The 57,671-nt window shown below is 68.3% G+C and carries 43 protein-coding genes (2 of these 43 only partly in view); 24 read left to right on the top strand and 19 right to left on the bottom strand.

Annotated features, from left to right (window positions below):
• From FHQ07_RS01550 to FHQ07_RS01525, 6 genes are all read left to right on the top strand, one after another.
• Window positions 1–2,925: the 3' portion of a TonB-dependent receptor gene (locus FHQ07_RS01550; protein ID WP_139715026.1), read on the top strand. The gene continues 75 nt to the left of window position 1, outside the view; 2,925 of the gene's 3,000 nt are visible here — the last part of the coding sequence; its start codon lies beyond the left edge, outside the window; its stop codon occupies window positions 2,923–2,925.
• Window positions 2,926–3,065: 140 nt separating this feature from the next.
• Window positions 3,066–4,430 carry a glucoamylase family protein gene (locus FHQ07_RS01545; RefSeq protein ID WP_425476933.1) on the top strand — a complete coding sequence of 455 codons (1,365 nt, stop codon included), beginning with the start codon at window positions 3,066–3,068 and terminating at the stop codon, window positions 4,428–4,430.
• Window positions 4,431–4,433: 3 nt separating this feature from the next.
• Complete coding sequence (locus FHQ07_RS01540) at window positions 4,434–5,702, top strand: sugar ABC transporter substrate-binding protein (RefSeq protein WP_139715024.1); 1,269 nt, start codon at window positions 4,434–4,436, stop codon at window positions 5,700–5,702.
• Entirely contained in the window at window positions 5,699–6,577 is an 879-nt protein-coding gene (locus tag FHQ07_RS01535) for a carbohydrate ABC transporter permease (protein ID WP_139715023.1), read from the top strand. Before FHQ07_RS01540 ends, FHQ07_RS01535 begins: the two co-directional genes overlap by 4 nt.
• Complete coding sequence (locus tag FHQ07_RS01530; RefSeq protein ID WP_139715022.1) at window positions 6,577–7,401, top strand: carbohydrate ABC transporter permease; 825 nt, start codon at window positions 6,577–6,579, stop codon at window positions 7,399–7,401. Before FHQ07_RS01535 ends, FHQ07_RS01530 begins: the two co-directional genes overlap by 1 nt.
• Window positions 7,398–10,451 carry a discoidin domain-containing protein gene (locus FHQ07_RS01525; RefSeq protein ID WP_425476932.1) on the top strand — a complete coding sequence of 1,018 codons (3,054 nt, stop codon included), beginning with the start codon at window positions 7,398–7,400 and terminating at the stop codon, window positions 10,449–10,451. Before FHQ07_RS01530 ends, FHQ07_RS01525 begins: the two co-directional genes overlap by 4 nt.
• A gap of 69 nt (window positions 10,452–10,520) precedes the next feature.
• Here the strand turns inward: FHQ07_RS01525 and FHQ07_RS01520 are convergent, their stop codons facing one another.
• The gene (locus FHQ07_RS01520) at window positions 10,521–11,894 is read right to left on the bottom strand and encodes a GH1 family beta-glucosidase (protein WP_139715021.1); all 1,374 of its coding nucleotides are present in this window, start codon (window positions 11,892–11,894) and stop codon (window positions 10,521–10,523) included.
• A gap of 123 nt (window positions 11,895–12,017) precedes the next feature.
• Between FHQ07_RS01520 and FHQ07_RS01515 the strand changes: the two genes are divergently transcribed.
• From FHQ07_RS01515 to pbpC, 10 genes are all read left to right on the top strand, one after another.
• Window positions 12,018–13,106, top strand: a complete 1,089-nt coding sequence (locus FHQ07_RS01515; protein WP_139715020.1) for an ABC transporter ATP-binding protein — start codon at window positions 12,018–12,020, stop codon at window positions 13,104–13,106.
• 137 nt (window positions 13,107–13,243) lie between these two features.
• Window positions 13,244–16,747 carry a chromosome segregation protein SMC gene (gene smc, locus FHQ07_RS01510; RefSeq protein ID WP_139715019.1) on the top strand — a complete coding sequence of 1,168 codons (3,504 nt, stop codon included), beginning with the start codon at window positions 13,244–13,246 and terminating at the stop codon, window positions 16,745–16,747.
• A gap of 21 nt (window positions 16,748–16,768) precedes the next feature.
• Window positions 16,769–17,485, top strand: coding sequence for a cell division protein ZipA (zipA, locus tag FHQ07_RS01505; RefSeq protein ID WP_139715018.1), 717 nt, complete (start codon window positions 16,769–16,771; stop codon window positions 17,483–17,485).
• Window positions 17,486–17,543: 58 nt separating this feature from the next.
• Window positions 17,544–19,883, top strand: coding sequence for an NAD-dependent DNA ligase LigA (ligA, locus tag FHQ07_RS01500; RefSeq protein WP_139715017.1), 2,340 nt, complete (start codon window positions 17,544–17,546; stop codon window positions 19,881–19,883).
• Window positions 19,884–19,939: 56 nt separating this feature from the next.
• The gene (gene epmA, locus FHQ07_RS01495; RefSeq protein WP_139717818.1) at window positions 19,940–20,905 is read left to right on the top strand and encodes an EF-P lysine aminoacylase EpmA; all 966 of its coding nucleotides are present in this window, start codon (window positions 19,940–19,942) and stop codon (window positions 20,903–20,905) included.
• 139 nt (window positions 20,906–21,044) lie between these two features.
• A complete protein-coding gene (locus FHQ07_RS01490; RefSeq protein WP_139715016.1) occupies window positions 21,045–21,815 on the top strand; it encodes a DUF3011 domain-containing protein in 771 nt (256 codons plus the stop codon).
• A gap of 79 nt (window positions 21,816–21,894) precedes the next feature.
• The gene (mtnA, locus tag FHQ07_RS01485) at window positions 21,895–22,953 is read left to right on the top strand and encodes an S-methyl-5-thioribose-1-phosphate isomerase (protein ID WP_168191431.1); all 1,059 of its coding nucleotides are present in this window, start codon (window positions 21,895–21,897) and stop codon (window positions 22,951–22,953) included.
• Window positions 22,954–23,224: 271 nt separating this feature from the next.
• Complete coding sequence (gene gyrA, locus FHQ07_RS01480) at window positions 23,225–25,816, top strand: DNA gyrase subunit A (RefSeq protein ID WP_139715014.1); 2,592 nt, start codon at window positions 23,225–23,227, stop codon at window positions 25,814–25,816.
• Between the two features lie 126 nt (window positions 25,817–25,942).
• Window positions 25,943–30,892, top strand: a complete 4,950-nt coding sequence (locus FHQ07_RS01475; protein WP_139715013.1) for an alpha-2-macroglobulin family protein — start codon at window positions 25,943–25,945, stop codon at window positions 30,890–30,892.
• Between the two features lie 7 nt (window positions 30,893–30,899).
• On the top strand, window positions 30,900–33,281 hold the full coding sequence (gene pbpC / locus FHQ07_RS01470) for a penicillin-binding protein 1C (protein WP_139715012.1): 2,382 nt from the start codon (window positions 30,900–30,902) through the stop codon (window positions 33,279–33,281).
• Between the two features lie 13 nt (window positions 33,282–33,294).
• Here the strand turns inward: pbpC and FHQ07_RS01465 are convergent, their stop codons facing one another.
• Window positions 33,295–33,777: a peroxiredoxin gene (locus FHQ07_RS01465; RefSeq protein WP_139715011.1), complete on the bottom strand. Its 483-nt coding sequence runs from the start codon at window positions 33,775–33,777 to the stop codon at window positions 33,295–33,297.
• A 100-nt stretch (window positions 33,778–33,877) separates the two neighbouring features.
• On the opposite strand from FHQ07_RS01465, the gene FHQ07_RS01460 reads away from it, so the two are divergent.
• The gene (locus FHQ07_RS01460) at window positions 33,878–34,786 is read left to right on the top strand and encodes a DnaJ C-terminal domain-containing protein (protein WP_139715010.1); all 909 of its coding nucleotides are present in this window, start codon (window positions 33,878–33,880) and stop codon (window positions 34,784–34,786) included.
• 43 nt (window positions 34,787–34,829) lie between these two features.
• Here FHQ07_RS01460 and FHQ07_RS01455 read toward each other — a convergent pair whose 3' ends face one another.
• The 11 genes from FHQ07_RS01455 to purB all read right to left on the bottom strand — a co-directional run bounded on the left by FHQ07_RS01455 (window position 34,830) and on the right by purB (window position 47,407).
• A complete protein-coding gene (locus tag FHQ07_RS01455) occupies window positions 34,830–35,207 on the bottom strand; it encodes a response regulator (protein WP_139715009.1) in 378 nt (125 codons plus the stop codon).
• 70 nt (window positions 35,208–35,277) lie between these two features.
• Entirely contained in the window at window positions 35,278–36,270 is a 993-nt protein-coding gene (locus FHQ07_RS01450) for a YhdH/YhfP family quinone oxidoreductase (protein WP_139715008.1), read from the bottom strand.
• A complete protein-coding gene (locus tag FHQ07_RS01445; protein WP_139715007.1) occupies window positions 36,267–36,878 on the bottom strand; it encodes an LOG family protein in 612 nt (203 codons plus the stop codon). Before FHQ07_RS01445 ends, FHQ07_RS01450 begins: the two co-directional genes overlap by 4 nt.
• Window positions 36,875–37,228, bottom strand: a complete 354-nt coding sequence (locus FHQ07_RS01440; RefSeq protein ID WP_139715006.1) for a DUF3147 family protein — start codon at window positions 37,226–37,228, stop codon at window positions 36,875–36,877. Before FHQ07_RS01440 ends, FHQ07_RS01445 begins: the two co-directional genes overlap by 4 nt.
• Window positions 37,229–37,303: 75 nt before the next feature.
• On the bottom strand, window positions 37,304–38,734 hold the full coding sequence (gene lpdA / locus FHQ07_RS01435; RefSeq protein WP_139715005.1) for a dihydrolipoyl dehydrogenase: 1,431 nt from the start codon (window positions 38,732–38,734) through the stop codon (window positions 37,304–37,306).
• Between the two features lie 57 nt (window positions 38,735–38,791).
• Window positions 38,792–39,988, bottom strand: a complete 1,197-nt coding sequence (sucB, locus tag FHQ07_RS01430; protein WP_139715004.1) for a dihydrolipoyllysine-residue succinyltransferase — start codon at window positions 39,986–39,988, stop codon at window positions 38,792–38,794.
• Window positions 39,989–40,033: 45 nt separating this feature from the next.
• Window positions 40,034–42,868, bottom strand: a complete 2,835-nt coding sequence (locus tag FHQ07_RS01425) for a 2-oxoglutarate dehydrogenase E1 component (RefSeq protein WP_139715003.1) — start codon at window positions 42,866–42,868, stop codon at window positions 40,034–40,036.
• Between the two features lie 168 nt (window positions 42,869–43,036).
• A complete protein-coding gene (locus FHQ07_RS01420) occupies window positions 43,037–43,960 on the bottom strand; it encodes a GNAT family N-acetyltransferase (RefSeq protein WP_139715002.1) in 924 nt (307 codons plus the stop codon).
• Window positions 43,957–45,138: a cupin domain-containing protein gene (locus FHQ07_RS01415; RefSeq protein ID WP_240703524.1), complete on the bottom strand. Its 1,182-nt coding sequence runs from the start codon at window positions 45,136–45,138 to the stop codon at window positions 43,957–43,959. Before FHQ07_RS01415 ends, FHQ07_RS01420 begins: the two co-directional genes overlap by 4 nt.
• Window positions 45,135–46,037 (bottom strand): subclass B3 metallo-beta-lactamase, encoded by a 903-nt coding sequence (gene bla / locus FHQ07_RS01410; RefSeq protein WP_139715000.1) that lies wholly within the window; start codon window positions 46,035–46,037, stop codon window positions 45,135–45,137. The genes FHQ07_RS01415 and bla overlap by 4 nt, the downstream gene beginning before the upstream one ends.
• Window positions 46,038–46,042: 5 nt before the next feature.
• Window positions 46,043–47,407 (bottom strand): adenylosuccinate lyase, encoded by a 1,365-nt coding sequence (gene purB, locus FHQ07_RS01405; RefSeq protein ID WP_139714999.1) that lies wholly within the window; start codon window positions 47,405–47,407, stop codon window positions 46,043–46,045.
• 80 nt (window positions 47,408–47,487) lie between these two features.
• On the opposite strand from purB, the gene FHQ07_RS01400 reads away from it, so the two are divergent.
• Complete coding sequence (locus FHQ07_RS01400; RefSeq protein WP_139714998.1) at window positions 47,488–48,900, top strand: class II fumarate hydratase; 1,413 nt, start codon at window positions 47,488–47,490, stop codon at window positions 48,898–48,900.
• Window position 48,901: 1 nt separating this feature from the next.
• Here the strand turns inward: FHQ07_RS01400 and FHQ07_RS01395 are convergent, their stop codons facing one another.
• From FHQ07_RS01395 to FHQ07_RS01370, 6 genes are read right to left on the bottom strand one after another with little or no spacing between them, the layout of a single operon-like run.
• Complete coding sequence (locus tag FHQ07_RS01395; RefSeq protein ID WP_139714997.1) at window positions 48,902–49,594, bottom strand: YggN family protein; 693 nt, start codon at window positions 49,592–49,594, stop codon at window positions 48,902–48,904.
• A 16-nt stretch (window positions 49,595–49,610) separates the two neighbouring features.
• A complete protein-coding gene (locus FHQ07_RS01390; RefSeq protein ID WP_139714996.1) occupies window positions 49,611–50,267 on the bottom strand; it encodes a hypothetical protein in 657 nt (218 codons plus the stop codon).
• Window positions 50,268–50,306: 39 nt separating this feature from the next.
• Window positions 50,307–51,389 (bottom strand): ABC-2 transporter permease, encoded by a 1,083-nt coding sequence (locus FHQ07_RS01385; RefSeq protein WP_425476931.1) that lies wholly within the window; start codon window positions 51,387–51,389, stop codon window positions 50,307–50,309.
• Window positions 51,386–52,276, bottom strand: coding sequence for an ABC transporter ATP-binding protein (locus FHQ07_RS01380; protein WP_139714995.1), 891 nt, complete (start codon window positions 52,274–52,276; stop codon window positions 51,386–51,388). The genes FHQ07_RS01385 and FHQ07_RS01380 overlap by 4 nt, the downstream gene beginning before the upstream one ends.
• Complete coding sequence (locus FHQ07_RS01375) at window positions 52,273–52,644, bottom strand: GntR family transcriptional regulator (RefSeq protein WP_139714994.1); 372 nt, start codon at window positions 52,642–52,644, stop codon at window positions 52,273–52,275. Before FHQ07_RS01375 ends, FHQ07_RS01380 begins: the two co-directional genes overlap by 4 nt.
• A 4-nt stretch (window positions 52,645–52,648) precedes the next feature.
• On the bottom strand, window positions 52,649–52,921 hold the full coding sequence (locus FHQ07_RS01370; RefSeq protein WP_139714993.1) for a hypothetical protein: 273 nt from the start codon (window positions 52,919–52,921) through the stop codon (window positions 52,649–52,651).
• A gap of 114 nt (window positions 52,922–53,035) precedes the next feature.
• Between FHQ07_RS01370 and FHQ07_RS01365 the strand changes: the two genes are divergently transcribed.
• The 6 genes from FHQ07_RS01365 to FHQ07_RS01340 form a co-directional block, all read left to right on the top strand.
• On the top strand, window positions 53,036–53,626 hold the full coding sequence (locus tag FHQ07_RS01365; protein ID WP_139714992.1) for a glutathione peroxidase: 591 nt from the start codon (window positions 53,036–53,038) through the stop codon (window positions 53,624–53,626).
• A 105-nt stretch (window positions 53,627–53,731) separates the two neighbouring features.
• Window positions 53,732–54,658, top strand: coding sequence for an FKBP-type peptidyl-prolyl cis-trans isomerase (locus FHQ07_RS01360; RefSeq protein ID WP_139714991.1), 927 nt, complete (start codon window positions 53,732–53,734; stop codon window positions 54,656–54,658).
• A 61-nt stretch (window positions 54,659–54,719) separates the two neighbouring features.
• Window positions 54,720–55,505: an FKBP-type peptidyl-prolyl cis-trans isomerase gene (locus FHQ07_RS01355; RefSeq protein WP_139714990.1), complete on the top strand. Its 786-nt coding sequence runs from the start codon at window positions 54,720–54,722 to the stop codon at window positions 55,503–55,505.
• A gap of 86 nt (window positions 55,506–55,591) precedes the next feature.
• A complete protein-coding gene (locus FHQ07_RS01350) occupies window positions 55,592–56,938 on the top strand; it encodes a UDP-glucose dehydrogenase family protein (RefSeq protein ID WP_139714989.1) in 1,347 nt (448 codons plus the stop codon).
• Between the two features lie 3 nt (window positions 56,939–56,941).
• Window positions 56,942–57,169, top strand: coding sequence for a SlyX family protein (locus FHQ07_RS01345; RefSeq protein ID WP_139714988.1), 228 nt, complete (start codon window positions 56,942–56,944; stop codon window positions 57,167–57,169).
• A gap of 12 nt (window positions 57,170–57,181) precedes the next feature.
• Window positions 57,182–57,671 carry the 5' portion of a DUF2058 domain-containing protein gene (locus FHQ07_RS01340; RefSeq protein ID WP_139714987.1) on the top strand. Its footprint extends 152 nt past the window's final position, so 490 of the gene's 642 nt are visible here — the first part of the coding sequence; it begins with the start codon at window positions 57,182–57,184; its stop codon lies beyond the right edge, outside the window.

The following is a 57,671-nucleotide window of genomic DNA, read 5'->3' as shown; positions in this document are numbered from 1 at the left end:
CTGAGCTGCGCCCTGGTCATCGGGCTTGCGCTGGCCGCGCCGGCGGCATTGGCCCAGTCCACCGGCGCCACCTTGCGCGGGCAGGCAGGGGCCGGCGCCAAGGTCACGGTGACCAATGTCGCGTCCGGCTACACGCGCAGCACGGATGCTTCGGCCAGCGGCAGCTATTCGCTCGCCGGCCTGCCGCCGGGAACGTACCGGGTCGAGGGCGGCGCCGGCGGCACCCGCACGATCACCCTGCAGGTGGCGCAGATCGCGACCGTCGACCTCGCCGCCGCGGCGCCGGCACCCGCGGGCGATGTGACCAACCTGGACACGGTGCAGGTGATCGGCCAACTGGTGCCTGAAACCCGCACCTCCGAAGTCGCGACCTATGTCAGCAACAAGCAGATCGAAGCCTTGCCGCAGGGCACGCGCAACTTCCTCGCCTTCGCCGACATCGTGCCGGGCATGCAGTTCGCGCAGGATGGCGCCGGCCGTGCCAGCCTGCGTTCGGGTGCGCAGTCCGGCAACAACATCAACGTCTTCATCGACGGCGTGGGCCAGAAGAACTACGTGCTGCAGGGCGGCATATCCGGCCAGGATTCGTCCAACGGCAATCCGTTCCCGCAACTGGCGATCGGCGAGTACAAGGTCATCTCCTCCAACTACAAGGCGGAATTCGACCAGGTCAGCAGCGCCGCCGTGGTGGCGGTGACCAAGTCGGGCGGCAACGAGTTCAGCGGTTCGCTGTTCTGGGACCGCTTCAGCGACAACTGGCGGACCAAGACCATCTTCGAGAAGCGCAACAACACGGACAAGGTCGATTATTCCGAGGAGCACTACGGCGTCTCGTTCGGCGGCCCGATCATCCGCGACCGCGCGCATTTCTTCCTGACCTACGAGGGCAAGGAACAGACGAACCCGGCAACCGTGATCCCCGGCCGCAATTTCGCCGTCTCCAGCCTGCCGTCCGAGTACCAGCCGCTGGTCGGCGCGACGAGCGTGCCGTTCAAGGAGGACCTGTACTTCGGCAAGATCGACTGGCTGATCGGCATGGACCACTACTTCGAGTTCACGGTCAAGCACCGCACCGAAACCGAAATCACCAATATCGGCGGCACGAACACGAGGCCGAGTTCGACCAGCAAGGACAACGACGAAACCCGCTACGACCTGCGTTACCAGTTCACCAGCGGCGACTGGTTGAACGATGCGCACCTGACCTACGAAGACGCCGCCTACAACCCGCGGCCGACCAGCGACGGCATGGGCATCGTGCTGACCGATGCCAACTGGTGGGAGACCGTGCTGGCGGTCGGCGCCGGCCCCGACTACCAGAACAAGAGCCAGAAGGGCTGGAGCTTCCAGGACGACCTGTCGTTCAGCGGGATCGAGGGCCACAGCTTCAAGATGGGCATGAAGTACAAGGCGGTCGAGTTGAGCGCGGCGGAGCAGCAGCCGTACAACCCGCAGTTCTACTACGACCTGAGGAACAACGAACTGGCCGTTCCCAATGTCGTGCGCTTCGGCTATGCGCTGCCCGGCATCGGCGACGGCTCGCTGAAGTCGGACAACAAGCAGTTCGGCGTGTATTTCCAGGACGACTGGCAGGTGACCGACAAGCTCACCGTGAACCTGGGCGCACGCTGGGATTACGAGAGCTCGCCGTCGTACACGAACTACGTCACCCCGACCTCGGTGCTGAACGCGTTGAACGCGGTCGACCCGCGCGGCAACGGCACCCAGACCTATCGCCAGTCGCTGGCGCTGGGCGGCATCGACATCGACGACTACATCAGCAACGGCAACAACCGCGACAACTTCAAGGGCGCCTGGCAGCCGCGCCTCGGTTTCTCCTACGACATGGACGGCGACCAGCGCCACGTGGTGTTCGGCGGCATCGGCCGTTCCTACGACCGCAACCTGTTCGACTGGCTGCAGCTGGAGACCACCAAGGCCACCTTCCCGACCTACGAATACCACTTCAACACACCGCAGCACCCGTGCACCGTGGGCAGCGGCAACTGCATCGCCTGGAACCCGAACTACCTCAACGACCGCAATGCCTTGTACGCGCTGGTCGCCGCGCACGACGGCAACCGCGAAATCAACATGCTCAGCAACGGCCTGAGCACGCCGTACTCCGACCAGTTCAGCATCGGCATGCGCAACCTGTTCCCGATGTGGGGCCAGGAGTGGGTCTCGTCGGTGACCCTGTCGCGGATCGTCAGCAAGGACGGCTTCGCCTTCCTGCTAGGCAACCGCCGTCCGAACGGCGGGTTCTTCGATACCACCAGGCCCGGCACCACCGAGATTCCGTGGGGCGCCGGCGTGCCGGGCTTCGGCTCGCTGATCCTCGGCAGCAACGGCATCGAGACCCGCGCCAATTCGCTGCTGGTCAGCCTGGAGAAGCCGTACAGCCAGGCATCCGGTTGGGGCGCGACCCTGGCCTATACCTATACCGATGCCAAGGAGAACCGCCAGTTCGGCGAGCACTACGCGCTGCAGTTCGCGACCCTGGCCGATTACGGCTGGAGCAAGGCCGGCGGCGCGGCACCGCACCGCCTGGTGCTGAGCGGGATCTACGACGCGCCATGGGACATCACCCTGTCCGGCAAGCTGGCGCTCGCCACCCAGGCCCCGCGCTACGGCACCAACTGCCTGGCCGGCTGGGACAAGTGCGTCGAACAGGACCAGTACACGCCGGACGGCACGCTCGGCTACAAGCGCTTCGACCTGGCCGCCGAGAAGAAATGGGCGGTCTGGGGCGACATGAAGCTGCGCCTGCGCGCCGACCTGCTCAACGTGTTCGACTGGGTCAATTACAACGGCTATGACGACTGGTGGGGTGCGCCGGGCGAGCCGAACGCGAATTTCGGCAAGCCGAACTCGCAGTTGCTGCCGACGCGCACCTTCAAGCTGAGCGTGGGGCTGGATTGGTGAGGGAATCCAGGCATCGTTCCACGCATGCCGCGCTCAAGGGCGCGGCATGCGCGTTGGCCATCCTCCTCGCCGGTTGCGGGCGTGGCACCCCTCCGCCATCGTCCGCGGCCGGCACTCCCGCCGCGGTGCCGCAACGCGAGGTGCCGCCCCTGGTCCAGGACCTCGAGCGCCGCACCTTCGATTACTTCTGGGAACTCGGCAATCCGGTCAACGGGCTGGTGCCGGATCGCTGGCCGACGCCTTCGGCGAGCAGCATCGCCGCGGTCGGTTTCGGCCTGACCGCGTACGGCGTGGGCGTGGAACGCGGCTGGATCAGCCGCGAGCAGGCGGTGGACCGCACCCTCGCCACGCTGCGCTTCTTCGCCCGCGCGCCGCAGGGGCGCAACGAGCAGGGCGCCTCCGGCTACAAGGGCTTTTTCTACCATTTCCTGGAAATGGACAACGGCCTGCGCGCCGGCAGCAACGAGCTGTCCACGGTCGATACCGCCTTGCTGCTCGGCGGCGTGCTGTTCGCGCAGACCTACTACGATCGCGACGACCGCAAGGAAGACGAGATCCGCAGGCTGGCCGAGAAGATCTACGGCCGCGTGGAATGGCCGTGGGCGCAGGAGCGCAAGCCGCTGATCTCGATGGGCTGGAAGCCGGAGGAAGGCGCGCTCAAGCACGACTGGCAGGGCTACAACGAGGCGCTCCTGGTCTACGTCCTCGCGCTCGGCTCGCCCACGCACCCGGTCGGCAAGGATGCGTACGACGCGTGGACGTCCACCTACGACCGCACCTGGGGCAAGTTCCACGGCGACGAACACTTGAGCTTCCCGCCGTTGTTCGGCCACCAGTACTCGCACGTCTGGATCGACTTCCGCGGCATCCGCGACGACTACATGCGCAAGCGCGGGATCGACTATTTCGAGAACAGCCGGCGCGCGGTGTATTCGCAACGCAGTTACGCGATCGAGAACCCGTCGGGCTGGAAGGGCTATGGCAAGGATGTGTGGGGCCTGACCGCCAGCGACGGCCCGGTCGACGCCAGCTTCGATTTCGACGGCCAGACCCGCCTGTTCCGCACCTATGCCCCGCGCGGCGCCGGCATCGAGTACACCCTGGACGACGGCACCATCGTCCCGACCGCGGCCGCGGGTTCGATCGCGTTCGCGCCGGAGATCGCGATCCCGGCGATCACCGAGATGCACGAACGCTACGGCGGCTACATCTACGGCGAATACGGCTTCCTGGATGCGTTCAACCCGAGTTTCGATTTCGCCGAGGCGAAACTGCACCACGGCAAGATCACTCCGATCGGCTGGGTGGATGGCGACTACCTCGGCATCGACCAAGGGCCGATCGTGCTGATGATCGAGAACCACCGCAGCGAATTCATCTGGCAGGTGATGCGCCGCAATCCGCACATCCGGCGCGGGTTGCAGCGCGCCGGCTTCAGCGGCGGCTGGCTGGATGCGTTGCCGAAAGCGCGCGCGGCGGAGGCGGCGCCGGGCAAGGACGGCTGAGCGATGCGTTGGCGCATCGCCACCGGATTGCTGCTGGCCTGTCTTGCGGGTTGCGCGCGCGACGACGCCGGCGACAGGCAGGTCGTGCAATTGTGGGCGATGGGGCAGGAAGGCGAGATCGTGGCGCGCATGCTGCCGCGCTTCGAGCGCACGCACCCGCACATCGAGGTGCGCCTGCAACAACTGCCGTGGACCGCCGCGCACGAGAAGCTGCTGACCGCGTTCGCCGGCGATGCCTTGCCGGACGTGGTGCCGATCGGCAATACCTGGATCGCCGAGTTCGCCGCGCTGGATGCGCTGGAACCGCTCGATCCGCGCATCGCCGCAACGCCGGGGTTGACGCGCGAAGACTATTTCCCGGGCGCGTGGGACAGCGGCGTGATCGACGGCCGCACCTACGCCGTGCCGTGGTACATCGAAACGCGCCTGCCGTATTACCGCCGCGACCTGCTGGCGAAGGCGGGGGTCATGAGTCCGCCACGCGACTGGAACGCATGGCGCGACGCGATGCGCGCCGTGCAGGAGAGCGGCGGCAGCGAATTCGGCATCCTGCTGCCCACCAACGAGTTCGAGCCGCTGCTCAACCTGGCGGTGCAACAGGGCGAACCCTTGCTCCGCGATGGCGGCCGCTACGGCAACTTCCGCAGCGCAAGTTTCCGCCGCACGCTGGCGTTCTACAAATCATTGTTCGATGCCGGGCTGGCGCCGCGCGTCGACAACACCCGCATCTCCAACGTCTGGAACGAATTCGGGCGCGGGATGTTCAGTTACTACATCAGCGGCCCGTGGAATATCGCCGAATTCCGCAAGCGCCTGCCCGCCGAGCTGCGCGATGCCTGGGGCACGATGGCATTGCCGGGGCCGGACGGGCCAGGGGCTTCGATCATCGGTGGCACCAGCTTCGTGCTGTTCCGCAGCTCGCGGCACAAGGACGCGGCCTGGGCGCTGGTGGCGTGGTTGTCGGAACCGCGGCAACAACTTGAATTGCATCGGCTGGTCGGCGACCTGCCGCCGCGGCGTTCCGCCTGGCGCGATCCGGCACTGGCCGCGGACGCGAACGCCGAGGCCTTCCGCGACCAGCTGGAACGCGCGGTGCCGGCGCCGAAGGTGCCGGAGTGGGAGCGGATCGCGCAGGAGATGCGCATCGTCGCCGAACAGATGGTGGCCGGGCGATTGACGGTCGATCAGGCGGCGGCGGAACTCGATCGCCGCACTGATGCGATCCTCGCCAAGCGCCGCTGGATGCTCAGCCAACGCAAGGCGGCGCCATGAAGGAACGCACCGCAGGCTGGGTGTTCGCCGGACCGGCGTTGCTGGCGATCGGCCTGTTCTTCGCCATTCCCGCGCTGGCCTCGCTGGTGTTGAGCTTCACCGACTTCGACATCTACGCGCTGGCCGACCGCGCCAACCTGCGCTTCGTCGGCTTCGGCAACTATGTCGCGCTGCTGCAGAAGCCGCTGTTCTGGAAGGCGATGGGCAACACCCTGTGGTTCGTGGCGTTCGGCGTGCCGATGATCGTCGCGGTGTCGCTGGCCGCGGCCCTGCTGGTCAACTCGCGCATGTTGAAGTGGCGGCCGGTGTGGCGCGTCGCGCTGTTCGCGCCGTTCGTGACCACGCTGGTGGCGACCGCGGTGGTGTGGAACTACCTGTTGCATACGCGTTACGGACTGATCAACTACGGCCTCGGCAAGCTCGGCATCGAGCCGGTCGACTGGCTTGGCAATCCGAGCACATCGCTGCCGGCGATCCTGCTGTTCGTCACCTGGAAGACCTTCGGCTACAACATGGTGATCTTCCTCGCCGCGCTGCAATCGGTGTCCGGCGACCTGCTGGACGCGGCGAAGGTGGACGGCGCCGGCTGGTGGACGCGCCTGCGCCACGTGGTGCTGCCGGCGATCGCGCCGACCGTCTTGCTGGTCTCGATCCTGACCGTGGCCGGCATGTTCCAGCTGTTCGCCGAGCCCTACGTGATGACCCAGGGCGGGCCCGAGCAGTCCACCGTCACCGTGCTGTATTTCATGTACGAGGAAGGCTTCAAGTGGTGGAACCTCGGTTCCGGCGCGGCGGTGGCCTTCATCCTGTTCCTGTGCATCCTGGCGGTGACCCTGCTGCAGCTGCGCGTGGCGCGCCGGAGCGGTGCACTGTGATGCGCCGGCATGAACTCGGTGCGTACGCCTTCACCGCGTTCGCGGCGCTGGTGGCGCTGCTGGTGCTGATGCCGCTGCTGTGGATGCTGGCGGTGAGCCTGATGCAGCCCGGCGCGGCCGCGCAATTCCCGCCGCCGCTGTGGCCGGAGCACCCCACGCTGGACAACTACCGCACGCTGTTCCAGGACTACGGGATCGGTCGCTATGCGTTCAACAGCCTGCTGGTCTCCGTGCTGGCGACAATGCTGGCGTTGCTGTTCGTGGTACCGGCGGGCTACGCCTTCGCCAAGCTGCGCTTCCGCGGCCGCGACGCGATCTTCCAGGCGCTGGTCGCCGCGCTGGTGATGCCCGGCCAGATCGGCATGCTGCCGCTGTTCCTCGAACTCAAGGCGATGGGGCTGGTCAACAGCTATGCCGGCGCGCTGGTGCCGTGGCTGGCCGGGATCTTCGGCATCTTCATGGTCCGCCAGTTCTGCCTGGGCATCCCGAACGAGATGATCGAAGCCGCGCGCGTCGATGGCGCGGGCGAGGGCATGATCCTGCGCCGGATCATCCTGCCGGTGCTCAAGCCGATCCTGATCACCCTGGCGCTGTTCGTGTTCCTCGGCAGCTGGAACGATTTCATGTGGCCGCTGATCGTGCTGGCCGACCAGGACCTGTACACGCTGCCGGTGGCGCTGGCCGCGCTCAGTCGCGAACACGTGCAGGACAACGAACTGATGATGGCGGGCTCGGTGGTGACCACGCTGCCGGTGCTGGTGCTGTTCCTCGCATTGCAGCGCCACTACCTCGACGGCTTGCTGGCCGGGAGCGTGAAGGGGTGAAATTCCGCCGCGCATTGGATGTCGTTTGCATCGGCTTGGCGCTCGCCGCAGCCGGGACTGCACAGGCGCAGGACGCCCGGCTGCTCGACGGCTTCGAGGACATTTCCGCGTGGAAGGCGACCGCCTCGGACAGCGTCAGCGCTTCGCTGCGCCAGGTCGATGGCGCCAAGGGCAAGGCGTTGTGCCTGGACTACGACTTCAACGGCGTATCCGGCTACGCGGTGGCGCGGCGCGCGTTGCCGATGCGCTATCCCGGCAACTACGAATTCCGCTACTACCTGCGTGGCGAAGGCCCGGCCAACAACCTGGAGATCAAGCTCGCCGACGCCAGCGGCGACAACGTGTGGTGGCGCAACCAGCCGAATACGGTGCTGCCTTCGCGTTGGACCGCATCGAAATTGAAGCAGCGGCAGATCGATTTCGCCTGGGGGCCAATCGCGGACCGCACGCTGCGCGCGACCGAGAGCTTCGAGCTGACGATCAGCGCGGGCAAGGGCGGTGGCAAGGGCAGCGCGTGCATCGATGAGCTTTCGTTTCGCGAATTGCCGCTCGATGACGGTTCGCCGTTGACCGGCGTGCTGTCCCGCAGTGGCGATACATGGACGTACGACCTTGGCCGCGTGCGCGAATTCGGCGGCGCCATCCTGCGCTGGAGCGACCGCAAGCCGGTGGCCGACTACGCCATCGAGCTGTCCGACGATGGTCGTTCGTGGCGAACGCTACGCGAAGTGCGCGGCAGCAATGGCGGCGAGGACATGATCGCCATGCCGGATGCGGAAGCGCGCTGGTTGCGGGTGCGGCCGATTGATGCGACATCGGCGAAGTTGCTCGGCATCGCGGTGCAGCCGCTGGCGTTCTCCGCGACAACCAATGACTTCATCAAGGCCATTGCTGCGCGCGCGCCGCGCGGCACGTTCCCGCGCGGCTTTTCCGGCGAGCAGCCGTACTGGACCATCGTCGGCATCGACGGTGGCACCGAGCAGGGCCTGATCGGCGAGGACGGCGCGATCGAGCTGGCCAAGGGGGCGCCAAGCATCGAGCCTTTCGTGCTGGTCGGCGGCAAGCGGGTCGGCTGGGCCGATGTGCAGGCGGCGCAATCGCTGCAGGATGGCTACCTGCCGATTCCGTCGGTGCATTGGACGCATCGGGATTTCCGTTTGGATATCACCGCGTTCGCCGATGGCGAGCCTGCGGATTCGAACCTCGTCGGGCGCTATCGGCTGACCAATACGACGCGCGCGCCGATGGAATACACGCTGCAGCTGGCATTGCGTCCGCTGCAGGTGAACCCGCCCGGCCAGTTTCTCAACACGACGGGGGGCGTCAGTCCCATCGAAGCCGTCACGGCGATGGCGAATGCGATCGACGCGGACGGGCGCCGCATCCTGTTCTCGCGGGATGCCGCGCACATCCAGGTCAGCACCTTTACCTCGCGGGAAACGCCGCTGGTGGCACCATCGTGGCATTCGCCGCCGTGGGTACGCGATCCGGACAAGCTGGCCAGCGCAGCGCTGGAATACACGGTCAAGCTCGCGCCGGGCGAATCCTTCGATGTCGCCTGGACATCAAAGCTGTCGGGCACGGCACCGCTCGATGCATCAAGGGCCGAAGATCGGCAACGCGCCGTGGCGGCGACCTGGCGCGACAAACTCGACCGCGTCCGCATCAAGGTGCCGCCGCAAGTCCAGCGCGTGGTCGACACCTTGCGCACGTCGCTTGCCCACATGCTGGTCAGCCGCACCGGCCCGCGCCTGCAGCCGGGCACGCGTTCGTATGCACGCGCATGGATCCGCGACGGCGCCATGATCAACGAAGGCCTGCTGCGCATGGGCCGCGAGGACGTGGCCGAGGACTTCCTGCGCTGGTACGCGCCCTACCAGTTCCCCAGCGGCAAGGTGCCCTGCTGCGTGGATGATCGCGGCAGCGACCCGGTACCGGAAAACGACAGCCAGGGCGAGCTGATCTACGCCATCGCCGAGCAGTACCGCTACACCCGCGACCGCGCCTTGCTGGAAGCGATGTGGCCGCATGTCGCCGGCGCGGTGAAGTACATGGACGAATTGCGCCTGAGCGAGCGCACCGAAGAAAACCGCGCGAACAACCCGGCGTTCTACGGCCTGATGCCGGCCTCGATCAGCCACGAAGGCTATTCGGCCAAGCCGATGCATTCGTACTGGGACGATTTCTGGGCGCTGCGCGGCTACAAGGATGCGGTCGAGATCGCGCAGTGGCTGGGCAAGGCGGACGATGCGAAGCGCTTCGCCGCATCGCGCGATCAATTTCGCGCCGATCTGTACGCCTCCATCGACATCGCGACGAAGCAGAAAGGCATCGACTTCATCCCCGGTGCGGCCGAGCTCGGCGATTTCGATGCGACTTCGACCACCATCATGCTGGCGCCGGGCGGCGAACAGGACGCGCTGCCGCAGGGCCTGCTACACAACACCTTCGAGCGCTACTGGCGCGAATTCGTGCAGCGCCGCGACGGCACCCGCGAGTGGAAGGACTACACGCCCTACGAGCTGCGCACGGTCGGCAGCTTCGTCCGCCTCGGCTGGCGCGAACGTGCGCACGAGGCGCTGGCGTTCTTCTTCAAGGACCGCCAGCCGCCGGCCTGGAACCAGTGGGCGGAAGTGGTCTCGCGCACGCCGCGCACGCCGTTCTTCCTCGGCGACCTGCCGCATGCCTGGGTGGAGTCGGATTACGTGCGCTCGGTGCTCGACATGTTCGCCTACACCCGCGAGTCCGACGATGCATTGGTGGTCGCCACCGGCATCCCCGCGGATTGGTTGCAGGGAGAAGGTGTCGCCATCGAGGGATTGCGCACGCCGCAGGGCGCGCTGGCCTACACCTTGAAGGCGGAAGGCGATGTGCTGCGGTTCGATGCGCCGGCCGGCCTGCGTTTGCCGAAGGGTGGGTTGGCGCTGTCGCTGCCGAAACCTTGGGCGACGGGCAACGCGAGCAGCGCCGGTCGCGCGATGCCGTTGCACGATGGCGAGCTGCGCATCACGACCTTGCCCGCACGCATCGAGATCCGCCTGCCACGTTGAAACACCTTCGGCGTGCAACAGAAGGCCGCGCAATGCGCGGCCTGTTCGTTTGCGACGAAGTGGATCGGCTCAGTACGGCAGCGGGTCCGCCAGCGACGCGCCATTGCTGGCGATCACCTTCGAATACCACAGCGCGCTGTCCTTGGGCGTGCGCTGCTGGGTCACGTAGTTCACGTGGATCATGCCGAAGCGCTTGGAATAGCCCAGCGACCATTCCAGGTTGTCGAGCAGCGACCACAGCATGTAGCCGCGCACGTCCACGCCTTGCCGGATCGCATCGTGGATCGCGCTGAGGTGCTTGCGCAGGTAATCCATGCGCAGCGGATCCTTGATCCGGCGGTTGCCGTCGTCATCGACCATCGCCGCCGGCGGATCGAAGAACGCCGCGCCGTTCTCGGTGATGTACAGCGGCAGGTCGCCGTAGGTGTTCTTGAACCACAGCAGCAGGTCGGTGAGGCCCTGCGGGAACACTTCCCAGCCGGTCTCGGTATAGGTGCCCAGCGGTTGCCGCACGACGCCCGTGTTGAGCGGGTAACTCTCCGCGGCCTTGGTGACGCTGCGGGTGTAGTAGTTGATGCCGACGAAATCGAGTTTCTGCCTGATCAGGTCGTAGTCCGCAGCCGGCCACTCCGGCCAGGCATCGCCGAAGATGTCCTTCAGCTCCGGCGGGTAGTGGCCGAGCAGGGCGGGGTGCAGGTACTGCTCATTCATGTACGCATGCGCGCGGCGCACCGCGGCGGCGTCTTCGGTCGATTCCGTAGCCGGGTACTTCGGCTCGATGTTCACCACCAGGCCGATCTCGTGCTTGCCGATCTCGCGATACGCCTTCACCGCCGCGCCGTGCGCGCGCATCAGGTTGTGCGAGGCGATCGGCGCTTCGTACTTGCTGCGATGGCCGGGCGCCAGCACGCCGTGCAGGTAGCCGCCGTCGGTGACCACCCACGGTTCGTTGAGCGTGACCCACTTCTTCACCCGGCCGTCGAGCGCGCGATACAGCACGCGGGCGTAGTCGGCGAACCAGTCGGCGATCTCGGGGTTGAGCCAACCGCCGCGGTCGTCCAGCGCCGCCGGCAGGTCCCAGTGGTACAGCGTGAGCAGGGGCTCGATGCCGTTGGCCAGCAATTCGTCGACCAGGTTCGAATAGAAGTCGATGCCGGCCTGGTTCACCCGACCGGTGCCCTCCGGCAGGATCCGCGACCACGACACGCTGAAGCGATAGGCCTTCAGGCCCAGCTGCTTCATCAGCGCCACGTCCTCCTTCCAGCGGTGGTAGTGGTCGCAGGCGACGTCGCCGGTATCGCCGTTGAGCATCATCCCCGGCGTGTGCGCGAAACGGGTCCAGATGCTCGGCCCGGCGCCGTCGGCCAGCGGCGAACCCTCGATCTGGTGCGCCGCGGTGGCGGCACCCCACAGGAAGCCTTCGGGGAAGTTGGGCGCGGTCATCGCTGCTGGGCTCCTGGACCGGGACTTGCCGGCGGGTCATGAAAACGGTTACATGGGCAGAATAACTGGGTCGTGGCCGGTTTGCATCCGTCCCCGATCTCCGCAAGCGGCAGGAGCAGGCGAATGGCCGAAGTGGTGCTGGATCGGGTGCGCAAGGTCTATCCGCAGGGCGGGCATGTCGCCATCGAGGAGGCCAGCTTCAGCATCGCCGATGGCGAGCGGCTGGTGCTGGTCGGGCCCTCCGGCTGCGGCAAGTCGACCCTGTTGCGGATGATCGCCGGCCTCGAGCCGATCACCTCCGGCGAACTGCGCATCGGCGGCCGGGTGGTGAACGAGCTGCCGCCGAAGGAACGCGACATCGCGATGGTGTTCCAGAGCTATGCGCTGTATCCGCACATGAGCGTGGCGCGCAACCTCGGCTTCGCGCTGGAACTGCGCGGCATGGCCAGGGACGAGATCGCGCGCCGCGTGCGCGAGGCGGCGGATGTGCTGGAACTCGGCAGCCTGCTGGAGCGCAAGCCTGCGCAACTGTCGGGCGGGCAGCGCCAGCGCGTCGCGCTGGGCCGGGCGATGGTGCGGCAGCCGCAGGTCTTCCTGCTCGACGAACCGCTGTCCAACCTCGATGCCAAGCTGCGCGCCGGCATGCGCGCCGAGATCGCCCGCCTGCACGCGCGCCTCGGCACCACCATGGTCTACGTCACCCACGACCAGATCGAGGCGATGACCCTGGGCCAGCGGATCGTGGTGCTGAAGGACGGCAGGATCCAGCAGGTCGACACGCCGATGGCCCTGTACGAACGCCCGGCCAACCTGTTCGTCGCCACCTTCCTCGGCAGCCCGGCGATGAACGTGGTGCATGGCCGCCTGCAGCGCCGCGACGGCTTGCTGCTGGAGGCGGGCGAGGGCGGGCAGCTGCGCCTGGACGGGGCCTCGGTTCCCGATGGGTGGCTGGACCGCGACATCGCGCTGGGCATCCGCCCCGAACATTTGTTGCCGGTCGTGGCAGGCGCCGCAGCGATGTCGCCGCGGGTGGAAACGGTGGAGCCCGTCGGCAGCGAAGTCTTCGTCAACTTGCGTCTGGGCGAGACCCCCTTGGTCGCGCGCCTGCCACCGGAGCAGATCCCCCGCGAAGGCGATGCCCTGCCGTTGGCCCTGCGTGCGGATCGACTGCATTTCTTCGATCCCGCCAGCGGCCAGCGATTGGCCGCCTAGCCCGGCTATACTCGCCTGTCGGGCGGTGTATTCCGTCCATCTTCCTCTATATTAATCAATAATCTAGAGGACTAAATTAATCTGATTCCTGTGATGCGGCACGTGCATGGCGCGCGGGCCGCGGGGTTGCAACACGCATGCGTCTGTCCACCATCAAGCTGTCCGGCTTCAAGTCCTTCGTCGATCCGACCACCCTGCACCTGCCGACCAACATGACCGGCGTGGTCGGTCCGAACGGCTGCGGCAAGTCCAACATCATCGACGCCATCCGCTGGGTGATGGGCGAATCCGCCGCCAGCCGCCTGCGCGGCGATTCGCTGACCGACGTGATCTTCTCCGGCAGCTCGGCGCGCAAGCCGGTCAGCCAGGCGATGGTGGAGCTGGTGTTCGACAACAGCGACCACGCGATCACCGGCGAATACGCGGCCTTCAACGAGATCTCGGTCAAGCGCACGGTCAGCCGCGACGGCCAGAGCGCGTACTACCTCAACGGCGGCAAGTGCCGCCGCCGCGACATCACCGATCTGTTCCTCGGCACCGGCCTCGGCCCGCGCAGCTACTCGATCATCGAGCAGGGCATGATCTCGCAGGTCATCGACGCCAAGCCGGAAGAGCTGCGCGTCTACCTGGAGGAAGCCGCCGGCATCTCCAAGTACAAGGAGCGCCGCAAGGAAACCGAGACCCGCATCCGCCACACCCGCGAGAACCTGGACCGCCTCAACGACCTGCGCGAGGAAGTCGGCAAGCAGCTGCAGCACCTCGCGCGGCAGGCCAAGCAGGCCGAGCAGTACACCGCGATCCAGGCCGAGCGGCGCATCAAGGATGCCGAATGGAAGGCGCTGGAATTCCGCGCGCTCGACGGCAAATTGCAGCGCCTGCGCGAGAAGCTGGCCAGCGAGGAAACCCGCCTCGAGCAGCTGATCGCCGAGCAGCGCGAAGCCGAGCGCGAACTGGAAACCGGCCGCGTCCGCCGCGAAACCGCCAGCGACGCGCTCAACGCCGCGCAGGCCGCGGTCTACCAGGTCGGCAGCACACTGGCCCGGGTCGAGCAGCAGATCGCCCACCAGCAGGAACTGTCCGCCCGCCTGCAGCGCGCCCGCGAGGAAGCGCAGAGCGCGCTGGCCGAACTCGGCACGCACATCAGCGGCGACCAGCAGAAGCTCGACGTGCTGCGCGCATCGGTGGCCGAGGCCGAACCGAAGCTCGAACAGCTCCAGGCCGAGGATGGCGCACGCCAGAACGCGTGGCGCGATGCCGAGACCCGACTGGCCGACTGGCAGCAACGCTGGGATGCGCACAGCAAGGCCTCGGCCGAAGCCGCGCGCGCCGGCGACGTCGAACGCACCCGCATCGAACACCTGGACCGGCAGATCCTCGATGCCGACCGTCGTCGCGAACAGCTGACGCTCGAACGCGCCGCGCTGGACGTGGTCGCGCTGGCCGACGCCTTCGAAGCCCTGCAACTCCAGCACGAAGAACAGAAGACCTCGTTGGACACGCTCGGCGACGAAGTCGAACGCCGCAAGCAGTCGCTGGCGTCGCTGCAGGAACAGCAGCGCGGCCAGCAGTCCGAACTCGCCGAACTGCGCAAGCAGGCGCAGGCCGCGCGTGGTCGCCTGTCTTCGCTGGAAACCCTGCAGCACGCGGCGCTCGGGCAGGAGCAGGGCGCGGCCACGCAGTGGTTGCAGGCGCAGGGCCTGGACAGCGCCGCCCGCGTCGGCGAGCGCATCAGCGTCGAAGCCGGTTGGGAAAACGCGGTGGAAGCCGCGCTGGGTCAGTTGATCGAAGCCGTCATCGTGGATGCGCCGGAACAACTGGTCGATGCGCTGGGCGAACTCGGCGAAGGCCGCTTGGCGCTGGTCTCGGCCGAGGCGGGCGACGAGCAGTACGCCGCGACCTCGCTGGCATCGAAGGTGCAGGGCCCGCGCGCGATCCGTCGCCTGCTGGCGCGCCTGCACGCCGCCGATTCGCTGGCCGATGCGCGCAGCCTGCAGGCGCGCTTGGGCGATGGCGAATCGGTGATCACCCGCGCCGGCGAACGCCTCGGCGAAGGCTGGGTGCGGGTGGCGCGCTCGGGCGCGGCCAAGCAGGGCGCGTTGTTGCGCGAAAAGGAAATCCAGTCGCTGCGCGCCGACATCGACGCGCACGTGGCGCGCGAACGCGAACTGGAAAGCGGCCTGAGCAGGCTGCGCGACCAGATGCTGGCGGCAGAGCAGCAGCGCGAGGACGCGCAGCGTGCGCTGTACCTCGCGCATCGCGGCGTCTCGGAACTGGCCGGCCAACTGCAGAGCCAGCAAGGCAAGCTGGACTCCGCCCGCAACCGCATCGAACGCATCGACGCCGACCTGTCCCAACTCGCGGCCACCCTGGAAAGCGGGCAGGACCAGGCACGCGAGGCGCGGCAACGGGTGGAGGATGCGATCGCCGCGATGGGCGACCTCGAAACCGAACGGCAGGCGCTGGACAGCGAGCGCCGCAGCCTCACCGAAGCCCGCGACAATGCCCGCAACATCGCCCGCGAGTCGCGCGATACCGCGCATGCGCTGGCGCTGACGGTGGAGTCGCAGCGCGCACAGATCGTCGCGCTGGCGCAGGCGCTGGACCGCATGGGCGGGCAGCGCGGGCAGCTGGACACGCGCCTGGGCGACCTGGCCGCGCAGCTCGCCGACGGCGACGCACCGGTCAAGGCGCTGGAAGACGAACGCCAGCTCGCCTTGAGCGAGCGCGTGCGCACCGAGCGCGAACTGGCCGCGGCGCGCTCCGCGCTGGAAGGCGTCGACAACGAGCTGCGCACCTACGAACAGGTACGCCAGCAACGCGATGCGCAGTCGCTGCAGCAGCGCGAGGCCATCGGCCAGCGCAAGCTGGACCAGCAGGCGCTGGCGCTGAAGGCGGAGCAGTTCTCGTCCGCCGTCGCCGAGGCCGGCTTCGCGATGGACGATGTCATCAATACGCTGGCCGAGGACGCCGATGCCTCGGCGTGGGAACGCGCGGTGGCCGATTTCGACGCGAAATTGCGGCGCCTGGAGCCGGTCAACCTCGCGGCGATCGCGGAACATGCCGAAGCCGCGCAGCGCAAGGAATACCTGGACGCACAGGACGCCGACCTCACCTCCGCGCTGGAAACGCTGGAAGAGGCGATTCGCAAGATCGACAAGGAAACCCGCGGCCGCTTCAAGGACACCTTCGACCGGGTCAATGCCGGCGTGCAGGAGCTGTATCCGCGCCTGTTCGGCGGCGGCCATGCGTATCTCGAACTCACCGGCGATGACCTGCTCGATACCGGGGTGACGATCCTGGCGCGCCCGCCCGGCAAGCGCGTGTCCAACATCTCGTTGCTGTCCGGCGGCGAGAAGGCGATGACGGCGGTGGCGCTGGTGTTCGCGATCTTCCGCCTCAATCCCGCGCCGTTCTGCCTGCTGGACGAAGTGGACGCGCCGCTGGACGAAGCCAACGTCGGCCGCTTCACCGCGATGGTCAGCGAGATGAGCGAGCAGGTACAGTTCCTGTTCGTGACCCACAACAAGGCGACCATGGAAGCCGCGCAGCAGCTGTCCGGCGTGACCATGCGCGAACCGGGCGTGTCGCGCCTGGTCTCGGTCGACCTGGCCGAGGCCGCGCGCCTGGCCGGCGCCGCATAAACGAACCAAGGAGGCGGTCTGATGTCGGACACCATGCTGTTGCGGATCGGGATCGCGGTGGCGCTGTCGCTGCTGTTCGGCGCGATCATCTTCTTCGGCCGCGGCCGCAAGTCCGGGCAAGGCCGCCGCGTGCAGCGCGAGCCATCGGTCGGCGCCGACGGGCGGGTGGAACCTTCGTTGGGCGAGCAGCTGGCGGGCAGCTGGGGCGAAGCGCCCGCGCAGCAGGAAGAACTCGAACTCGACGGCAGCCCGGCGCAAAGCGAACTCGGCAAGCGCGTCTCCGACCAGTTCGACCGCATCGTCTCGCTGTACGTCGCCGCCAAGGCCGGCAACAAGCTGCGCGGGCAGGACATCGTGGTTGCGGCGGAAAAGGCCGGCCTGACCTTCGGCCACATGGACGTGTTCCACCGCCTGGTCGACGGCAAGCCCGAACTCGGGCCGATCTTCAGCGTCGCCAACATCATCAAGCCCGGCAGTTTCGAGATGTCGCGGATCGCCGAGATCGAAACCCCGGCGATCGCCTTCTTCCTGACCCTGCCGGCGCCGGTCGCCGCGCTGGACGCATGGGAAACGATGGAGCCTGCGGCGCAGCGCATGGCCGACCTGCTGGACGGCGTGGTGCTGGACGAGGAGCGCAACGCGCTCGGCCGCCAGCGCATCCAGCACATCCGCGACGAACTGCGCGCCTACGACCGCCAGCATGCGGCGCCGCCGCTGAGCAAGCCGACGCGTTGGTAATCCCGTTCCCCTCGCGGAGGGGTTGGGGCGAAGGGCGGAGCAGGCGACAATCGCGGCCATGACCGACATCGCCGCCCGCATCGCCGATCTCCGCCGACGCATCGAGGACGCCAACCGGCGCTACCACGAGCTGGACGATCCGGACCTCACCGATGCGCAATACGACGCATTGGTGCGCGAACTGGAAGCGCTGGAACGCGCGCACCCGCAACTGGCCGCGGCCGATTCGCCCACGCGCAAGGTCGGCGCGGCGCCGTCCGGCCGCTTCGCCGCGGTCGAACATGCAGTGCCGATGCTGTCGCTGGGCAATGCCTTCAGCGATGAGGAAGTGGCCGACTTCGTCCGCCGCATCCGCGAACGGCTGGATCGCGAGGACCTGGCGTTTTCCGCCGAGCCCAAGCTCGATGGCCTGGCGATCAGCCTGCGCTACGAACAAGGCGTGTTCGTGCAGGGCGCGACGCGTGGCGACGGCGCCACCGGCGAGGACGTCACCGCCAACCTGCGCACGATCAAGGTGATTCCGCAGCGGCTCGCGGGCGAGGGCTGGCCACGCGTGCTCGAAGTGCGCGGCGAGGTTTACATGGCGCGCGCCGACTTCGAACGCTGGAACGAACACGCACGCCTGCACGGCGGCAAGGTGCTGGCGAATCCGCGCAACGGCGCCGCCGGTTCGCTGCGGCAGATCGACGCGCAACAGACCGCGCAACGGCCGCTGAGCTTCTTCGCCTACGGCATCGGCCAGGTGGAGGGCGGGGCGCTGCCGGCCACGCATTCGGCCACGCTCGCGAAGTTGCGCGACTGGGGCTTTCCGGTGAGCGACCTGGCCACCGTCGTGCACGGACTGGACGGCTTGCTGGAGTATTACCACCGCATCGGCGTAGCCCGCGACGGCCTGGCCTTCGACATCGACGGCGTGGTCTACAAGCTGGACGACATCGCCGGCCAGCGCGAGATGGGTTTCGTCTCGCGCGCGCCGCGCTGGGCCATCGCCCACAAGTTCCCGGCGCAGGAACAGGCCACGGTGCTGGAATCCATCGAGGTCAACGTCGGCCGCACCGGCGCGGTCACGCCGTGGGCGCTGATGCGGCCGGTGCACGTGGGCGGCGTCACCGTCACCCGCGCCACCCTGCACAACGCCGACCACGTGGCCCGGCTCGACGTGCGCGCGGGCGACACGGTGATCGTGCGCCGCGCCGGCGACGTGATCCCGGAAGTGGTGCAGGTGGTGCTGGAACAGCGCCCGCCGGGCACGCAGCCGTGGTCGATGCCGACGACGTGCCCGGTCTGCGGGTCGGAAGTCGTGCGCGAGGAAGGCGCGGCGGTGTGGCGCTGCTCGGGCGAATTGAGCTGCCCGGCGCAGCTGGTGCAATCGGTGTTCCATTTCGCCTCGCGGCGCGCGATGGACATCGACGGGCTGGGCGAGCGCTACATCGAATCGCTGGCCGAGTTCGGCTACCTGCGCGACGTGTCCGACCTGTACGGCCTCGGCCTCGACGATTTGCTGGAAATGAAGCGCCGCGCGGACGAGCGCGACGGCTCCACCCCGGAGACGGTGAAAGCCGGCAAGGTGGCGACCAAGTGGGCGGACAACCTGATCGCCGCGATCGACGCCAGCCGCGACACCACGCTGGCGCGCTTCCTGTACGCGCTCGGCATCGAGCATGTCGGCGAAAGCACGGCCAAGGCGTTGGCGCAGTGGATCGGCGACCTCGCGCTGATCCGCCGCCTGCCGTGGCCGTTGTTCAAGCGGGTGCCCGACATCGGCGGCGAGGTGGCGCGCTCGCTCGGGCACTTCCTCGACCAGCCGGGCAACCAGCAGGTCATCGACCGCTTGCTGGAACGCGGCGTGCGCATCGGCGACACGCATGCGCCGAATCCGAAGCTCGGCGAAGCGTTGGATTTCGCCACGCTACTGGCCGATCTTGAAATCCCCAAAGTCACCCCGGTGCGCGCCGCGCAGCTCGGCGCCACCTTCGCCGATGCGCGAGCCTTGCTCGATGCGCCCGCACACAACCTGATGACGGCTGGCCTGCCGGCCGACAGTGCCAGTGCCGTGGTCGCCTGGCTGGAGAACGAGGCCAATGCCGGCCTGCTGTTGCGCTGCGCGCAGGCGCAGACGGAACTGCGCGCGCGCTTGCCCGAGCGCAGCGAACAGGCCGCGGGCCCGCTGGACGGCAAGACCGTGGTGCTGACCGGCGGGCTGGCGGCGATGAGCCGCGACGAGGCCGGTGCGAAACTGGAAGCGCTCGGCGCGAAGGTTGCCGGCAGCGTGTCGAAGAAGACGTCGCTGGTGGTCGCCGGCGAAGCCGCCGGCAGCAAATTGGCGAAGGCGCAGGAACTCGGCATCGAGATCTGGGACGAAGCCGCACTGCTTGCGTTCCTGGCCGAACACGCATGACGCGGTTCAAGCCCGGCACGGGATGGCGCGACGACATCGATCCGGATGCGACGTGGATGCCGTCCGCATCGCGCGATGCGATCCGCCTGCGCGCCTGGGTCAACCGCCTGGTCCGCGAGTTCTTCCACGCCCGCGACGTGCTAGAAGTGGAAACGCCGGTCATGTCATTGGCCGGCAATACCGATCCCAACATCGCCTCGTTCTCGCTGGAATTCTCCGGCCGCACCGATGGTGCGCCGCGCACGCGCTGGCTGCGCACCTCGCCGGAGTTCGCGCTGAAGCGCCTGCTCGCGGCCGGCGCCGGCGATTGCTACGAACTTGGCCGGGTGTTCCGCGACGGCGAGGCCGGCGGTCGCCACAACCCGGAATTCACCATGCTGGAGTGGTACCGGGTCGGCTGGGACCATCTCCAGCTGATCGACGAAACCGCGGAACTGGTGCGCGCGGCGCTGTCGCTGGTCGGCCGCGATGACGCTGTGCGCGTGCTGCGCTATCGCGACCTGTATCGCGATGGGTTGGGCATCGACCCGTTCACCGCCGGCAACGATGAGCTGCGCGCCGCACTCGGCGACATCCAGATCGATCCCGCCGGCCTGGTCCGCGACGACTGGCTCGACCTGCTGATGACCCATCGCCTGCAGCCGGCGTTTTCGCCCGACGAGTTGCTGGCGATCATCGACTATCCGGCCTCGCAATGCGCCTTGGCCAAGCTGCGCGACGATGGCGATGGACATGCCGTCGCCGAACGTTTCGAGCTGTATCTCGGCCCCATCGAATTGGCCAACGGCTACCACGAGTTGCTGGATGCAGCGGAACAGGGCGCGCGTTTCGCGCGCGACGGCGATGTGCGCCGCGGCAGGAACGACAGCGTGCCGCCGACGGATACCCGCCTGCTGGCCGCGTTGGCGGCGGGGATGCCGGCCTGTGCCGGGGTGGCCCTGGGGATCGACCGGCTGCTGATGGCGATGCTCGGCACGCCACGCATCGCTGACGTGCTCGCCTTCGATTTCGCCCGCGCCTGAACCGCGCTTCGCCGTTTCCTGAATGCGTGGTATCCGTATTGGCGCGAGGCTGCCGATTTTTTCCTTGCGTTAATGCTCCGGGCCTAGAGTATCGGCACGAGGTCGGCCCATTGCGGGCCGAGGGAGAGGAGCCAAGATCATGCGTGCCTTCATTGCCACTGCTTTCGCCGTGCTTGCCACGTCCGCCGCAGCGCCAGCCGCTGCCCAGTATTACGGCAACGACTATGGCTATGGCGGCGATGTCATCCGCTGCGAATCCAACGATGGCCGTACCCGCGAATGCCAGACCGGCGGCGGCCGGGTGGTGCTGGAACGCCAGCATTCCCGGACCGCCTGCATCGAGGGCCGCACTTGGGGCTATGCCCGCGACGGGATCTGGGTCTCCGACGGTTGCCGCGCCGATTTCAGGGTGACCGGCTACGGCGGTTACGACGGTGGCTACAACGACGGCTACTACGGCAACCAGGGCTACGGCAACGGCTACGGTTCGACCGTCCGCTGCGAGTCCAACGACGGCCGCACCCGGCGTTGCTCGATCGATGGCCGCGGGCGCGTGCAGTTGTCGCGCCAGCTGTCGCGCACGGCCTGCATCGAGGGCCGCACCTGGGGTTCCGACCGCGGCGGCGTATGGGTTTCGCAGGGTTGCCGCGGCGAATTCACGATGAGCCGTGGCTACGGTGGCGGCTACGGCGGCGGCTGGAACAATTCCGGTTACGGCTATGGCGGGCAGACCTTCCGCTGCGAATCGAACGACGGCCGCACCCGCGAATGCGCCGCCAATACCCGCGCCGGCGTGCAGCTGGTGCGCCAGCTGTCGCGTTCGGCCTGCATCCAGGGCCGTACCTGGGGCTATGGGCGCAACGGCATCTGGGTGTCGGATGGCTGCCGCGCGGAATTCCGCACGTACTGAGCACCCGCAGCGAACGACGACCGGCGCCCGAGTGGCGCCGGTTTCGTCTGCGGGACATGCGATGGTCGATAATGCCGGCATGGATACCCGCCTCGATTTCGACCGTTACGACCATGTCCGCCCGATCCGCTGGACCGGCGATGCGCTGCAATTGCTGGACCAGCGCAACCTGCCGTTCGCGGTGGAATACGTGGCCTGCCGCAGCAGCGACGAGGTCGCCGCGGCGATCCATGCGCTGACCGTGCGCGGCGCACCGGCGATCGGCATCGCCGCGGCCTGGGGCGTGGTACTGGCGGCGCGGACGATCGATGCGCTCGACGGTGCCGAAGCCGCGCGCAAGCTGGAGCCGGCGATGCAGCGGCTCAATGCCGCGCGCCCGACCGCGGTGAACCTGGCCTGGGCGCTGGCGCGCATGCGCCGCGCGTTGGCCGACGCCGGCCCCGACTGGCGCGAGCGCATCGAACGCGAGGCGCGCGCCATCGAAACCGAAGACCTGGCCGCCAATCGCCATATGGGCGCCTTGGGTGCGAACCTGATCGCCCCCGGCAGCGGCGTGCTGACCCATTGCAATACCGGTTCGCTGGCCACCGCCGGCTTCGGCACCGCGCTGGGCGTGATCCGCGCCGGCGTGGCGGCGGAACGCATCGCCCGCGTGTTCGCCGGCGAGACCCGCCCGTGGAACCAGGGCGCGCGCCTGACCGTGTGGGAGCTGCAGCAGGACGGCATCGACGCCACCCTGATCGCCGACGCCGCCGCCTCGCACCTGATGCAGTCGGGGCAGGTGCAGTGGGTGGTGGTCGGCGCCGACCGCATCTGCGCCAACGGCGACACCGCCAACAAGATCGGCACCTACCAGCTCGCCATCGCGGCCAAGCACCACGGGCTGAAGTTCATGGTGGTGGCGCCGTCGTCCACGGTGGACATGGACACGGCCAGCGGCGACCTGATCGAGATCGAGGAACGCGATGCCGCCGAGCTGCTCGCGTTCCGCGGCGAACGCACGGTGGCCGAAGGCGTGCACGCCTGGAACCCGGTGTTCGACGTCACTCCGCACGCGCTGATCGATGCCATCGTGACCGAAAAGGGCGTGGTCGAGCGCCCCGATGCGGCGCGCATGCGGGCGGCGTTCCCGGGCTGACCCCGGATCGCGCAGGCGGCCATCACGGGCGTTCGCGCAGCGACATTCCCGGGCGCATGGCGAATGCCTGCGATGGCCGGTTCGATGGGCGCGAAAAACAGCGCCTAAGTGCTTGTTTCCTCGTCTGAATCGGCGGTGCGGAAACGCGCCGGAAATGCTACGATTTCACGTTGCTGGAACCCCTTCGAAATGCCCGCCGCGATGAGCCTCGCGCAGGCCGTTCGCGGGCATCGAATTCTCGAAAAACACGCCGCATCGACATGGACACCTGATGGCAGACCTCGCCAAGGAAATCATCCCCGTCAACCTGGAAGACGAGATGCGCCGCAGCTACCTCGATTACGCGATGAGCGTGATCGTGGGGCGCGCGCTACCGGATGTCCGCGATGGCCTGAAGCCGGTGCACCGGCGCGTGCTGTACGCGATGAACGAGCTGGGCGCGCACAGCAACAAGCCGTACTACAAGTCCGCGCGCATCGTCGGCGACGTGATCGGCAAGTACCACCCGCACGGCGACCAGTCGGTGTACGACACCCTGGTGCGCATGGCGCAGCCGTTCTCGCTGCGCTACCTGCTGGTGGACGGGCAGGGCAACTTCGGTTCGGTCGATGGCGACTCCGCCGCGGCGATGCGTTACACCGAAGCGCGCATGTCGCGCCTCACCCATGAGCTGATGGCCGACATCGACAAGGAAACCGTCGATTTCCAGCCGAACTACGACGAGAAGGAACTGGAGCCGACGGTCATGCCGACCCGGTTCCCGAACCTGCTGGTGAACGGTTCGGCCGGCATCGCGGTGGGCATGGCCACCAACATCCCGCCGCACAACATGGGCGAGGTGGTGAACGCGCTGCTGGCGCTGATCGACGATCCGTCGATCGACATCGACGGCCTGATGGAACACATCCCCGGCCCGGATTTCCCCACCGCCGGCATCATCAACGGCGTTGGCGGCATCCACCTCGCCTACCGCACCGGCCGCGGCCGCGTGCGCATGCGCGCGCGCGCCGAGATCGAAGTGGCCGACAACGGCCGCGAGGCGATCGCGGTCACCGAGATCCCGTACCAGGTCAACAAGGCGCGGCTGATCGAGAAGATCGCCGAGCTGGTCAAGGAAAAGAAGCTCGAGGGCATCAGCGAGCTGCGCGACGAGTCCGACAAGGACGGCATGCGCATCTACATCGAGGTCAAGCGCGGCGAATCCGCCGAGGTCGTGCTCAACAACCTCTACGCGCAGACCCAGATGGAGTCGGTGTTCGGCATCAACATGGTGGCGCTGGTCGATGGCCGCCCGAAGCTGCTGAACCTGAAGGAGATCCTCGAGGCCTTCGTCCGCCACCGCCGCGAGGTGGTGACGCGCAGGACCATCTTCGAACTGCGCAAGGCGCGCAACCGCGCGCACATCCTGGAAGGCCTGACCGTCGCGCTGGCCAACATCGACGAGATGATCGAACTGATCAAGACCTCGGCGAACCCGAACGAGGCGCGCGAACGCATGCTGGCGCGCACCTGGGAAGCCGGGCTGGTCGGCGCGCTGCTGGCGGCGTCGGGTGCCGATGCCTCGCGTCCGGAAGACCTGCCGCAGGGCGTGGGCCTGATCGACGGCCGCTACCAGCTCACCGAAACCCAGGCCCAGCAGATCCTGGAAATGCGCCTGCACCGCCTGACCGGGCTGGAGCAGGACAAGCTGACCGAGGAATACAAGGCGCTGCTGGAGGAAATCCGCGGCCTGATCCGCATCCTCGAGGAACCGGACGTGCTGCTCGACGTGATCCGCGACGAGCTGCGCAACGTCAAGGCGGAATTCGGCGATGCGCGCCGCAGCGAGATCCGCGCCTCGGAAGAAGACCTCGACATCCTCGACCTGATCGCGCCGGAGGACGTGGTGGTGACGCTGTCGCACGCCGGTTACGCCAAGCGCCAGCCGGCCACCGCCTATCGCGCGCAGAAGCGCGGCGGCAAGGGCCGCAACGCGGCTTCGACCAAGGACGAGGATTTCATCGACCAGTTGTGGCTGGTGAACACCCACGACACCCTGTTGACCTTCACCAGCGCCGGCCGCGTGTTCTGGCTGCCGGTGCACCAGTTGCCGGATGCCGGCCCGAACGCGCGCGGCCGCCCGATCATCAACTGGATCCCGCTGACCGAGGGCGAGAAGGTGCAGGCGGTGCTGCCGGTGCGCGAGTACGCGGACGGCAAGTACGTGTTCTTCGCCACCGGCAACGGCACGGTGAAGAAGACCGCGCTGACCGAATTCGCCTATCGCTTGGCGCGCGGCAAGATCGCGATCAACCTGGACGAGGGCGATGCGCTGGTCGGCGCGGCGCTGACCGACGGCGAATGCGACATCATGCTGTTCGCCAGCAACGGCAAGGCGGTGCGCTTCGACGAAGGCAGCGTGCGTGCGATGGGCCGCACCGCCACCGGCGTGCGCGGCATGAAGCTGGCCGAGGGCGAAGCCGTGCGCAGCCTGATCGTGATCGATGGCGAGGGCGACATCCTCACCGCCAGCGAACGCGGCTTCGGCAAGCGCACCGGCGTGGCCGAGTTCCCGAAGAAGGGCCGCGGCACCCAGGGCGTGATCGCGCTGAAGACCACGGAACGCAACGGCCAGCTGGTCGGCGCGATCCAGCTGTCCGACCACCACGACGTGCTGCTGATCTCCGACGGCGGCACCCTGGTGCGCACCCCGGCGGCGGACATCGCCCAGGTCGGGCGCAATACCCAGGGCGTGACCCTGATGCGCCTGGCCGCCGATGAAACCCTGCAGGCGATCGAGCGTCTCGACGCCTCGCTGGACGGGGATGGCGAGGCCGGCGCCGATTCCGTCGACGCCATCCAAGCCGCGCCGCCGCCGGCCTGACGGCAAAACCGGCGCAACGGCAAAAGCCCGGCTGAATGCCGGGCTTTTCGTTTGCGCAGGAGCCGGCCGATTCCCGGTCCGTAGCGCGTCCTATACTCGAAACCACCTGGCCTGGATGGATCCGACATGGGATTGCGCGGGGAATCGACTGGGCGCCTGCTGCGCCGTGCATTGGCGCTGTTGCTGCTGGCCGCGCTGGCGGCGGGATTGCCCGCCTGCAAGCGCAATCCGTCCGGGCAGCTGCCGGCCGCCAGCGGCGAGGCGATCAAGGGCAAGCGCGAGGCGGTCAAGGGCTTCGCCCTGGTGCGCGCGTATCCGGATCAGGGGCGCGACGACCTGGCCATCGCGGTGGAGTTCTCGCGACCGCTGGTCGGCACCCAGGAATTCGACAAGCTGCTGACCTTCGCCGAACGCGTGGGCGAGGGCAGCAGCTGGACGCTGTCCGACGACGGCAAGATCCTGCGCTACCCGCACGTGCCGGCCAACAGCACGGTCACCCTGCGCGTCTCCGGCGCGCTGGTCGCGGCGGACGGCAGCAAGCTCGGCCGCGACCAGGAACTGAAGGTGTTCACCGGCGAGCTGGAACCGGCGGTCGGCTTCGCCTCGCAGGGCAGCGTGCTGCCGGCGAAGGAATCGCGCGGCCTGCCGGTGGTCTCGGTCAACGTGGCCGAGGTCGACGTCGAGTTCCTGCGCGTGCGCGACGCCTCGCTGCCCAGGTTCTTCGCCGAATACCAGCGCGGCGGGCGCCGCGGCAGCTGGGAGCTGGATCCCTCCTGGTACGACAAGGACGATCCGGACAGCCGCCCGCCGATCTCGAAGCTGGCCGAGCCGGTGTACGTCAACCGCTTCGTGCTGGGCGGCGAACGCAACGAACGCGTGCTGACCTACCTGCCGATCGGCGAGATCGCCGAGCTGCAGCAGCCGGGCCTGTATTTCGCGGTGATGAAGAAGGCCGGCGCGTTCAAGGACGAATACGACACCGCGTTCTTCAGCGTCAGCGACATCGGCCTGCACGTGCGCGCGTACAAGGACAAGCTGTTCGTCCACACCGCCTCGCTGGAGGACGGCGGCGCGCTGGCCGGCGTCGACCTGCGGGTGCTGGATGCGCGCGGCGAGCCGGTGTTCAAGGCCGCCACCGACGGCAACGGCAATGCGCTGCTGGACTACACGCTGGACGCGGCGCACGTGCTGACCGCGGCGCGCGGCAAGGACGTGTCGATGCTGCCGTTCAACCAGCCGGCGCTGGACCTGTCCGAATTCGCGGTGAGCGGGCGCGAGCAGGCCTGGTTCGACGTGTTCGCCTGGTCCGGGCGCGACCTCTACCGTCCCGGCGAAACCGTGCGCGTCTCCGCGCTGCTGCGCGACTTCGACGGCAAGCCGGTGACGGCCAGGGATGGCAAGTCGCAGTCGCTGTTCGTGCGGCTGAAGCAGCCGGACGGCAAGATCTTCGTCGAATCGCGGATCCAGCCCGAAGCATCGGGCTACTTCCGCTTCGAGAAGCAGATCCCGCAGGAAGCGCCGACCGGCCGCTGGCAGGTCGAGTTCCGCACCGACCCGGCCAGCAAGGACGCGGTGCAGGGCATGACCCTGCGCATCGAGGAATTCCTGCCCGAGCGCATGAAGCTCGACCTCGACAGCGACGATGCGGTGTTGCGCACCGGCCAGCCGTTCCGCCTGCAGGCGGAGGGCGCCTACCTGTACGGCGCGCCGGCAGCGGGCAACCGCTTCACGGCCAGGCTCGCGGTGATGGTCGACCAGCATCCGCTGGCGCAGGCCAAGGGCTGGTTCTTCGGCGATCCCACGGTCGAACTGCCGAAGGAGGCGAAGGATGCCGTCGACGCGGCGCTCGATGCGCAGGGCGAGCTGCGCCAGGACATCGCGTTGCCGAAGGAAGTGAAGGGCAATACCCCGGTGAAGGCGGTGGTGTCCGGCAGCCTGTACGAATCCGGCGGGCGCAGCGTCAACCGCAGCGTGGAGCGCGTGCTGTGGCCGGCCGATGCCCTGGTCGGCGTGCACCCGCTGTTCGACGACACCGACGGCGCGGACGCCAACGCGAACGCGCGCTTCGAGCTGATGCGCTTCGGCAGCGATGGCCAGCCGCGCCCGGCGAAAGGCCTGAAAATCAGCCTGGTGCGCGAGCATCGCGACTACCATTGGACGCACGACGACGACAGCGGCTGGGACTACGACTTCACCCGCCGCTTCCAGACCGTGGAAACGCGTGCCATCGACGTCGGCACCACTGCCGTGCGCTTCGATTTCCCGGTGGAATGGGGCGACTACCGCATCGAGGTGTTCGATCCGGCGACCAGGCTGACCATGCGCTATCCGTTCCGCGCCGGCTGGGGCTGGGACGACCAGAACCGCGGGCTCGATGCGCGCCCGGACAAGGTCAAGCTGGCGCTGGACAAGACCGCCTATCGCGCCGGCGACACGCTGAAGGCCACCCTGACCCCGCCGCACGCGGGCAAGGGCCTGGTGATGGTGGAAAGCGACCGCATGCTGTTCGTGCAGGCGGTGGACGCCAAGCCCGGCACGGTGGTCGAAATCCCGGTGACCAAGGACTGGGAGCGCCACGACGTGTACGTGACCGCGCTGGTGTTCCGCGGCGGCAGCGCGACCAGCAAGATCACCCCGGCGCGCGCGGTCGGCGAGGCCTGGGTGCCGATGGACCGTCGCGACCGCCGCGTCGCCGTCGGCCTGTCGGTGAAGAAGCAGGTGCGGCCGGAACAGCCGCTGCAGGTCACGCTCAGCGCGCCGCAACTCGCCGGCAAGCGCGCGTTCGCGACGGTGTCGGCGGTGGACGTCGGCATCCTCAACATCACCCGGTTCCCGGTGCCGGACGCGAACGCGCATTTCTTCGCCCAGCGCCGCCTGGGCGTGGACGCCTACGACATCTACGGCCGGGTGATCGAAAGCTTCGACGGCGGCACCGCCAAGCTGCGCTTCGGCGGCGACATGGCGCTGGCCGCGCTGCCGCAGGCGCGGCGGCCGACCGCGCGGGTGCAGACCGTGGACCTGTTCGCCGGGCCGGTGCAACTGGACGCGAAGGGCAATGCGCGCGTCGCGCTCGCCGTGCCGGACTTCAACGGCACGCTGCGGGTGTCGGCGCTGGTGTACTCCGACACCCAATACGGCAATCGCGACGCGGAAACCGTGGTGCGCGCGCCGATCGTGGCCGAAGCCAGCATGCCGCGGGTGATGGCGCCCGGCGACCGCAGCACCGTCAGCCTGGACATCACCAACTTCACCGGCAAGGCCGGCAGCTTCAAGGTGCGGGTGGATGGCATCGGGCCGGTCTCCATCGGCGACAGCGACCGCGCCACCACCCTGGCCAGCGAGGCCAAGTCCACGCTCAGCTTCCCGCTGGCGGCCGGCGAGGGCTACCGCGTGGCGCAGGTGCGGGTGCGGGTGGACGGCAACGGCTTCAAGGTCGACCGCAAGTACGACCTGCCGGTGCGGCCGGCGTGGCCGGCGGTGGTGCGCGCGCGCAGCCAGGTGCTGGGCGAGGGCGGCACGGCGACCCTGGACGCGGGATTCGCCGATGGCCTCATGCCGGGTTCGGTGCGCGCGCGGATGATGGTCAGCGCGCTGCCGCCGATCCCCTTCGCCGCGGCCCTGCAGGGGGCGCTGGACTATCCCTACGGCTGCGCCGAGCAGACCACCAGCAAGGGCTATGCCGCGCTGGAGCTGGATGCCGCGACGGCGAAGCAGTTCGGGGTTTCCGGGCTGGATGCCGAGAAGCGGCGCGCGCGCATGGACGGCGCGTTCGGGCGGCTGGCGTCGATGCAGGTGGCCACCGGCCATTTCTCGATGTGGGGCAGCGACGACTACGTGGATCCCGCGCTGACCCCGTACATCGTCGAGTTCCTGCTGGATGCGCGCGAGGGCGGTTTCGCGATCCCCGACGCGGTGCTGCAGAAGGCCTTGCAGCGGCTCAGCGAGGACCTGCTGGCCGGCGGCCACGAGTTCTACGGCCGCGACCATCGCGAGCACCTCAAGTTCGCCTACCAGGCGCACGCCGGCTACGTGCTGGCGCGGGTCAATCGCGCGCCGCTGGGCACCCTGCGCGCGCTGTACGACAACGAGCGCAAGCGCAGCCTGACCGCCTTGCCGCTGGTGCACCTGGGCCTGGCGCTGGCGATGCAGGGCGACGAGGCGCGCGGCGAGAAGGCGATCGCCGAAGGCTTCGCGTTCAAGGGCGACCGCCCCGGCTACCTCGGCGGCTACGACAGCCCGTTGCGCGACGATGCGCTGATGCTGGCGCTGACCCACGAGCGCGGCTATGCCAAGCCGGCCTACGACGCGCGCGTGCTTGACATCGGCCGCGAACTCGATGCGCGCAGGAAGGCGCCGTGGTTCTGGCTGAGCACGCAGGAGCAGATCGCGCTGGCCAGGCTGGGCAAGGCGCTGTCGGCGGACAACGCCAAGCTTGTTGCGGGCACGTTGCAGGCGGGCGGGGGGGAGGAAGCGATCGCCGCGACGAAGGCCTTCGGCCGCGATTTCGACTACGCCGCGCTCGGCGGCGGCGTGCGCTTCGTGCCGCAAGGCAAGCCGCCGTTCTACGCCAGCCTGGACGTGGCCGGCGTGCCGCGCAGCGCGCCGCCGGAGGACGCCAGCGTGATCAAGGTCGAGCGCGCGCTGTACGGCACCGATGGCAAGCCGTGGACGCCGCGGGCGCTGAAGGAAGGCGAGGCGCTGATCGTGCGCGTCACCGTCACCGCCGACCGCGACATGCCGGATGCATTGCTGACCGACCTGCTGCCGGCGGGCCTGGAGATCGAGAACTTCAACCTGGGCGACGGCAAGCAGTGGGCCGACGTGGTGGTCGACGGCATCAACATCGCCGAACGCGGCGGCGAGGCCGAGATCCGCCACGAGGAATTCCGCGACGACCGCTACGTGGCCGCGCTGAAACTGGAGGCGGGCGGCAAGGCGCGGGTGTTCTACCTGGTGCGCGCGGTGACGCCGGGCAGCTACACCGCACCGCCGCCGCTGGTGGAGGACATGTACCGCCCGATGCTGCGCGGCGTCGGCAAGTCGGTGCCGGCCAGCATCACGGTGGTGCAGCCCTGATCGCGCGATGAAGCACGCAAGCGGTTCGCGCCCGCGCTGGCGCCGGCTGCTGCCCTGGCTGCGCTGGGGCGCGGTGGCGCTGCTGGCGTCGCTGTTGCTGCTGGACCTGCTGTTCCCGCTGCCGTTGCCGACCCGGCGCGATGCCAGCGTGCTGGTGGTCGCCCGCGACGGCAGCCCGCTGCGCGCGTTCGCCGATGCCGACGGCGTGTGGCGCTACCCGACCACGCCGGAACAGGTCTCGCCGCTCTACCTGCAGGCCCTGCTCGGTTACGAGGACCGCTGGTTCTGGCGCCATCCCGGCATCAATCCGCTGGCCCTGTTGCGCGCGGGCGGGCAACTGCTGGGCAGCCGGCGCATCGTCTCCGGCGGTTCGACCCTGACCATGCAGGTCGCGCGCATCATCGATCCCGGCTTGCGCGGAGCGCGCACGCGCACGCCCTCGGGCAAGCTGCGCCAGCTGTTGCGCGCGCTGCAACTGGAAGCGCACCTCTCGAAGCGCGAAATCCTGACCCTGTACCTGGATCGCGCGCCGTTCGGCGGCACCATCGAGGGCGTGCAGGCCGCGAGCTGGGCCTACCTCGGCAAGCCGGCGGCGCGGCTCTCGCATGCCGAAGCCGCCTTGCTGGCCGTGCTGCCGCAGGCGCCCAGCCGCTTGCGCCCGGACCGCGCACCGCAAGCCGCGCAGGCGGCGCGCGACAAGCTGCTGGCGCGCATGGCCGGCAGCGGCGCGTGGACGCGCGCGCAGGTGGACGATGCGCGGATCGAACCGGTGGTCTCGCGCAGCCTGCGCCCGCCGATGGACGCCGCGCTGCTCGCGCAGCGCCTGCGCGTCGCGCATCCGGCGGCCGCGCGCATCGCCTCGACCCTGGACCCGGCGTTGCAGCGCACGCTGGAAGAGCGCGTCGCTGCGTATTTCTCCGACCTGCCGCCGCGCACTTCGGCCGCGCTGCTGGTGGTGGACAACGCCAGCCTGGAGGCGCGGGCCTACATCGGCTCGGTCGCGTTCGGCGACAAGCGCCGGCTGGGCGACGTGGACATGGTGCAGGCCTGGCGTTCGCCGGGATCGACGCTCAAGCCCTTCCTCTACGGCATGGCGCTGGACGACGGCCTGATCCACTCGGAAAGCCTGCTGGTGGACGCGCCGCAATCGTTCAGCGGCTACCGGCCGTCGAATTTCGATACCGCGTTCAACGGCCCGGTCGGCGCGGCGGAGGCGCTGCGCCTGTCGCTCAACGTGCCGGCGGTGGACCTGCTGGACCGGGTCGGCCCGGTGCGCTTCGCGGCGCGGCTGGAACGCGGCGGGATCGCGCTGAAATTCCCGCGCGGGGCGAGTCCCAACCTGTCGCTGATCCTCGGCGGCACCGGCGCGCGGCTGGAGGACCTGGTCGGCGCGTTCGCGGCGCTGCATCGCGGCGGCATCGCCGGCCGCGTGCGCTACACCGCCGGCGATCCGCGCATCGAGCGCAGGCTGTTGTCGCCGGGCGCGGCCTGGATCGTGCGCGAGATCCTGGCCGGCAACCCGCGCCCCGGCGAGCGCGACGACACCTTCGATACCGGCCGCCGACCCAGGGTCGCGTGGAAGACCGGCACCAGCTACGGCTTCCGCGATGCCTGGGCGATCGGCGGCACGCGCGGCTACACCGTCGGCGTGTGGGTGGGACGGCCGGACGGCACGCCATTGCCCGGCCAGTACGGCGCGGCGACGGCGCTGCCCTTGCTGTTCGAGGTGGTCGACAGCCTGCCGCGCGGCAACGCCGACCCGCGTCCGCCCAGGCCCGCGAGCGTGTCCGAAACCGAGGTCTGCTGGCCGCTGGGCACCGCCGCCGATGCCCAGCCGCCGGCGTTGTGCCAGAAGCGCCTGCAGGCCTGGGTGCTGGACCAGGCGGTGCCGCCGACCTTCGCCGAACGCGATGCGCGACTATGGAGTCCCGGCATCGAGGTGTTCGCGGCGGATGCGAAGACGGGCATGCGGCTCTCCGCCGACTGCACGATGCCGCACCAGGCGCGCGATGCGCGCATCGCGCGCTGGCCGGCGCTGGCATCGCCGTGGCTGCCGGCCGCATGGCGCGACGCGTCGCGCCTGCCGCCGCTCGCGCCGGATTGCCGCGATGACGGCCGCGATGCCGGCCAATCGCTGCGCATCGAAGGAGTGAACGACGGTGCCACCCTGGCGCGGGCCCCCGGTGCCGTTGGCGGCGTACGCCTTTCCCTGCGTGCGCTGGGCGCCTCGACGCGCGTGCAATGGCTGCTCGATGGGCGCTGGATCGGCGAAACCGCCGGCAGTCAGTCTTTCGTGCGCGACTTCGATGTGGCCGGCCAGCACGAACTCACCGCGCTGGCCGACAACGGCGCCTGGCACGCCCTGCGTTTCCGCGTGCTCGCGCCCTGAGCGCGCGCAGGCGTCAGCCCGGCAGGTTCGCCAGCACGTGCTCGGCGGACGAGACCCGGAACTCGCCCGGCGCCTCCACGAACACCTGTTTCACGATGCCGTTCTCCGCATACAGCGCGAACCGCTTGCTGCGCGTGCCCATCCCGTAGGCGCTGGCGTCCATCTCCAGCCCCAGCAGGCGGGTGAATTCGCCGTTGCCGTCGGACAGCATGCGCAGTCCCGGCGGCACGTGCTGGCTCTCGCCCCAGGCATGCATCACGAACGGGTCGTTGACCGCCATGCAGGCCACGCCGACGCCCTTGTTGCGGAACGCCTCGTAGTGCTCGACGAAGCCGGGCAGGTGGCGTTCGGAACAGGTCGGGGTGAATGCGCCGGGGACCGCGAACAGCACCTGCCTGTTGCCTTCGAACAGGGTGTCGGTGTCGATTTTCTGCACGCCGTCGCGGACGTACTGCAGGATCGCTTCGGGGATGCGTTCGCCGGGTTGAATCGACATCGCTCGGGCCTTATCTCGATGGGGTTGGCGCAGTCTAAACCTTGCCTGCGCCGTCTTCGGATAATCTTGTCGACGCCGCAACCGGCGTCGCGGAGCATGCATGGAATTCAAGGACTACTACGGCATCCTCGGCGTGGAGCCGAGCGCGGGCGATGCGGAGATCAAGACCGCGTATCGCCGCCTTGCCCGCAAGTACCACCCCGACGTCAGCAAGGAAGCGGGCGCCGAGGACAAGTTCAAGGCGGTCAACGAGGCCTACGAGGCCTTGCGCGATCCGGCCAGGCGCAAGGCCTACGACCAGCTGCGCGCCGGCGGCTACCGCCCGGGCGACGAGGTGCGGCCTCCGCCGGGAGGCTTCCATCGCGGACCGGGCGGGCAACCGGATTTCGATTTCGACGAAATCTTCGCCGGCGGCGGCGCCGGCGGCGGGTTCTCGGACTTCTTCGAGCAGATGTTCGGCCGCGGCCGTGGCGGCGCGCAGGCGGGCCCGCGCGGGCCGCAGCCGCCGGGCGATACCCGCGCGCGCTTCGCGGTGCCGCTGGAGGCGGTCTACAACGGCAGCAGCGTGCGCGTCGGCATCAACGGCCGCACGCTGGAGGTGCGCGTGCCCAAGGGCATCAAGCCCGGCCAGTCGATCCGCCTGGCGAAGCAGGGCAACGGCGGCGGCGACCTGCTGCTCGAGATCGAATACGCGGCGAATCCGCAGTTCGAGGTCGATGGCCGCAACGTGGTCCACGTGCTGCCGGTGGCGCCCTGGGAAGCGGCGCTGGGGGCGACGATCAGCGTGCCGACCCTGGGCGGCGCGGTGGAGTTGAAGATTCCCGCCGATTCCGAATCCGGCCGCAAGCTGCGCCTGCGCGGGCGCGGTTTGCCGGGCACGGCGGGCGCGCCGGCCGGCGACCAGATCGTCGAACTGGAAATCCTCGCGCCGCGCGCGCACGACGATGCGCAGCGCGAGGCCTATGCGCGGATGCGCGACGCGTTCGGGGACGACTGGCGGCGCGCCTGAACGCGCGCCAGCGAATGCAAGCCGGGTTGGCGAGCCGGCTGGCTCAGGCCGCGCTGGCGCCGCCCAGGTACTGGGCGATCAGCTCGGAGAGTTCGGACTCGCTGAACGGCTTGGTGATGTAGGCCTTCGCGCCCTGGCGCATGCCCCAGACGCGATCGGTGTCCTGGTCCTTGGTGGTCACCAGGATCACCGGGATGTGCTTGGTGGTGGCCTCGCGGGTGATCGAACGGGTGGCCTGGAAGCCGTTGAGGTTCGGCATCACCACGTCCATCAGGATCAGGTCGGGAATCTCGCGCTTGGCGGCTTCCACCCCGGCGGCGCCATCCTCCGCGGTCAGTGCGTCGTGGCCGAGCTTTTCGACGATGCGGCGGATGCCCATCAGCTGCGAGGGCGAGTCGTCGACGATCAGGATGCGTGCCATTTGGTTTCCCCGTGGTTGCGAGCCGATTGTAGCGGCCGGCGGTGCGCCCGCAAGCGGGTCTGCAAGGATTTTAGAGGCGCACCACGGTACGCCCGAGCGAGCCGCCCGCCAGCATGGTCTCGAAGACGGCGGGCAGTCCGTCCAGGCCGGTTTCGCGGGTGCAGATCGCGTCCAGACCGGCGGGCTTCCATGCCGACGAAAGGCGTTGCCAGACCTCGTCGCGGATGTCGCGGGCGGTGCCGGCCGAAGCCACCCCGAGCAGGGACACGCCGCGGATGATGAAGGGCATCACGGTGGCCGACAGTTCGGGCGATGCCGCAAGACCGGCGCTGGCGACATTGCCGTAGGGCGCGGTCTGCGCCAGCAGCGCGGCCAGCATCGGCCCGCCGACGTTGTCGAGCCCGCCGCCGAAGCGCGCGGACGCCATCGGCGCGGTGGTCGAGAGTGCCTCGCGCCCGAGCACTTCGCTGGCCCCCAGCGATTTCAGGTAGTCCGCATGCTCCGGCTTGCCGCTGACCGCATGCACCTCGTAGCCGGCCTTGCGGAAGATGGCGACCGCCAGCGAACCCACGCCGCCGGTCGCGCCGGTGACCGCGAGCGGGCCGAGCTCCGGCGTCTGCCGGTTCTCGGTCATGCGCAGCAGGGCCAGCGCCGCGGTGAAGCCGGCGGTGCCGAGGATCATCGATTCGCGCAAGGACAGGCCGGCGGGCAGGGCGACCACCCACTTCGCTTGCAGACGCGCGTATTCGCCGTAGCCGCCGTCGCGGGTCTCGCTGAGGCCGCTGCCGGTGACCAGCACGGCATCGCCTTCCCTGAAGGCGGGATCGGTCGATGCCACGACATGGCCGGCGACATCGATGCCGCCGACCAGCGGGAACCGGCGCAGGATCTTGCCCTTGCCGGTGCCGGCCAGCGCATCCTTGAAGTTGACCGAGGAATACGCGGTCTTGACCACCACCTCGCCGGGATTGAGGTCGTCCAGCGCAATGGCTTCGATGCCGCTGCGGTAGCCGGCGGCGTCGTTGTGGATGCGGAAGGCGCGGAAACTCGTCGGCAGGGTCATACGTCGTCCGTGGTCAGCTTGAGTTGGCTGCGGCGCTTCTCGTCCAGCCATTTGTCGGCCTGCGCCGGCTGGTAGCCGCGCATCCAGGCGAGCAGGGCGTCGATGTCGTCGCCGTGCCAGAGATCATTGCGTTGGTCGGGATGCAGGAATCGTTCGCGCATCATGGTGTCCAGCATCGCCATCAGCGGTTGCCAGAAGACGCCGACATCGAGGAAGGCGCAGGGCTTCTTGCCGAGGCCGAGCTGGCGCCAGGTCAGCATCTCGAACATCTCGTCCAGCGTGCCGAAGCCGCCGGGCAGGGCGACGAAGCCGTCGGCCAGTTCGAACATGCGCGCCTTGCGGGTGTGCATGGAGTCGACGACTTCTAGGCGGGTCACGCCGCGGTGCGCGACTTCCCAGTCGACCAGTTGCTGCGGAATCACGCCGATCACTTCGCCACCGTTGTCGAGCACGGCATCGGCGACGATGCCCATCAGGCCGACATTGCCGCCGCCGTACACCAGCGCGATGCCGTCGGCGGCGAGGCGCGCGCCGAGTGCCTTCGCCTGTGCTGCATACGCCGGGTCGCTGCCGGCATTGGAACCGCAATAGACGCAGATCGTGTTCAAGCCGTCGTCCTGAAATGGGTGAGGAGGTATTGCACGCCGCTCATGCCGCTGAAGCCGGCGAGCCCGGCCAGGGCGAAGCACAGCCACGGCTGCCAACCGGCCTTGAGCGACAGGCTCAGCGCCGGGAAAAACAGCAAGCCGCCCAGCACGAACCAGAAGATGTCCATCGACATGCCGGCAACGCGTTGCGCGTCGCGGGTTTCCACGTAGAGCCAGCCCAGCACCAGCAACGAGGTCACCGGCAGCGCCGCCACCAGCGCGCCGAGCACGCCTGGGCGCTTCGACAGCCCGGAGGCGATCAGCACCAGCGCCACCGTGATCGCGAGCTTGAGCAGGAATTGCAGGTTCATGCCCGGATTATCGCGCGCCGGAAACGAAAACGGCGCCACGCGGGCGCCGTTTCGTCGATGCAGCGGATGGAGCGATCAGTTGGCCTTGTGGATCGCCCGCTTGTGCACCGCCATCGCCGCGTCGTGCACGGCTTCGGACAGGCTGGGGTGCGCGTGGCAGATGCGCGCCAGGTCGTCGGCGCTGCCCTTGAACTCCATCGCCAGCACGCCCTCGTGGACCAGTTCGGAGACGTTGGCGCCGACCAGGTGCATGCCGAGGATGGTGTCGGTCTCGGCATCCGCCAGCACCTTCACGAAGCCCGCCGGTTCGGCCATCGCCACCGCGCGGCCGACCGCCGCGAACGGGAAGCTGCCGGCCTTGTAGGCACGGCCCTCGGCCTTCAGCTGCTCCTCGGTCTTGCCGACCCAGGCGATTTCCGGCTCGGTGTAGATCACCCACGGGATGGTGTCGAAGTTGACGTGGCCGGGCAGGCCGGCGATCAGTTCGGCCACCGCGATGCCTTCCTCGAAGCCCTTGTGCGCCAGCATCGGCCCGCGCACGCAGTCGCCGACCGCCCACACGCCGTCCACGCCGGTGTGGCAGTGTTCGTCCACCTCGACCTGGCCGCGCTCGTTGAGCTTCACCCCGGTGCCATCGGCCAGCAGGCCCTTGGTCGCGGCGCGGCGGCCGACGGCGACCAGCAACTTGTCGACCACGATTTCCTGCGCGGCGCCCTTGTCGTCGGTGTAGCTGACGTGCACGCCATCCTTCTTGACCTCGGTGCCGCTGACCTTGCAGCCCAGCTTGATGTCGAGGCCCTGCTTCTTGAACTCGCGGGCGGCGACCTTGCTCACTTCCGCATCGGCGGCGGCCAGGAAATTCGGCAGGCCTTCGAGGATCGTCACTTCCGAACCCAGGCGCTTCCACACGCTGCCCAGCTCCAGCCCGATCACGCCGGCACCGATCACGCCCAGGCGCTTCGGCACGGCTTCGAGATCCAGCGCGCCGACGTTGTCGATGATGTGCTCGCCGAACTTGGCGAACGGCAGCTCGATCGAATCCGAACCGGCGGCGATGATCACGTTGCTGCCGTGCAGTTCGACTTCGCTGCCGTCGTGCTGCTTGACCTTGACGATGTTGCCCGGCTGCAGCTGGCCGTAGCCGTAGAACGCGCTGACCTTGTTGGCCTTGAACAGCGCGGCGATGCCGCCGGTGAACTGCTTCACGATGCCGTCCTTGCGGGCGACCATCTTCTTCACGTCGATCGCGGGCTTGTCGAAGCTGATGCCGTGCTGGTCGAAGAGATGGCCCATGTTCCAGAACTGGCGGCTGGAATCCAGCAGCGCCTTGGACGGGATGCAGCCCACGCGCAGGCAGGTGCCGCCCAGCGCCGGCTTGCCGTCCTTGCCCAGCGCGGCGTCGATGCAGGCGGTCTTCAGGCCCAGCTGCGCGGCGCGGATGGCGGCGTGGTAGCCGGCCGGGCCGGCACCGATCACCACCACATCGAAATTCTGTACTTCGCTCATTGGCAGAGATTCCTTTGCGTTCAAACAGGAAGCCCCGCATCGCGGGGCTTCGTGCGATTACATGCCCAGCAGCATCCGGTGCGGATTCTCGAGCTGGTTCTTGATGTCGACCAGGAACAGCACCGCATCCTTGCCGTCGATGATGCGATGGTCGTAGCTGAGCGCGATGTACATCATCGGCGCGGCGACCACCTGGCCGTTCTCGACGATGGCGCGTTCCTTGATCGCGTGCATGCCGAGGATCGCCGACTGCGGCGGGTTGACGATCGGCGTGCTCATCAGCGAACCGAAGGTGCCGCCGTTGGTGATGGTGAAGGTGCCGCCCTGCAGGTCTTCCAGGCCCAGCTTGCCGTCGCGCGCCTTCTTCGCGTACTCGGCGATCTGGCCCTCGATGTCGGCGAACGACAGGCGCTCGACGTTGCGCACGACCGGCGTGACCAGGCCCTTGTCGGTGGAGACCGCGATGCTGATGTCGGCGTAGCCGTGGTAGATCACGTCGTTGCCGTCGACCGAGGCGTTGACGATCGGGTGGCGCTGCAGCGCGTTGGCGGCGGCCTTGGCGAAGAAGCTCATGAAGCCGAGCTTGATGCCGTTGGCCTTCTCGAAGGACTCGCCCAGCTCCTTGCGCATCGCCATGACCTTGCCCAGGTTGACCTCGTTGAACGAGGTCAGCATGGCGATGCTGTTCTTCGACTGCATCAGGCGTTCGGCGATGCGGGCGCGCATGCGGGTCATCGGCACGCGCTCTTCCGGACGCGCGCCGCCGCCCACGCCGGCGGTCTTGCCGCTGGCGTAGTTGACGATGTCTTCCTTGGTGACCATGCCGCGGCGGCCGGTGCCGGCCACGTCGGCGGGATCCACGCCGGCGGTGGTGGCGGCGAAGCGCGCGCCCGGCGGCAGGTCGTTCGATGCGGCGGCAGGCGCCGGCGCGGCGGCCTTCGCGGGCGCCGGCGCGGCCGGTGCGGCGGCGGCCGGGGCGGGTGCTGCTGCAGCGGCGGCCGGGGCGGCGGCGACGGCGCCTTCCTCGATCACCGCGATGACCTGCTGGCTGGTGACGGTGGCGCCTTCGGCGAACTTGATCTCCTTCAGCACGCCATCGACCGGCGAGGGCACTTCCAGCACCACCTTGTCGGTTTCCAGGTCGAGCAGGTTCTCGTCGCGCTTGACCGCGTCGCCGGCCTTCTTGTGCCAGCTGGCGATGGTGGCGTCGGAAACGGATTCGGGGAGAACCGGGACTTTGACTTCGATGGCCATGAGGGCGTCCTGTCGGAAATGCGGAATATGGAGCTGTGGAAGGGGTCAGTCGACGACGATGTCGCCGGTGACCGGATTGACCAGCGCGTCGGCGACCAGCGCGTTCTGCTCTTCCACGTGCTCGGCCAGGTGGCCGGCGGCGGGCGAGGGCGAACGCGCGCGGCCCGCGTAGTTCAGCGACTGCTTCGGCTGCAGGCAGGCGCGCAGGTGGTGCTGGATCTGGTACCACGCGCCCTGGTTCTGCGGTTCTTCCTGGCACCAGATCACTTCGCTCGCGGCGGCGAAGCGCTTGAGCTCGGCGGTCAGTTCCGGACGCGGGAACGGATACAGCTGCTCGACGCGGACCAGCGCGACATCGGCGATGCCCTGCTTCTGCGCTTCGTCGAGCAGGTCGTAGTAGACCTTGCCCGAGCACACGACCACGCGCTTCACCTTCTTCGCGGTGGCGTTCGTGTCCGGGATCAGGCGCTGGAATTCGCCGTTGGCGAGTTCGTCCAGGGTCGACACCGCCAGCTTGTGGCGCAGCAGCGACTTCGGCGTCATCACCACCAGCGGCTTGCGCGTGCTCATGCGCATCTGCCGGCGGATCATGTGGAAGTCCTGCGCCGGGGTGGTGGGCGCACAGACGATCATGTTCTCCAGCGCGCACAGCTGCAGGAAGCGCTCCAGGCGCGCCGAGCTGTGCTCGGGGCCTTGCCCTTCGTAGCCATGCGGCAGGAACAGGGCCAGGCTGCACAGGCGATCCCACTTCGCTTCGCCGGCGGCCAGGAACTGGTCGATGACCACCTGGGCGCCGTTGGCGAAGTCGCCGAACTGCGCTTCCCAGATGTCCAGGGTCATCGGGTCGGCGGTGGCGTAGCCGTACTCGAAGGCCATCACCGCCTCCTCGCTGAGCAGCGAGTCGATGATGGTCACGTCTTCCTTGTTCTCGACCAGTTCGCGCAGCGGCAGGTAGTAATTGTCGGTGGCCTGGTCGTGCAGGATCGCGTGGCGGTGGAAGAAGGTGCCGCGGCCGCAGTCCTGGCCGACCAGGCGCAGGCGGTAGCCTTCCTTGACCAGCGTCGCGTAGGCCAGGTTCTCGGCGAAGCCCCAATCGCCCGGCTGCTCGCCGGCGGCCATCTTGCGGCGGTCTTCGTAGATCTTGGCCACGCGCGGATGCAGCTTGACCGTGTCCGGGATCGCGTTGATCTGCGCGGCCAGCGCATCCAGCGTCTTGCGCGGAACCCTGGTATCGACCGGATCGGACAGCTTGCCGGCCAGGTACTTCGACCAGTCCACGGTGAATTCGTCGGCCTTGACCTGCACCACGCCGGTGGTCACTTCGCCGGCGTCCAGCTTGTTGCGGTAGCCATCGACCAGCGCCTGCGCGTCGGCCTCGGCGATCGCAGTTTCCGCGGTCAGGCGCGCGGCGTAGAGCTCGCGCGTGGTCTTCATCGCGCGGATCTTCTGGTACATCAGCGGCTGGGTCGCGGCCGGCTCGTCGGCCTCGTTGTGGCCGTGGCGGCGGTAGCAGACCAGGTCGACGACCACGTCCTTGCCGAAGCGCTGGCGGAAGTCGTAGGCCAGTTCGGCCACGAACGCGACCGCTTCCGGATCGTCGCCGTTCACGTGCAGGATCGGCGCACCGATCATCTTGGCGACGTCGGTGCAGTACAGGGTCGAGCGCGCGTCTTCGGTGGCGCTCGTGGTGAAGCCGACCTGGTTGTTGATCACGATGTGGACGGTGCCGCCGACGCGGAACCCGCGCGCCTGCGACATCTGGAACAGTTCCATCACCACGCCCTGGCCGGCGAACGCGGCATCGCCGTGCAGCAGCACCGGCAGCACCTGCTTGCGCTCGCTGTCGCCGCGGCGCAGCTGGCGCGAACGCACGCTGCCGACGACCACCGGATCGACGATCTCCAGGTGCGAGGGATTGAACGCCAGCGCCAGGTGGACCGGGCCGCCCGGGGTGGCGATGTCGGCGGAGAAGCCCATGTGGTACTTCACGTCGCCGGTGTGCGCGTGGTCGCCTTCGCGGGTGTGCTCGAACTTGCCTTCGAATTCGTCGAACAGCTTGCGCGGCGGCTTGCCCAGGGTATTGACCAGCACGTTGAGGCGGCCGCGGTGGGCCATGCCGATCACCATGTCCTTGACGCCGTCGCCGCCGGCGCGCTGGATCATCACGTCCAGCAGCGGGATCAGCGAATCGCCGCCTTCCAGCGAGAAGCGCTTCTGGCCGACGTACTTGGTGTGCAGGTAGCGCTCCAGGCCCTCGGCGGCGGTTAGCCGTTCGAGGATGCGCTTCTTGTCGGCGGCGGTGCGGCCGTAGTTGCCGGCCGCCGTTTCCAGCCGGTCGTACATCCAGCGGCGCTGCTCGGCGTCGGTGATGTGCATGAACTCGGCGCCGACGCTGCCGGCATAGGTCGCCTTCAGCAGGGCCAGCAGTTCGCCCAGCTTCATGCGCTCGCGGCCGGCGACGCCGCCGGTGCTGAACTCGCTGCCGGCATCGCTTTCGGACAGGCGATGGAAGCCCAGCGCCAGGTCCGGCGCATCCGGCTTGACGGTCATGCCGAGCGGATCGAGGTTGGCGGCCAGGTGCCCGCGCGAACGGTAGGCGGTGATCAGCTTGCCGACCGCGCGTTCGCGTTCGTCGCCGGCGCCGGACGCCGACACCACGCCGCGCGCGGCCTGCTTGCCCGCCTCGGCGATCTGGTCGATGACGACCGAATGCGGCACGTCGCCGGCTTCGCGGCCCTTGAGGCCGTCGAAATACTGCTGCCATTTCGGCCCGACGCTGTCGGGCGCGACCAAGTATTGCTCGTACAGATCCTCGATATAGGCGCCATTGGCGCCGAGTTGCGAGGACTGGGCAAATTGCTTCAGGAGACTATCCGCCATGGCGTGGGAGGCGTCTTATCGGTAAGTGGTTGATCCGGATGGCTTTTGCGATCCGGCCGGAGCCCGCTGAATGGGCGGGTGAAAGGACGGGAATTATAGCCGCAGGCGGTTGCGCGCTGCATCACGTGCCTGCGCCGGACGTTTATCCAGTGGACGGAGCCGGCGGGTTCACAGGCCCAGCGCGCGGAACTCGCTGACCGGGCGCGACCGCTCCCAGACGTCGTCGAAGCCGGTCCGCAACTGGCGCACGCGGGCCATGGCCAGCGATTCGGCCTCCCCTTCGATGCGTTCGCCCAGGTTGCGGTGGTAGTAAGCGCCGCCATCGCCGGCAAGGAAGGCGGTGGGATCGTTGCGGTCCACCGGGTCGTCCAGTTCGCGGAACAGGAAGATGCTGGGCAGGCGCTGGGCCAGGGCCAGCAGCGGCGCATGCGCGCGTTGCGGGGCTGCCGCGTCGTGCAGCAGCACGCGCACTTCGTTGCCGCGACCGGTCGTGGCGAAGCGGCGCAGGGCGGACAGCAGCTCGGCATCCGCATACAGCCAGGGCTCGAGGTCGAAGCTGCGGATCCACACCCTGCGGCGGGCGCTGTCGATCGCGCGGATCGCCGATTCGATGGCGGCCGCGCGCGTCTCGATCCGCTGCGGCCCGGAAAGCGCCAGCACCATCGCCTGGTGCTCGATGCCAGCCTCGAAGAAGCGTTCGCCCACCGGCTGGAAACCGTGGCGCAGGTAGAAGCCGATGGCGGACGCCTGCGCATTGAGGTGCACGTCCGGCCAGCCGCGCTTGCGCGCCTCGTCCACCAGCGCCAGCAGCAGGGCATCGCCGACGCCGCGGCCGCGCCACGGCGCGCGCACCGCCATCCGCCCGATGTGGTGGTCCGGGGTCAGCCTGGCGGTGCCGACCGGCGTTGCGTCGAGCAGGCGGGCGAGGGCGTGGGTGCACAGCGGATCGAGCGCATCGTGCTCCAGCTCGACCGGCACCTTCTGCTCGCCGACGAACACCTCATCCCGCACCGCACGCAGTTCCGCCAGCGCGGCGGTGAAATCCACCAGCTGCACGCGGAACGGTTGCAGCGCGGGATCGTTGTCGCTCATGCGTCCTCGTCCGCCAGTTGCAGGCGGTAATGGCCCGCCTCGAGCAGTTCGAACACCGCGTCGCGGCCGGCTTCGCCGAGGCCTTCGTACAGGCCGCCGTCCACCTGTTCGGCGGCGGCGAGGCGTTGCGCATCGCGCACCGGCATGGCCAGCACGCGGCCGCCCGCGTACAGGCGCGCCGCCTTCGTCGCCTTGCGCCAGGCCATCCGCGACCACGGATGGCGCTGCAGCGACGCGCCATGCGCCAGGTCCCATTCGACTTCGATGCGCGGGCGCGGCGCTTCGTCCGCCGCCGGCTCGACCGCGTTGCGATAGGTGGTGATGAACCCGCCGAACCAGTCGCCGAGCCTGTCGGGATCGCGCATGCGCAGCAGGTTCAGCGCTTCGACCGCGCGCGCCATCGCGGCGGCATCGATCTCGTATGCATCCTTCGGCGGAACCAGGTCGGCATCGCCGAAGCGCAGTTCCTCCGGCGCATCGGCGGCCAGGGTGTCGACGAAATCGCCCAGCAGTTCCGCCGCGCTCGGCGCGCGCATGCCCACCGAGAAGGTCAGGCAGTGGTCGACCGCCACGCCGTGGTGCGGCACCCCGGGCGGCAGGTAGAGCATGTCGCCCGGTTCCAGCACCCAGTCGTGGGTGGGGGCGAATTCGCGCAGCAGCTTGAGCTCGACGTCGGCGCGGAAGCCCAGCGGCGGGTTCTTGCCGGCATCGATCTGCCAGCGGCGGCGGCCCTGCGCCTGCAGCAGGAACACGTCGTACTGGTCGACGTGCGCGCCGACCGAACCGCCGGCAGCGGCGAAGCTGATCATCACGTCGTCGATCCGCCAGCGCGGGATGAAGGTGAAACTCGCCAGCAGGGCGCGGATGTCGGCGTCCCACTTGTCCATGTCCTGCACCAGCAGGGTCCAGTCGTGGTCGGGCAGCGCCGGGAAGTCGCTGTCCGCGAACGGCCCGTGGCGCACGCGCCAGGCGTCGTTGGCCTTGTCGTGCTCGATCAGGCGGGCCAGCACGCCGTCCTCGCAGGCGAGCCCGGCCAGGTCTTCGGGCTGCAGCGGCGACTCGAATCCGGGGAAGGCGTTGCGGATCAGCAGCGGCTGCTTCTGCCAGTACCCGCGGAGGAATTCTTGCGGGGACATGCCCAGCGGATGCGGGCCGTTGCCGGCATCGATTTCGATCATGGCGATTCTCCGGCTGCTTCCTTGGCCAGGCGCAGGTCCAGGTTGGCGCGCGCGTTGGCGGCATAGGCGCGGCATGCGCCCGGGTCGACCAGCGGCGCCTTGCCGTCGAGCCGCGCCAGCAGGTCGCTGGTCTGCACGTGGGTGGTGATCAGGATGTCGCAGGGCAACGAGCCGAGGGCATCGAGGCCGGCGCGGAACGCGGCCACGAACTGCGGGTGTTCGCCGTAGCGATAGGCCTTGTCGGACAGCGCGGTGGCGCTGTCGGCGAACACGATGTCGCGGCATTGTGCGCCTTCGCAGCTGCGCCACGCCCAGCCGGAACCGCCCGCGGTATGCCCGGGGCTGGGCAGGTTGCGCAGCTGCAGCGGCCCGACGCGCACGCTGTCGCCATCGGCAAGGACGGACACGTTGGCTACCGGCGGAAAGCCGTCGCTGCTTTCGAATTGCGGGTCGCGGCGGTCGGCATGGCCGGCCTGCAGCGCTTCGGCGGCGATCGCGCGCGCCAGCACGCGCGCGCCGCTGTCGCGCTGCAGCCGGGCGATGCCGCCGGCATGGTCGTTGTGCTCGTGCGTGTTGAGGATCACGCGGATGTCCTCGACCCGGAACCCGAGCGCGCGGATGTTGGCTTCCACCGAAGGCGCGGCCTGTTCCGTCGCCGCGTCGATCAGCACATGGCCATCGGGCGAGGTCACCAGCACCGCGCTGATCGAGCAGGTGCCGACGAACCAGCTGTTGCCGAAGATCTTGCGCGGCGGGGTCGGGTCGCTCCAGCCGGCATCGTCGCTGCAGGCCGATGCCGCGTTCGCCGCGGCCTGCGCTTTGGCGGCGTCGTGGGTCGCGGCACAGGCCGCGAGCAGCAGCGGGAGCAGGGCGGCGGCAGGCAGCGACAGTCGCGGCATCGGGATCAGATCTCCCGCGCCAGTCGCTCGGCCAGGCCGGTGTAGCGGCCCGGCGTCATCTCGAGCAGGCGCTGCTTGTCGGCAGCCGGGAGATCGAGCGTTGCGATGAACTCGCGCATCGAGGCCTCGGTGATGCCCTGGCCGCGGGTCAGCGCCTTCAGCTGTTCGTACGGATTCGGCAGGCCGTGGCGTCGCATCACCGTCTGCACGGCCTCGGCCAGCACTTCCCAGCTGGCATCGAGATCGGCGGCCAGGCGTTCCGGATTCACGCTCAGCTTGTTCAAGCCGCGCTGCAGGGCATCGAAGCCGATCAGCATGTGGCCGAAGGCGGTGCCGAGCGCGCGCAGCACGGTGGAGTCGGTGAGGTCGCGCTGCCAGCGGCTGACCGGCAGCTTGATCGAGAAGTGCTCGAACAGGGCGCTGGCGATGCCGAAATTGCCTTCCGCGTTCTCGAAGTCGATCGGGTTGACCTTGTGCGGCATGGTGCTGCTGCCGACTTCGCCGGCCTTCACCGCCTGCTTGAAATAGCCCTGCGAGATGTAGCCCCAGATGTCGCGGCACAGGTCGATGGCGATGGTGTCGATGCGCTTGGACACGTCGCACAGTTCGGCCACGCCGTCGTGCGGCTCGATCTGGGTGGTGTACGGCTGCCAGTCCAGGCCCAGCGATTCGACGAAATGCCTGGAGAACGCCGGCCAGTCGATGTCCGGATAGCTGGCGACATGCGCGTTGTAGTTGCCCACCGCGCCGTTGATCTTGCCCGGCATCGGCAGGCCCGCCAGCACTTCGCCCTGGCGCTGCAGGCGGGCGACCACGTTCGCCAGTTCCTTGCCCACCGTGGTCGGCGAGGCGGTCTGGCCGTGGGTGCGCGAGAGCATCGGCAGCGCGGCGTGTTCGTGCGCCATCGCGCGCAGTTTCTGGATCAGCGCGTCGAGCTTGGGCAGCAGCACCGACAGCCGCGCTTCGTTGAGCATCAGCGCATAGCTGAGGTTGTTGATGTCCTCGCTGGTGCAGGCGAAATGCACGAATTCCAGCGCCGGGCCGAGCTCCGCATCGTCCTTCAGGCGTTCCTTGATCAGGTATTCGACCGCCTTGACGTCGTGATTGGTGGTGGCCTCGATCGCCTTCACCCGCGCCGCGTCCTCGACCGAGAACCCCTCGGCCAGCGCCCGCAGGCGCGCCGCGGCGGCTTCGGAAAACGGCTCCAGCTCTGCGATGCCGGGATCGTTCGCCAGCGCCAGCAGCCATTCCACTTCCACCTTCACCCGCGCCTTGATCAGGCCGTATTCGGAGAAGATCGGGCGCAGGGCATCGACCTTGCCGGCATAGCGGCCATCGAGCGGGGACAGGGCGGTGAGGGCGTCGGACATGGCGACCAGGGCAGGCGGTGGGAACCGCAATTCTAAACCGTGGCGGGTATAAGCTCCCGCCATTGCGCAAGGAGCGGGCGATGGCGAAGCGAGGCGGGTTCCGGATCGAACACGACAGCATGGGCGAGTTGCAGGTGCCCAAGGATGCGCTGTGGGGCGCGCAGACCCAGCGCGCACTGGACAATTTCCATATTTCCGGGCGGCCGATGCCGGCGGCGTTCGTGCGTGCGCTGGCGTTGACCAAGGCCGCCGCAGCCGTGGTGAACGGCCACCTGGGACTGCTGGATCGTCCGCGCGCCGACGCGATCATGGAGGCCGCCAGCGCGATCGCCGGCGGCGCGCATGCCGAGCAGTTCCCGATCGACCGCTACCAGACCGGCTCCGGCACCTCCAGCAACATGAACGCCAACGAGGTGGTCGCGCACGCGGCCGCACGGGCGTCGAAGCTGGCGATCCACCCCAACGACCACGTCAACCTGGGCCAGAGCAGCAACGACGTGATCCCGAGCGCGCTGCGGGTGATGGCGGTGCTCGGTGCCAAGCGCGAGCTGCTGCCGGCCCTGGTCCACCTGCGCAAGACCATCGACAAGCGCGCCAAGGCGGTCGGCAAGACGGTCAAGACCGGCCGCACCCACCTGATGGATGCGATGCCGCTGACCTTCGCCCAGGAATTCGGCGCGTGGTCGGCGCAACTGGATTCGGCGCAGGCGCGCATCGAGGACAGCCTGAAGCGCGTGCGGCGGCTGCCGATCGGCGGCACCGCGATCGGCACCGGCATCAACGCGCATCCGAAGTTCGGCAAGGGCGTGGCGAAGGCGCTGTCGGCCGCGACCGGCGCGAAATTCGAGCAGGCCGGCAATACCTTCGAAGGGCTGGCCGCGCAGGACGACCTGGTCGAACTGTCCGGCCAGTTGAACGCGCTGGCGGTGGCGCTGATGAAGGTCGGCAACGACCTGCGCTGGATGAATTCCGGGCCGCTGGCCGGCCTCGGCGAGATCGAATTGCCCGCGCTGCAGCCGGGCAGTTCGATCATGCCGGGCAAGGTCAACCCGGTGATCCCGGAAGCGCTGTGCATGGTCTGCGCGCAGGCGATGGGCCTGCACCAGGCCATTTCGATCGCCGGGCAGAGCGGCAATTTCCAGCTCAACGTGATGCTGCCGCTGATCGCCTGCGACCTCGACGAGGCGATGCAACTGCTGGCGAACGCGATGCGCGCATTGGCCGACAAGGCCATCGCCGGAATGAAGATCCGCGGGGATCGCGTTGCGGCCGCGCTGGACCGCAACCCGATCCTGGTCACCGCGCTCAATCCGATCATCGGCTACGAGAACGCGGCGAAGATCGCCAAGCGCGCGTATGCCGAACAACGGCCGGTGCTGGACGTCGCGCTGGAAGACAGCGGTTTGCCCGAAAAGCAGTTGCGCCGCCTGCTCGATCCCGCCGATCTGACGAAGGGCGGGATCAAGGGCGGCGCAAGCGGTTCGGGCGGTTAGCTCAGCCGCTGGTGACGGCGACGCCCTTGCCCTTGACGTCCTTGCCGCAGTCGTCGATGTCTGCCTGGGTCATCCGCGCATAAGGCTTGAACTCGGGCAGCGAGGCGGCCAGCGCCTGCTGGCTGGAGAGCAGGCCCGGCAATTGCGTGCACAGCTTCATCGCCTCGGCCTCCATCTTCTTGCCCTGCGCTTCCATGCGCTGCTCGAAGGCTTTCTCGCCTTCCTTGCCGCCGAAGATCGCGCCGACCACGCCGCCCAGCGCTTCGCCGGCTAGGTCCGCGCCCTTGCCGCCGATCGCCATGCCGGCTTCGGCGATGCCGATGATCCGTGCGCGGTAAGTCAACAATTCCTGGCGCTGCGCCGGGGTGATGCTCACCGCCTTGCCTTCGATCAGCAGGTCGCCCTGCGGGGTGATCTCGGCCTTGGGCAGGTTCTCGCCCTTGTTGTGGATCTCGTGGCCGTTGACGTTGATGTTGAAGCCGTCGCTGATGCTGATGTTCTGGGTCGCCAACTCCTTGCGCGCCTCGGCCAGGGCCTTGTCGACGTGGCGGCCGATGAAGCTCTTCGGCGAATCATTCGCGGCAACCGGCGGCGAGGGTGGTGCGGGCGGCGCAGGCGGGGCCGGCGGCTCGCTGCAGGCGGTCAGGGACAGGCCGGCCAGCAGTGCGGCGGCAAGGACTTGGGTGGTTTTCATCGCAGGGGTCTCGGGATCAGAGGGATGCGAATTCGCTGCGGACATCGCGTTCGCAATCGGCGATGTCGTCGGCTTCGAGGGTGGCGTAAGGCTTGAATTGCGGCAGGTTGGCGGCGAGCCGCTGCTGCGAGTCGCGCAGCGCCGGAAGCTGCCGGCACAGGCCGCGCACCGCCGGCTCGATCTGCTGCTTGACGGTGCGTTCGATGTTGCGTTCCAGGTTGCCGGTGAACGCGCCGAACAGCAGGCCGGCGATGGAGCCGTTGCCCACCGCGTCGAGCGCCGCATCCGCGCTGCGCTGGCCGATCTCGATACCGTACTTGGCCACCTCCAGCATCCGCGCGCGGTAGGCGAGCAGTTGCCGGCGCTGGCTGACGTCGATCGCCACCTGCTTGTTTTCGACGAGGAAATCGCCCTGCGGGGTGATTTCCGCGCGCGGCAGCGCCTTCTGCTTCCGCCCGGAATCGCCGAACTGCAGGCTGTTGTCGATGCGCAGGTTGTCGGTTTCGAGATCGCGCTTGGCCTTGGCCAGTTCGGCGCGCACGTCCTTGCGCGCGTCGGCCAGTTCGGTGCGGATCTCGGCGGCGATGCCGGTGGGTTTGGTGTCGGCGGCCTGCGCGCCGAACAACGGGGCGCAGGCGAGCAGGGCCGCGGTGAGGATGTGGATGCGCTTCATGGCGTAGTCCCTTCGGTTGGGTGGGTTGGAACGAGGGCCTCAGCCCTCGTCCCGCCAGCGGCGCAGGCGCATTGCGGCGTAGATCATCGCCGCGCCGACCGCCGCACCGATCCACAGCTGCGGGGTCAGCAGCACGGAGTAGGTGGTCTGCAGCGACAGCAGCTGGTGCACGGACTCGATCTGGCGCGCGGCCTCGGAGCTGGTGATGTGCGCATTGTCGATGTGGGCGACATCGAACCAGGTGCCCGGCACCGCGCTCAGCAGGCCGCGGGCGACGATGTTCTTCCAGAACCAGCCGCTCTCCAAGTTGAACACGTTCATGATGTCGAACCAGCTGATGAAGATGCCGGCGAACACGGGCAGCATGATCGCCCACAGGAACGGCTTGCTCTTCGACCAGGCCGAGCACAGCAGCAGCCAACCGACGGTGGGCAGCGCCCACAGCGCATACACCGGGATCGTCGCCAGCATCGAACCGGCCAGCTGCAGCGGGTTGCCCGGGCCCCAGACCAGGGTCAGCGGGTTGCCGTTGTGCAGCAGCACGAAGGCACTGACCAGCAACAGGAAGCCGAACATGCAGGCGATCGCCACGCCCACCGCGATCAGCGGCGCCACCAACAGTGCGCTTGCGGCCTTGGACAGCACGGTGTCGCGGTCGGAGACCGGCAGCGACTTCCAGAACAGCACGCTGCGGTCCTTGCGTTCGTCGTACAGGCTGCCCAGGCAGTAGAAGAACACCACGAAGGCCAGCACGATCAGCGGCCAAGCCGAGGACATCACCGTGCTGATGTCGATGCCGCCGGCGAGTTTCTGCAGGTCGGCGGCATCCATCTTCGATGTCAGCGCGCTGAGGTCGAGGCCGTTGATGTTGATGTCGCCGTCGAAACTCATCTTGCCGGAGGCCACCGCGCGGCGCGCCGCGACTTCGCCGACCACCAGCGCCATCAGGGTCAGCACCAGCGAGATGCCGCCGGCCCAGATCGGCGCCCAGAAGAAGCCGCCCTTGTGCTCCCAGAACTCGCGCTTGAGCAGCAGCTTGAACTTGTGCGTGGCATGCGGCGCCGGACGCGCCGCGCGCGGCCGTTCCTCGTCCATCGTCATCGCTTGAGCGGAGGTGTTCATGCGTAGGTTCCCTTCATGGTGGCGACGAACAGGTCGGCCAGGCCCGGGTTGCGGGTTTCGCCGAGCTGCGCCAGTTGGCCGGCATCGGCGCCGTCGAACAGCGTGCTGTCAAAAAGCATGACGGTCTTGCCGAACGGCAGGGCGCGTTCGTCGATGGGTTTCAGGCCGCGCGCGGCGTCCAGCTTGTCGGCGTTGACCAGCACTTCGGTGTAGCGCTCGCCCACTTCGTCCATCGGCGCATTGAGCACGATCCTGCCGTCGCGGATGAACATCACGTCGGTGAGGATGTGCTCGATTTCCTCGACCTGGTGGGTGGTGACCAGGATGGTCTTCTCCTCGTCGAAGTAATCCTCCAGCAGGCGCTGGTAGAACTGCTTGCGGTAGAGGATGTCCAGGCCCAGGGTGGGTTCGTCGAGGACCAGCAGCTTGGCGTCGATCGCCATCACCAGCGCCAGGTGCAGCTGTACGATCATGCCCTTGGACATCTCGCGCACGCGCAGGTCCGGCTTGAGCTGGGTGCCTTCGAGGAAGCGCTTGCACTTGGCTTCGTCGAAGCGCGGGTGCACGCCGGCGACGAACTCGATGGCTTCCTTCACCTTCATCCAGCGCGGCAGCACGGCCACGTCGGCGATGAAGCAGACGTCGTTCATCAGCTCATCGCGCTGGGTGCGCGGGTCCTTGCCCAGCACCTTGAGCTCGCCGTCGAACGGGATCAGGCCGAGGATCGCCTTCAGCGCGGTGGTCTTGCCGGCGCCGTTGGGGCCGATCAGGCCGACGATGCGCCCGACCGGGATATCGAAATCGGTGCCGTTCAGGGCCAGCTTGTTCTTGTAGCCCTTGCGCAGGCCGCGGGCGCTGACGACATTGCCGCTCATGGACGCGCTCATTTGGCACCCCACTTGCCCTTGGGATCGAGCAGTTCCTGCAGGTCCAGGCCCAGCCGCTGGATGCGCTCCAGCACCAGCGGCCATTCCTCGGTCAGGAAGCGGTCGCGCTCGCTGGTCTTCAGGCGGGCGGGTGCGCCTTCGGTCACATACATGCCAAGTCCCCTGCGTTTTTCGACGAGTTGGTCGTCCGCGAGCTCCTGGTAGGCGCGCGAGACGGTGATCGGGTTGAGCTGGTATTCGGCCGCCACCTGGCGCACCGAAGGCAGCGCGTCGCCCGGCTTGAGGACGCCATCAAGCAGCATCGCCACGACGCGCTCCTTGAGTTGGCGATAGATGGGAGCGCCATCGCTCCATTCGACTGCGGTCATGGCATCAGCCCCGGGGTGCGAAGGAAAAGAACGGCATCGCCACCGATTGCAGGCGGCCGCGGCGGACATGCCGGCGCGGGGCGGCTTCGGCGCGCTCGACGCTGTCGTCGGTGGCCTCGGCCGCGACCGCATGGTCGGCATCGAAGGAAACGGCCGCGACCTGGCCGGGGGCCGGCGCAAGCGCCGGGTCGGTCGGGCTGGCGGTCAGCAGGCCGAGCACGAACAGGCTGCTGCTCGCGATCAAGGCCATGGTGGTGTTGTGGAGCTTGCGGTTCATGGTGAACGTCCTGCTCTGGGTGTTCGGTGTTGTAGGCAACTATAACACCAGTTTCCGACCCGTCAAGTGTCGGCGTACCCAACTGAAGGCATACTCGGCCGCCCAAGTCGGCACATGCCCGGAGCCCCCGTGGATCGCGCCCGCCGCCTGTTCCTTGCGTTGATCCTGCTGTTGCCGCTGGCGGTCGCCGGGGCCAAGGGCGGGCTGCTGGACCGGAGCTACCGGCCGCTGGCGGGCAAGACCCCGGTCGATTTGCGCAAGGCCTATGGCGGCAAGGTGCTGCTGGTGGTCAATACCGCCAGCAAATGCGGTTTCACCCCGCAATTCGAGGGTCTGGAAGTCCTGCATGCGAAATACAGGGACAGGGGCTTCGCCGTGCTCGGCTTCCCGTCCGGCGACTTCCGCGAGCAGGAATTCACCGACGAGAAGCAGATCCGGGAGTTCTGCAAGCTGACCTACGGGGTGAAGTTCCCGATGTTCGAGAAGGTCCACGTCAAGGGCGACGCGGCCACGCCCTTGTACAAGGACCTGCTGGCGATCACCGGCGAGGCGCCCAGGTGGAATTTCCACAAGTACCTGATCGGGCGCGATGGCCGCACCGTGGCCAGCTTCGGCACACGCACCGCCCCGGACGACAAGGCGCTGGTTGCCGCCATCGAAGCGGCCTTGGCGATTCCGGTTGCCCCGGCGAAGGCCAGCCGCTGACCCGGGATTGCCGTCCCTGCGGCGGCAACCGACAATGACGACCTGCCAATAGATGGTTCAGCCGCGGCGGCCTACGCTACGGCGGCCCAAGACCCAGGAGTCCCCATGTCCTTTTCCGTGAGCGCGTCGCTGCGCGCCACCTGTGTGTTGTTGATCGCCATGTTCGCCAGCGGCCTTGCCCAGGCCCAGACCACGCTGGCCACCGAACGCGACAAGGTCGGCTACATGATCGGCATGGACGTGGCGAAGTCGGTGGCGCCGGCAGTGCCGGACATGGACATGGCCGCGTTCCAGCGCGCCGTCGACAATGCCCTGGCCGGCGGCAAGCCGCTGCTGGACGAAGCCGCCAGCAAGCAGGTCGGGCAGGCGCTGATGGCCAGCATCAATGCGCGCAAGGGCGGAGGCAAGCCTGCCGCCGCGCTGGATCGCAACAAGGTCGGCTTGCTGGTGGGCTCGGATATCGGTCGTTCGCTGGCTGCGATCAAGGGCGAGTTCGACATGCCGATGTTCCTGGCCGGCTTCAAGGCGGCATCGGATCCCGCCGCCAAGCCGCTGCTCGGCGACGCCGAAGCCAATACGGTCCGTACCGCCTTCTCGGCCAGGCTGACCGCGGCCAAGCAAGCCGAAACCATGGCCCTCGCGCAAGCCAACCTCAAGGCCGGCGAGGCCTTCCTCGCCAAGAACAAGACGGTCAAGGGCGTGTTCACCACCCCGAGCGGCTTGCAGTACATGGTGCTGCGCCAGGGCAATGGCCCGCGCGCCAAGCCCGGCCAGAAAGTGCGGGTGAACTACGAGGGCAAGCTGCTCGACGGCACCGTGTTCGACAGTTCCTACGAGCGCGGCCAGCCGGCCGAGTTCGGCCTGAACCAGGTCATCGCCGGCTGGACCGAAGGCGTGGGCCTGATGCCGACCGGCGCCAAGTACCGTTTCTGGATCCCCGCCAACCTTGCCTATGGCGAAAAGGGCATGGGCGGCGACATTCCCGCGAACTCCACCCTCACTTTCGATGTCGAACTGCTGGGCGTCCAGTAACCCGACGCCCGTCCGCCGCATGCCCCCCGCATTCCTTCGTTTTCCCCGGAGTCCCGAACCGATGAAGCCCGTTGTCCGTGCCACCGCCATTGCCGTCGCCACCATGCTGGCGCTGGGCGCCTGCGACAAGAACGCGCAGAAACCCGCCGATGCCGCCAAGCCCGCCGAGGCCGGCAAGGACGTCGCCGCCGACGGCAAGGCGACCTATCCGGGCCTGCCCACCGAGAAAGAGCAGATCAGCTACACGATCGGCATGGCGATGGGCAAGCAGCTCACCGAGATCAAGGACGAGGTGAACCTCGACACCGTGGTCAAGGCCATGCGCGCGCAGATGGCGGGCGAGAAGCTGTTGCTGACCGAAGACCAGGCCAAGACCATCTTCGAGGGCTTCGGCCAGAAGATGCAGGCCAAGCAGATCGCCAAGATGATGGCGGATGCCAAGAACAACCTCGACAACGGCAACAAGTTCCTGGCCGAGAACGGCAAGAAGCCGGGCGTGACCACCACCGCCTCCGGCCTGCAGTACCAGGTGCTGACCGCCGGTACCGGCGCCAAGCCGGGTGCCAAGGATGGCGTCAAGGTGCACTACAAGGGCACCCTGCTGGACGGCAAGACCTTCGACAGCTCCTACGACCGCGGCGAGCCGGCGGTGATGCCGCTGCAGGGCGTGATCCCGGGCTGGCAGGAAGGCATCCAGCTGATGCCGGTGGGCTCCAAGTACAAGTTCTGGATCCCGGCCAAGCTGGCCTACGGCGAGCAGGCGCCGCCGATGATCGGCCCGAACCAGGTGCTGGTGTTCGAAGTCGAGCTGCTGGACATCGTCAAGCCGGGCGTCGGCAACAAGTAATCCGCGGCACACGGAGGGGGCGTATCCTGAGGGCGCGTCCCTCGCGATGCGCCCCCTTTCCATTTCGATCGCACGGAAGCACCTGCATGCGCGTCTGCATCTTCGGTACCGGTTACGTCGGCCTGGTCACCGGCACCTGCCTGGCCGAAGTCGGCCATGACGTGGTCTGCGTCGACATCGACGCGGCCAAGGTCGATGGCCTGAACAACGGGATCATCCCGATCTACGAACCCGGCCTGACCCCGATGGTCAGGGCCAACCATGCCGCCGGCCGCCTGCGCTTCACCACCGACGCCGCCAGCGGCATCGCCCACGGCGACATCATCTTCATCGCGGTCGGCACGCCGCCGGACGAGGACGGCAGCGCCGACCTGAAATACGTGCTGGCGGTGGCCCGCACCATCGGCCAGCACCTGCAGGCGCCCGCGGTCGTGGTCGACAAGTCGACGGTGCCGGTCGGTACCGCCGACAGGGTGCGCGCGGCCATTGCCGGCGTGCTGGCCGAACGCGGCGCGGACATCGCCTTCGACGTGGTGTCGAACCCGGAATTCCTGAAGGAGGGCGCCGCGGTCGAGGATTGCATGCGCCCGGACCGGATCGTGATCGGCGCCGACAGCGCGGCCGCCATCGACAAGCTGAAGCGGCTGTATGCGCCGTTCAACCGCAACCACGAGCGCATCGTGGCGATGGACGTGCGTTCGGCGGAACTGACCAAGTACGCCGCCAACGCGATGCTGGCGACCAAGATCAGCTTCATGAACGAGATCGCCAACATCGCCGAACAGGTCGGCGCCGACGTCGAGATGGTGCGCAAGGGCATCGGCTCCGACCCGCGCATCGGCTGGCATTTCATCTATCCCGGCGCCGGCTACGGCGGCTCCTGTTTCCCCAAGGACGTGCAGGCGCTGGCGAAGACCGCGCAGCAATACGGCGTGCAGCCGCGTTTGCTGGATGCGGTGGAAGCGGTGAACGATGCGCAGAAGGGCCATCTGTTCGAACTGCTGGTGCGCCATTACGGCAGCGAGGCGGCGTTGCGCGGCAAGACCGTGGCGCTGTGGGGCCTGGCGTTCAAGCCGAATACCGACGACATGCGCGAAGCCTCCAGCCGCCGCCTGCTGCAACAGCTGTGGGGCGCCGGGGCGAAGGTGCGCGCCTACGACCCGGAGGCGATGCGCGAGACGCAGCGGATCTTCGGCGGGCGCGACGACCTGGTGCTGTGCGACTCGGCCAATGCCGCCCTGCGCGGCGCCGACGCGCTGGTCGTGGTCACCGAGTGGAAGCAGTTCCGCAGCCCGGACTTCGCCCTGCTGAAGGCCAGCCTGGCCGATCGCGCGGTGTTCGACGGCCGCAACCTGTACGAACCCGCCGACATCGAGGCCGCGGGGCTGGCCTATTACGGCATCGGCCGCGGCCGTTCGCTGCGCAAGGACTGAACGATGGGCGAGCTCGAACGACGCATGGTCGACCTGGAGATGCGCATCGCCTTCCAGGAACAGGCCCTGCAGGAACTCAGCGATGCGCTGGCCGCGGCCCGCGACGGCGAGGCGCGCAATTCGCTGCTGCTGCATCGTGCGCTGGAAGAACTGCGACAATTGCGCAGCGCGATGGCCGCCAGCCCCGTCACCGGGGATGCCGCCAGCGAACCGCCGCCCCCGCACTATTGACCCGATCGACGCATGACCATCTCCCTCCGCGACCAGTTGCTGGGCCTGGGCTTCAAGGACGCGCCCAAGCCGGACAAGCCGGCGCAAACCCGCGACAACCGTCCGCAGCAGGCCGCACGGCAGGCCAAAGCCGGGCAGGGCGGCAGGCCCGCGCATCCCCCCGGCGCCAAGCAGTCCGCCGGCAAGGGCCGCGGCCATGCGCCCGCGCAACACAAGCCGCGCACGCGCGAGGACATCGACCTGGCCAAGGCCTATGCGATCCGCGCGCAGAAGGAGAAGGACGAGCGCATCGAGGCCGAACGGCTGAAGCAGGAGGAAGCGCGCCTGCGCCGCGAAGCCAAGGCGAAGCTCAAGGATTTCCTGGCTGACAAGTCGCTCAACGCGGCCGAAGCCGAACATGTCCGCCACTTCGAGTACGGCGGCAAGATCAAGCGCATCCACGTCACCGCCGAACAGTTGAAGGCGCTCAACGCCGGCGAGCTGGGCGTGGTGCAGCAGGACG

The organism is Thermomonas aquatica (assembly GCF_006337105.1).
GTDB lineage: Bacteria > Pseudomonadota > Gammaproteobacteria > Xanthomonadales > Xanthomonadaceae > Thermomonas > Thermomonas aquatica.
This window is presented reverse-complemented; position numbering and strand designations above follow the sequence as displayed.

Bases quoted from the DNA above. Each gene is read 5' to 3' on its own strand.
- FHQ07_RS01540 (WP_139715024.1), top strand. From the start codon at position 4,434: ATGCGTTGGCGCATCGCCACCGGATTGCTGCTGGCCTGTCTTGCGGGT.
- FHQ07_RS01535 (WP_139715023.1), top strand. From the start codon at position 5,699: ATGAAGGAACGCACCGCAGGCTGGGTGTTCGCCGGACCGGCGTTGCTG.
- FHQ07_RS01530 (WP_139715022.1), top strand. From the start codon at position 6,577: ATGCGCCGGCATGAACTCGGTGCGTACGCCTTCACCGCGTTCGCGGCG.
- FHQ07_RS01520 (WP_139715021.1), bottom strand. From the start codon at position 11,894: ATGACCGCGCCCAACTTCCCCGAAGGCTTCCTGTGGGGTGCCGCCACC.
- FHQ07_RS01515 (WP_139715020.1), top strand. From the start codon at position 12,018: ATGGCCGAAGTGGTGCTGGATCGGGTGCGCAAGGTCTATCCGCAGGGC.
- smc (WP_139715019.1), top strand. From the start codon at position 13,244: ATGCGTCTGTCCACCATCAAGCTGTCCGGCTTCAAGTCCTTCGTCGAT.
- zipA (WP_139715018.1), top strand. From the start codon at position 16,769: ATGTCGGACACCATGCTGTTGCGGATCGGGATCGCGGTGGCGCTGTCG.
- ligA (WP_139715017.1), top strand. From the start codon at position 17,544: ATGACCGACATCGCCGCCCGCATCGCCGATCTCCGCCGACGCATCGAG.
- epmA (WP_139717818.1), top strand. From the start codon at position 19,940: ATGCCGTCCGCATCGCGCGATGCGATCCGCCTGCGCGCCTGGGTCAAC.
- FHQ07_RS01490 (WP_139715016.1), top strand. From the start codon at position 21,045: ATGCGTGCCTTCATTGCCACTGCTTTCGCCGTGCTTGCCACGTCCGCC.
- mtnA (WP_168191431.1), top strand. From the start codon at position 21,895: ATGGATACCCGCCTCGATTTCGACCGTTACGACCATGTCCGCCCGATC.
- gyrA (WP_139715014.1), top strand. From the start codon at position 23,225: ATGGCAGACCTCGCCAAGGAAATCATCCCCGTCAACCTGGAAGACGAG.
- FHQ07_RS01475 (WP_139715013.1), top strand. From the start codon at position 25,943: ATGGGATTGCGCGGGGAATCGACTGGGCGCCTGCTGCGCCGTGCATTG.
- pbpC (WP_139715012.1), top strand. From the start codon at position 30,900: ATGAAGCACGCAAGCGGTTCGCGCCCGCGCTGGCGCCGGCTGCTGCCC.
- FHQ07_RS01465 (WP_139715011.1), bottom strand. From the start codon at position 33,777: ATGTCGATTCAACCCGGCGAACGCATCCCCGAAGCGATCCTGCAGTAC.
- FHQ07_RS01460 (WP_139715010.1), top strand. From the start codon at position 33,878: ATGGAATTCAAGGACTACTACGGCATCCTCGGCGTGGAGCCGAGCGCG.
- FHQ07_RS01455 (WP_139715009.1), bottom strand. From the start codon at position 35,207: ATGGCACGCATCCTGATCGTCGACGACTCGCCCTCGCAGCTGATGGGC.
- FHQ07_RS01450 (WP_139715008.1), bottom strand. From the start codon at position 36,270: ATGACCCTGCCGACGAGTTTCCGCGCCTTCCGCATCCACAACGACGCC.
- FHQ07_RS01440 (WP_139715006.1), bottom strand. From the start codon at position 37,228: ATGAACCTGCAATTCCTGCTCAAGCTCGCGATCACGGTGGCGCTGGTG.
- lpdA (WP_139715005.1), bottom strand. From the start codon at position 38,734: ATGAGCGAAGTACAGAATTTCGATGTGGTGGTGATCGGTGCCGGCCCG.
- sucB (WP_139715004.1), bottom strand. From the start codon at position 39,988: ATGGCCATCGAAGTCAAAGTCCCGGTTCTCCCCGAATCCGTTTCCGAC.
- FHQ07_RS01425 (WP_139715003.1), bottom strand. From the start codon at position 42,868: ATGGCGGATAGTCTCCTGAAGCAATTTGCCCAGTCCTCGCAACTCGGC.
- FHQ07_RS01420 (WP_139715002.1), bottom strand. From the start codon at position 43,960: ATGAGCGACAACGATCCCGCGCTGCAACCGTTCCGCGTGCAGCTGGTG.
- FHQ07_RS01415 (WP_240703524.1), bottom strand. From the start codon at position 45,138: ATGATCGAAATCGATGCCGGCAACGGCCCGCATCCGCTGGGCATGTCC.
- bla (WP_139715000.1), bottom strand. From the start codon at position 46,037: ATGCCGCGACTGTCGCTGCCTGCCGCCGCCCTGCTCCCGCTGCTGCTC.
- purB (WP_139714999.1), bottom strand. From the start codon at position 47,407: ATGTCCGACGCCCTCACCGCCCTGTCCCCGCTCGATGGCCGCTATGCC.
- FHQ07_RS01400 (WP_139714998.1), top strand. From the start codon at position 47,488: ATGGCGAAGCGAGGCGGGTTCCGGATCGAACACGACAGCATGGGCGAG.
- FHQ07_RS01395 (WP_139714997.1), bottom strand. From the start codon at position 49,594: ATGAAAACCACCCAAGTCCTTGCCGCCGCACTGCTGGCCGGCCTGTCC.
- FHQ07_RS01390 (WP_139714996.1), bottom strand. From the start codon at position 50,267: ATGAAGCGCATCCACATCCTCACCGCGGCCCTGCTCGCCTGCGCCCCG.
- FHQ07_RS01385 (WP_425476931.1), bottom strand. From the start codon at position 51,389: ATGAACACCTCCGCTCAAGCGATGACGATGGACGAGGAACGGCCGCGC.
- FHQ07_RS01380 (WP_139714995.1), bottom strand. From the start codon at position 52,276: ATGAGCGCGTCCATGAGCGGCAATGTCGTCAGCGCCCGCGGCCTGCGC.
- FHQ07_RS01375 (WP_139714994.1), bottom strand. From the start codon at position 52,644: ATGACCGCAGTCGAATGGAGCGATGGCGCTCCCATCTATCGCCAACTC.
- FHQ07_RS01370 (WP_139714993.1), bottom strand. From the start codon at position 52,921: ATGAACCGCAAGCTCCACAACACCACCATGGCCTTGATCGCGAGCAGC.
- FHQ07_RS01365 (WP_139714992.1), top strand. From the start codon at position 53,036: ATGCCCGGAGCCCCCGTGGATCGCGCCCGCCGCCTGTTCCTTGCGTTG.
- FHQ07_RS01360 (WP_139714991.1), top strand. From the start codon at position 53,732: ATGTCCTTTTCCGTGAGCGCGTCGCTGCGCGCCACCTGTGTGTTGTTG.
- FHQ07_RS01355 (WP_139714990.1), top strand. From the start codon at position 54,720: ATGAAGCCCGTTGTCCGTGCCACCGCCATTGCCGTCGCCACCATGCTG.
- FHQ07_RS01350 (WP_139714989.1), top strand. From the start codon at position 55,592: ATGCGCGTCTGCATCTTCGGTACCGGTTACGTCGGCCTGGTCACCGGC.
- FHQ07_RS01345 (WP_139714988.1), top strand. From the start codon at position 56,942: ATGGGCGAGCTCGAACGACGCATGGTCGACCTGGAGATGCGCATCGCC.